Annotated in this window: 31 protein-coding genes, 9 tRNA genes, 1 rRNA gene and 2 pseudogenes (1 of these 43 only partly in view); 38 read left to right on the top strand and 5 right to left on the bottom strand. The window is 38.8% G+C overall.

Features of this window, described 5'->3' with window-relative positions; translation table 11 throughout:
- The first annotated feature begins 10 nt into the window (after positions 1-10).
- The 15 genes from rrf (at position 11) to gor (ending at position 7,942) form a co-directional block, all read left to right on the top strand.
- Positions 11-126: ribosomal RNA gene (rrf, locus tag RWU19_RS02905) — 5S ribosomal RNA — on the top strand.
- Positions 127-139: 13 nt separating this feature from the next.
- Positions 140-212 (top strand) — tRNA-Val (locus RWU19_RS02900).
- A 3-nt stretch (positions 213-215) separates the two neighbouring features.
- Positions 216-288, top strand: a tRNA-Lys gene (locus RWU19_RS02895).
- A gap of 7 nt (positions 289-295) precedes the next feature.
- Positions 296-377: transfer RNA gene (locus tag RWU19_RS02890), tRNA-Leu, on the top strand.
- A gap of 17 nt (positions 378-394) precedes the next feature.
- Positions 395-467, top strand: a tRNA-Thr gene (locus RWU19_RS02885).
- Between the two features lie 11 nt (positions 468-478).
- Positions 479-550, top strand: a tRNA-Gly gene (locus RWU19_RS02880).
- A 16-nt stretch (positions 551-566) separates the two neighbouring features.
- A tRNA-Leu gene (locus tag RWU19_RS02875) sits at positions 567-652 on the top strand.
- A gap of 10 nt (positions 653-662) precedes the next feature.
- Positions 663-736, top strand: a tRNA-Arg gene (locus tag RWU19_RS02870).
- A gap of 21 nt (positions 737-757) precedes the next feature.
- Positions 758-831, top strand: a tRNA-Pro gene (locus RWU19_RS02865).
- Positions 832-888: 57 nt separating this feature from the next.
- A tRNA-Arg gene (locus tag RWU19_RS02860) sits at positions 889-962 on the top strand.
- A gap of 137 nt (positions 963-1,099) precedes the next feature.
- Positions 1,100-1,567, top strand: coding sequence for a CtsR family transcriptional regulator (locus tag RWU19_RS02855; RefSeq protein WP_002310600.1), 468 nt, complete (start codon positions 1,100-1,102; stop codon positions 1,565-1,567).
- 6 nt (positions 1,568-1,573) lie between these two features.
- Entirely contained in the window at positions 1,574-4,060 is a 2,487-nt protein-coding gene (locus RWU19_RS02850) for an ATP-dependent Clp protease ATP-binding subunit (RefSeq protein WP_024634745.1), read from the top strand.
- A gap of 220 nt (positions 4,061-4,280) precedes the next feature.
- Positions 4,281-5,204: a peptidase U32 family protein gene (locus RWU19_RS02845; protein ID WP_002315795.1), complete on the top strand. Its 924-nt coding sequence runs from the start codon at positions 4,281-4,283 to the stop codon at positions 5,202-5,204.
- A gap of 5 nt (positions 5,205-5,209) precedes the next feature.
- The gene (locus RWU19_RS02840) at positions 5,210-6,463 is read left to right on the top strand and encodes a U32 family peptidase (protein WP_316002491.1); all 1,254 of its coding nucleotides are present in this window, start codon (positions 5,210-5,212) and stop codon (positions 6,461-6,463) included.
- Between the two features lie 132 nt (positions 6,464-6,595).
- Positions 6,596-7,942 carry a glutathione-disulfide reductase gene (gene gor / locus RWU19_RS02835; protein ID WP_123837741.1) on the top strand — a complete coding sequence of 449 codons (1,347 nt, stop codon included), beginning with the start codon at positions 6,596-6,598 and terminating at the stop codon, positions 7,940-7,942.
- 93 nt (positions 7,943-8,035) lie between these two features.
- Here the strand turns inward: gor and RWU19_RS02830 are convergent, their stop codons facing one another.
- A complete protein-coding gene (locus tag RWU19_RS02830; protein WP_123837803.1) occupies positions 8,036-9,475 on the bottom strand; it encodes a helix-turn-helix domain-containing protein in 1,440 nt (479 codons plus the stop codon).
- 717 nt (positions 9,476-10,192) lie between these two features.
- Between RWU19_RS02830 and RWU19_RS02825 the strand changes: the two genes are divergently transcribed.
- From RWU19_RS02825 to RWU19_RS02760, 14 genes and pseudogenes are all read left to right on the top strand, one after another.
- Complete coding sequence (locus RWU19_RS02825; RefSeq protein WP_002336171.1) at positions 10,193-11,617, top strand: helix-turn-helix domain-containing protein; 1,425 nt, start codon at positions 10,193-10,195, stop codon at positions 11,615-11,617.
- Positions 11,618-11,715: 98 nt separating this feature from the next.
- Entirely contained in the window at positions 11,716-12,030 is a 315-nt protein-coding gene (locus RWU19_RS02820) for a hypothetical protein (protein WP_024634749.1), read from the top strand.
- Between the two features lie 44 nt (positions 12,031-12,074).
- The gene (locus RWU19_RS02815) at positions 12,075-14,579 is read left to right on the top strand and encodes a hypothetical protein (protein WP_123837742.1); all 2,505 of its coding nucleotides are present in this window, start codon (positions 12,075-12,077) and stop codon (positions 14,577-14,579) included.
- A 34-nt stretch (positions 14,580-14,613) separates the two neighbouring features.
- The gene (locus RWU19_RS02810) at positions 14,614-16,521 is read left to right on the top strand and encodes a VirD4-like conjugal transfer protein, CD1115 family (RefSeq protein WP_123837743.1); all 1,908 of its coding nucleotides are present in this window, start codon (positions 14,614-14,616) and stop codon (positions 16,519-16,521) included.
- 220 nt (positions 16,522-16,741) lie between these two features.
- Complete coding sequence (locus RWU19_RS02805) at positions 16,742-16,969, top strand: hypothetical protein (protein WP_002310588.1); 228 nt, start codon at positions 16,742-16,744, stop codon at positions 16,967-16,969.
- A 35-nt stretch (positions 16,970-17,004) separates the two neighbouring features.
- Positions 17,005-17,829 (top strand): hypothetical protein, encoded by an 825-nt coding sequence (locus RWU19_RS02800; protein ID WP_024634752.1) that lies wholly within the window; start codon positions 17,005-17,007, stop codon positions 17,827-17,829.
- Between the two features lie 9 nt (positions 17,830-17,838).
- Positions 17,839-18,246, top strand: coding sequence for a PrgI family protein (locus RWU19_RS02795; RefSeq protein WP_256924701.1), 408 nt, complete (start codon positions 17,839-17,841; stop codon positions 18,244-18,246).
- Positions 18,243-20,592 (top strand): annotated as a pseudogene (locus tag RWU19_RS02790) (VirB4-like conjugal transfer ATPase, CD1110 family). Before RWU19_RS02795 ends, RWU19_RS02790 begins: the two are co-directional and overlap by 4 nt.
- Before the next feature lie 282 nt (positions 20,593-20,874).
- Positions 20,875-23,216 (top strand): annotated as a pseudogene (locus RWU19_RS02785) (lysozyme family protein); the annotation flags it as partial.
- Positions 23,217-23,246: 30 nt separating this feature from the next.
- Complete coding sequence (locus tag RWU19_RS13960; protein ID WP_410053483.1) at positions 23,247-23,711, top strand: CHAP domain-containing protein; 465 nt, start codon at positions 23,247-23,249, stop codon at positions 23,709-23,711.
- Between the two features lie 25 nt (positions 23,712-23,736).
- Positions 23,737-24,672 carry a hypothetical protein gene (locus RWU19_RS02775; RefSeq protein WP_024634756.1) on the top strand — a complete coding sequence of 312 codons (936 nt, stop codon included), beginning with the start codon at positions 23,737-23,739 and terminating at the stop codon, positions 24,670-24,672.
- A complete protein-coding gene (locus tag RWU19_RS02770) occupies positions 24,672-25,268 on the top strand; it encodes a hypothetical protein (RefSeq protein ID WP_123837745.1) in 597 nt (198 codons plus the stop codon). Before RWU19_RS02775 ends, RWU19_RS02770 begins: the two co-directional genes overlap by 1 nt.
- A gap of 152 nt (positions 25,269-25,420) precedes the next feature.
- Positions 25,421-25,966, top strand: a complete 546-nt coding sequence (locus tag RWU19_RS02765; RefSeq protein WP_260241629.1) for a hypothetical protein — start codon at positions 25,421-25,423, stop codon at positions 25,964-25,966.
- A gap of 53 nt (positions 25,967-26,019) precedes the next feature.
- Positions 26,020-26,697: a hypothetical protein gene (locus RWU19_RS02760; RefSeq protein WP_260241628.1), complete on the top strand. Its 678-nt coding sequence runs from the start codon at positions 26,020-26,022 to the stop codon at positions 26,695-26,697.
- A 188-nt stretch (positions 26,698-26,885) separates the two neighbouring features.
- Here the strand turns inward: RWU19_RS02760 and menA are convergent, their stop codons facing one another.
- From menA to pplA, 3 genes are all read right to left on the bottom strand, one after another.
- Positions 26,886-27,839: a 1,4-dihydroxy-2-naphthoate polyprenyltransferase gene (menA, locus tag RWU19_RS02755; protein WP_123837748.1), complete on the bottom strand. Its 954-nt coding sequence runs from the start codon at positions 27,837-27,839 to the stop codon at positions 26,886-26,888.
- A 12-nt stretch (positions 27,840-27,851) separates the two neighbouring features.
- A complete protein-coding gene (locus RWU19_RS02750; protein WP_123837749.1) occupies positions 27,852-28,955 on the bottom strand; it encodes an FAD:protein FMN transferase in 1,104 nt (367 codons plus the stop codon).
- Between the two features lie 89 nt (positions 28,956-29,044).
- Positions 29,045-29,980, bottom strand: coding sequence for an extracellular electron transfer flavoprotein PplA (gene pplA, locus RWU19_RS02745; protein WP_002307821.1), 936 nt, complete (start codon positions 29,978-29,980; stop codon positions 29,045-29,047).
- 301 nt (positions 29,981-30,281) lie between these two features.
- Between pplA and RWU19_RS02740 the strand changes: the two genes are divergently transcribed.
- The 4 genes from RWU19_RS02740 to RWU19_RS02725 all read left to right on the top strand — a co-directional run bounded on the left by RWU19_RS02740 (position 30,282) and on the right by RWU19_RS02725 (position 34,676).
- Positions 30,282-32,216 (top strand): NAD(P)/FAD-dependent oxidoreductase, encoded by a 1,935-nt coding sequence (locus RWU19_RS02740; RefSeq protein ID WP_002315805.1) that lies wholly within the window; start codon positions 30,282-30,284, stop codon positions 32,214-32,216.
- A 454-nt stretch (positions 32,217-32,670) separates the two neighbouring features.
- The gene (locus RWU19_RS02735; protein ID WP_002315806.1) at positions 32,671-33,087 is read left to right on the top strand and encodes a NusG domain II-containing protein; all 417 of its coding nucleotides are present in this window, start codon (positions 32,671-32,673) and stop codon (positions 33,085-33,087) included.
- Positions 33,088-33,100: 13 nt separating this feature from the next.
- Positions 33,101-33,667: a Gx transporter family protein gene (locus tag RWU19_RS02730; RefSeq protein WP_042957083.1), complete on the top strand. Its 567-nt coding sequence runs from the start codon at positions 33,101-33,103 to the stop codon at positions 33,665-33,667.
- A gap of 22 nt (positions 33,668-33,689) precedes the next feature.
- Positions 33,690-34,676, top strand: a complete 987-nt coding sequence (locus RWU19_RS02725; protein WP_024634764.1) for a polyprenyl synthetase family protein — start codon at positions 33,690-33,692, stop codon at positions 34,674-34,676.
- A 154-nt stretch (positions 34,677-34,830) separates the two neighbouring features.
- Here the strand turns inward: RWU19_RS02725 and RWU19_RS02720 are convergent, their stop codons facing one another.
- Positions 34,831-37,071: a collagen-binding domain-containing protein gene (locus tag RWU19_RS02720; RefSeq protein WP_316002707.1), complete on the bottom strand. Its 2,241-nt coding sequence runs from the start codon at positions 37,069-37,071 to the stop codon at positions 34,831-34,833.
- Positions 37,072-37,356: 285 nt separating this feature from the next.
- Between RWU19_RS02720 and RWU19_RS02715 the strand changes: the two genes are divergently transcribed.
- The 5 genes from RWU19_RS02715 to RWU19_RS02695 form a co-directional block, all read left to right on the top strand.
- Positions 37,357-37,881: a DUF664 domain-containing protein gene (locus RWU19_RS02715; RefSeq protein WP_070770385.1), complete on the top strand. Its 525-nt coding sequence runs from the start codon at positions 37,357-37,359 to the stop codon at positions 37,879-37,881.
- 529 nt (positions 37,882-38,410) lie between these two features.
- The gene (locus tag RWU19_RS02710) at positions 38,411-38,806 is read left to right on the top strand and encodes a hypothetical protein (RefSeq protein ID WP_229507552.1); all 396 of its coding nucleotides are present in this window, start codon (positions 38,411-38,413) and stop codon (positions 38,804-38,806) included.
- Between the two features lie 36 nt (positions 38,807-38,842).
- Positions 38,843-39,454, top strand: coding sequence for a hypothetical protein (locus RWU19_RS02705; protein ID WP_002315812.1), 612 nt, complete (start codon positions 38,843-38,845; stop codon positions 39,452-39,454).
- Between the two features lie 4 nt (positions 39,455-39,458).
- Positions 39,459-39,863, top strand: coding sequence for an LPXTG cell wall anchor domain-containing protein (locus RWU19_RS02700; protein WP_123837751.1), 405 nt, complete (start codon positions 39,459-39,461; stop codon positions 39,861-39,863).
- 36 nt (positions 39,864-39,899) lie between these two features.
- A protein-coding gene (locus tag RWU19_RS02695; RefSeq protein ID WP_123837752.1) for a putative mucin/carbohydrate-binding domain-containing protein crosses the window boundary here: on the top strand, positions 39,900-42,813 show its start. 3,185 nt of this gene lie beyond the right edge of the window; 2,914 of the gene's 6,099 nt are visible here — the first part of the coding sequence; its start codon is at positions 39,900-39,902; the stop codon falls past the right edge of the window.

The following is a 42,813-nucleotide window of genomic DNA, read 5'->3' as shown; positions in this document are numbered from 1 at the left end:
AACACCACAGTGTGGTGGCGATAGCGAGAAGGATACACCTGTAACCATGCCGAACACAGAAGTTAAGCTTCTTAGCGCCGATTGTAGTGAGGGGTTGCCCCTTGTGAGAGTAGGACGTCGCCACGCTTAAGTTATCCATGGAGGTTTAGCTCAGCTGGGAGAGCATCTGCCTTACAAGCAGAGGGTCAGCGGTTCGATCCCGTTAACCTCCATATGAGCCGTTAGCTCAGTTGGTAGAGCATCTGACTTTTAATCAGAGGGTCACAGGTTCGAGCCCTGTACGGCTCATATTTTTGCGGGTGTGGCGGAATTGGCAGACGCACTAGATTTAGGATCTAGCGCCTTACGGCGTGGGGGTTCAAGTCCCTTCACCCGCATAATTTAAGTTTTACATGCCGGCTTAGCTCAGTTGGTAGAGCATCTGATTTGTAATCAGAGGGTCGAGGGTTCAAGTCCTTTAGCCGGCATCTTTAAACACGCGGAAATAGCTCAGTGGTAGAGCACCACCTTGCCAAGGTGGGGGTCGCGGGTTCGAACCCCGTTTTCCGCTTTGCCAAAGCAATCGCGCCGGGGTGGCGGAACTGGCAGACGCACAGGACTTAAAATCCTGCGGTGAGTGATCACCGTACCGGTTCGATTCCGGTCCTCGGCATTTTAAATATGCGCCCATAGCTCAACTGGATAGAGTGTTTGACTACGGATCAAAAGGTTAGGGGTTCGACTCCTCTTGGGCGCGTAGTCTTTTTTATTTTTTAAACGGGAAGTAGCTCAGCTTGGTAGAGCACTTGGTTTGGGACCAAGGGGTCGCAGGTTCGAATCCTGTCTTCCCGATTTTTTTTATCTTGCTTTTTGTTTTCAAATGATTTATAATTTTTTTAAATTGAATATGCGCCCATAGCTCAACTGGATAGAGTGTTTGACTACGGATCAAAAGGTTAGGGGTTCGACTCCTCTTGGGCGCGTCGATACGGAATAGTATATTCCGTATTTTTTTTTTTGTTGATTCTAAAGGATTTATTTAACAAAAAGCGTTCTTCTTTCTTTCTATTACCAAATTCGTTATAATTAAGGTCAATATTAGTCAAAGGGAATGAATAAGATGGCACATCAGAATACCTCGGATTTAATTGAATCATATATAAAGAAAATTCTGGAAAATAGTGAAATGATCGAGATTCGAAGGATTGAAATGGCAGACCTCTTTAACTGTGTTCCTTCACAAATCAACTATGTGATTAATACCCGTTTTACCATCCAACGCGGTTATTTAGTAGAGAGCAAACGCGGGGGTGGCGGTTATATACGAATTGCGAAAGTAAGAATTTCAGATAAAAAACAGTTACTTGAGCAGATAAATCAGTTGTTTGATGATACAATCAGTGAGAAAAATGCTTTTGCTATTATTCAAAAACTTTATGAAGACCAAATAATTACAAAAAAAGAAGGAAACTTGATGTTAAGTGCAATTGCAAAAAACACATTGAATTTCAATGAATTTGAAGATCATACACGTGCTCGGATTCTCCGAGCATTTCTGGAACGTTTAAGTTATGAAGATGGGAAGTGAGATTAGATGGAAGAACTTTTTACTGAAAGAGCCCAAGCGGTATTAGAAATTGCACAAGAAGAAGCAAAACGATTAAAACATCAATCAGTTAGTTCAGAGCATGTTTTACTAGCATTAGTAGTTGAACAAAATGGAATTGCTGGAAAAGTATTACGTGAAATGGATTTGAATGAGACAGAAATTTATGAAGAAATTGAACATCTGATTGGTTATGGCGGTATCCGTTCTTACCCTAAAGGAGTCTTTCTTCCATATTCTCCAAGAATGAAACAAGTTTTTGCTTTAGCTAGCAGCGAAGTAAAGAAAACGGGTTCTCAAAAAGTTGGAACAGAACATATTTTGATGAGCTTATTAAAAGATGAAAGTATCATGGCTACTCGAATCATGATCAACTTAGGTATCAGCCTTTCAAAAGCCCGACAAGTTCTGAAACAAAAAATGGGACTAGCTGGTGATTCGGGTGGAAAGGGAATGAATCGTCGTAGAAATATACAAGATAAACGGCAAACACCGCAAGGAACACCTACACTGGATTCATTAGCACGCGATTTGACGAAATTAGCAAAAGAAAACAAGTTGGACCCAGTTGTTGGTCGTTCTAGAGAAGTCAAACGGCTTATTCAGATTCTTAGCCGACGGACAAAGAACAACCCTGTACTGGTGGGCGAACCTGGTGTAGGTAAAACAGCCATTGCTGAAGGACTAGCGCAAAAAATCATTTTAGGAGAAGTACCAGAAGACATGCAAGAAAAGCGCCTGATGATGCTTGATATGGGATCTTTGGTTGCTGGTACGAAATATCGCGGTGAATTTGAAGATCGAATGAAAAAAGTCATCGACGAAATCTATAATGATGGTCAAGTAATCTTATTCATTGATGAATTGCATACCTTGATTGGTGCAGGTGGAGCAGAAGGAGCAATTGATGCTTCGAATATCTTGAAGCCGGCGTTAGCTCGAGGAGAATTACAAACGATCGGAGCAACGACCCTAGATGAATATCAAAAATATATCGAAAAAGATTCTGCATTAGAGCGACGTTTTGCACGAATTCAAGTAGATGAACCAACTCCTGAAGAAGCGGAAGAGATTCTTCAAGGATTACGTTCAAGATATGAAGAGCACCACGGGGTAGAGATTACAGATGAAGCTGTGCGGGCAGCAGTGAATCTTTCTGTTCGTTATATCACTTCTCGTCAACTACCTGATAAAGCTATTGATTTGATTGATGAATCAGCAGCGAAAGTCCGTTTGGATCAAACCGATCACTTAACAAAATCAACTGTAATCAAATTAGAAATTGATGAATTAGTACAAGAAAAAGAAGCAGCAATCCAAAAACAAGACTTTGAAAATGCTGCGCAATTACGTAGACAAGAAAAAGCACTACGTAAAAAGCTACAAAAAGTTTCTGCAATCGAAGCAAAACAGGAACAAGGATATGCTGATCGTGTAACAGAAGAAGATGTTGCTACAGTTGTATCGGAGTGGACTGGTGTCCCTCTACAGCAGTTGGAGAAAAAAGAAAGTGAACGTTTGTTAGAATTGGAAGGTCTCCTGCATGAACGTGTGGTTGGTCAAGATGAGGCTGTCAAAGCAGTTTCACGCGCCATCCGTCGTGCACGAAGCGGCTTGAAAGATCCTGACCGTCCAATTGGGTCATTTATGTTCCTTGGACCAACTGGTGTCGGAAAAACAGAATTGGCCAAAGCACTTTCAGAAGTCATGTTTGGAAGCGAAGATGCCCTGATCCGTGTTGATATGTCAGAATTTATGGAAAAATACAGTACAAGCCGATTAATCGGATCTCCTCCAGGATACGTAGGGTATGATGAAGGTGGACAGTTGACAGAAAAAATTCGTCAAAAACCATATTCAGTGATTCTCTTAGACGAAGTGGAGAAAGCACATCCAGATGTTTTCAATTTACTTCTGCAAGTATTGGATGATGGTCATTTAACAGATTCTAAAGGTAGAAAAGTGGACTTTAGAAATACGATCATGATTATGACTTCAAATATCGGAGCGACACAAATCCGAGAAGAAAAAAATGTCGGATTTAATGTCCAAGATGTCACGAAAGATCACAAAGCCATGCAAAAACGTATCTTAGAAGAGTTAAAGAAAGCTTTCCGACCTGAATTCTTGAATCGAATTGATGAGACTGTCGTCTTCCACTCATTGAGTAAAGATGAAATCCATACAATCGTCCAAATTATGAGTAAAGCGATTATCAAACGCTTGAAAGAACAAGATATTCAAGTGAAAATCACCCCATCTGCAATCGATGTGATCGGGAAAGCCGGATTTGATCCTGAATATGGTGCACGTCCAATCCGTCGTGCACTTCAAAAAGAAATTGAAGATCGATTGAGCGAGGCGTTGCTTGGCGGAGAGATTCGTTTAGGTGACCACGTAACAGTAGGTGCTTCAAAAGGAAAAATCACATTGAATGTTCGCGGACCTAAAAAGGAAACAGTAGGTTCCCTATAGGTACTTGGTCTATGTAGCTGGATTTTTATAATAGTAAGACTTGATTAAGAGGTTGTGACAAGATTTTTGTCACAATCTCTTTTTATATTTGGACAGAATATACCGAACTTTATTTTGACTTTTTGTGAAATAATTTTCAAAAATCCGACTTTAAATAGAAGAAGTATTGGAAAGTTTTTAGAGCTATGCTACTATTATGAAGTTGTAGGAGGAGGAAATTATGATCGAACTCATAACCACAGTAGAGACTATCAAACAAGCAGAACAGTTGCTTGCTGCAGGTGCAGACACACTATATTTCGGTGAAGAGCAATTTGGATTGCGTCTGCCTGCTTCATTTACACGAGAAGAACAGCGACAATTAGTAGAATTAGCACACAAGCATGGTAAAAAAGCAAATATTGCTGTAAATGGGATCATTCATCCTGAAAAAATGAAAAATGTACCTGAATATTTGGCTTTTTTAAAAGAAATAAACGTAGATGTGATCACAGTTGGTGATACAGGTATCATTTATACGATGAAAAAAAATCCTGAATTGCGTATACCGTATATTTATGATGCTGAAACATTAGTAACGAGTGCACGTCAAATCAATTTTTGGGCGAAAAAAGGCGCAGTTGGCGCAATACTTGCTCGTGAAGTTCCTTTTGAAGAGATGAAGGCGATGGAAGAAAAACTCGACATCCCTGTAGAAATCCTTGTGTATGGTGCTACATGCATCCATCAATCCAAACGTCCACTGCTACAGAATTACTATAACTATACGAAGCAAGACGAACAAAAAGATCGTGAAAGAGGTCTTTTTATCTCGGAACCTAAAAAAGAAGAGACACATTATTCTATTTATGAAGATAGTCATGGCACACATATTTTTGCCAGTAATGATCTAAATCTCTCGAATGAATTGAATGAACTTTATCAGCATCATTACCGTACATGGAAATTGGACGGGTTATTTACTCCAGGCGAAAATTTCGTGAATATCACTCAACTATTCGCCGAAGCAAAAAAACAAATTTTAGAAGGCAGCTGGGATCAAGCAAAAGCAGAAAAATTGACGAGCGAAATCAACAAATTACATCCTGAAAACCGTGAATTAGATACAGGATTCTTTTATATTGATCCTTCTGCTATCAAATAAGGAGTATGATGAATGAAATGACAGTAAAAAGAAAATTGAAACGTCCAGAAGTCTTAGCGCCAGCAGGAACACTGGAAAAGTTAAAAACAGCGATCCATTATGGAGCAGATGCAGTATATATTGGCGGAAATGCGTATGGTTTAAGAAGCCGTGCAGGCAATTTTACTTATGAAGAAATGGCTGAAGGGGTTGCTTTTGCAAAAGAACACGATGCAAAAGTGTACGTGGCTGCTAATATGGTCACCCATGAAGGAAATGAAGAAGGCGCTGGGGAATTTTTCCGCAGTCTGCGCGATGTCGGTATTTCTGCAGTGATCGTTTCTGATCCAGCTTTGATCGAAATTTGCGCGACAGAAGCTCCAGGTCTGCCGATCCATTTATCCACTCAAGCTTCAGCAACCAATTTTGAGACATTGGAATTCTGGAAAGAGGAAGGGTTGGAACGTGTCGTTTTAGCTCGTGAAGTTTCAATGGAGGAAGTGGCAGAGATCCGTAAAAATACGGATATCGAAATCGAAGCATTTATTCATGGAGCCATGTGTATCTCTTATTCTGGTCGCTGCACATTGTCCAACCATATGTCAATGCGGGATGCGAATCGTGGCGGATGCTCTCAATCTTGTCGCTGGAAATATGGATTGTTCGATATGCCTTTTGGTCAAGAACGAAATAGTTTGACTGATACAGGAGAAATTGAAGAAGAATTCTCGATGAGTGCAGTTGATATGTCCATGATCAAGCATATTCCAGAATTGATTGAAAACGGCGTAGACAGCTTCAAGATCGAAGGAAGAATGAAATCGATCCATTATGTATCTACAGTGTCAAACGTCTATAAAGCAGCTGTAGACAGCTATATGGAAGATCCTGAAAACTATGTCTGCAAACAAGAATGGATCGACGAGTTATGGAAAGTGGCACAACGAGAGTTAGCTACAGGCTTTTATTACAATACACCAACTGAAAACGAGCAATTATTTGGTGAACGTCGTAAAATCCCAGTATATAAATTTGTCGGTGAAGTATTATCTTATGATGAGGCAACACAGATTGCTACGATACGTCAGAGAAACTTATTCTCTGTAGGGGATGAAATCGAATTTTATGGTCCAGGGTTCAGTCATTTCAGTCAAACAGTCGAAATCATGCATAATGAAGAAGGGGAATCCATTGACCGAGCACCAAATCCAATGATGGTTTTGACCATGCCAGTCGCACAACCAGTAAAACCTGGAGATATGATCCGGAAACGCAAATAAAGAAAAGCTGATACATCCTTGTTTCAAGCATCTTCGCATACAAAATTCAAGAAAAGTGTTACACTTGTTTTCTGTAGAAAAAGGATCGTTAATTAAATGCTTTAATTGATCTCTTCAATAAGGAGGAACAAAATGCAAATATATGATTACATCGTAATTGGTGGCGGCTCTGGCGGTATTGCTTCAGCAAACAGAGCAGGGATGCATGGCGCAAAAGTTTTGCTGATTGAAGCAAATGAATTAGGCGGAACCTGTGTCAATGTCGGTTGTGTACCTAAAAAAGTCATGTGGCAAGCAAGTACGATTTTGGAAACAATTGAACGTGATGCTCCAAGTTACGGCATCCAAGCAGATTTAAAAAGTGTCGATTTCGCCGGTCTAGTAGAAAGACGAGAAAAATATATTGATTTTCTACACGGTGCTTACCAAAGAGGATTAGATAGCAATCATGTCGAGGCTATAAAAGGATATGCTACTTTTATCGATAGTCAAACGATCGAAGTAAACGGTGAAACTTATCATGCGCCTAAAATCTTGATTGCAACTGGAGGCCGTGCAAGCAAGATGAGCATTCCTGGTGGTGAGTACGCCATTGATTCAAATGGATTTTTTGAATTAAAGGAATTACCTAAGAGAGCAATTGTTTTAGGTGCTGGATACATCGCAGCTGAACTTTCAGGTGTATTTCGTGGTTTAGGTAGTGAAGTCATGTGGGCATACCGAAAAGAACGTCCACTTAGAACGTTTGATAACATGCTTTCGGACAATCTGATCCAAATGTACCAAGAAGCTGGGATCAAGACTTACGCACATCATATTGCTAAAGAAATCACTAAAAACAATGACGAATACACGGTGTTATTTGAAAATGGTGAAACCTTAACTGGCGATTGTGTCCTTTTTGCAGGCGGGCGTGTACCGAATACTGAAAATTTAGGTCTGGAAAATACAAATGTCGAATTGGACGAAAAAGGATTTATTAAAGTAGATAAATACCAAAACACAACGGATGAACATATTTTTGCAGTTGGTGATGTGATCGGTAAATTAGACTTGACTCCTGTTGCAATCGCAGCTGGCCGACGTTTGTCGGAACGTTTGTTTAATGGGAAGAAAGATTCTTATCTGGACTATAATCTTGTTCCGACAGTTGTCTTTACGCATCCACCAATTGCAACGATTGGATTGACAGAAGAAGAAGCATTGGAAAAATACGGAGAAAATGACCTGAAAGTTTATCGTTCACGCTTTACTCCAATGTACTTTGCTTTGAATGATTATCGCCAAAAATGCGAAATGAAATTGATTTGCGTCGGAAAAGAAGAAAAAATTGTCGGCTTGCATGCTATTGGTGTAGGTGTCGATGAAATGCTACAAGGTTTTGCTGTGGCTATCAAGATGGGCGCAACAAAAGAAGACTTTGATAATACAGTAGCCATCCATCCAACAGGGGCGGAAGAATTCGTAACGATGCGATAATTTAATACTAGCAGTTCCAGCAGCTTTTTATTGAATAAACCAATGTAAAACCAGAAAATCAGTATACTGATTTTCTGGTTTTTTGTTTTTTAACTATTTATGTAAGATTGCTTCGATATTTTCCCAAAACGAATAAGTAGGGAAGTTGGATATTTTGATCATCTTCGTATTCAGCTGGTTCCTATCTAAAGGAAAGTCAGTCAAAACCAAATCATATTGATTGATCAACCGATAGTTCAAATCAAAAAAGCTATCCTGATATTCTTTTATTTCTTTTATCTCAGGAAATTTTTTAGTTAACAATTCCTTATATAAGAAACAAACTTTCGGTTCTTGAGAAGAAAGGATCATGACTGTATATGTCTTTTTTTTTGGAATGATTCGATCAATAAGAGCTGGAGACAGCAAAACCAGTTCTTCCAGCAATTCTTCATATAATAGACGATTGGTTAGAATAAACGAATAATTTTCTTCCACCAATGCTTGTTCATAAAAAGAAAGAATGAGTGGATCCGATTTCAAGACGATCACAAAGAATTGTTTAAAGGAATTGGTTAGAAAAGGTAAAAACTCCTTCTTGAAAGAAATCAAATGATACAAGTAATTTAATTGCTGATCAGATAACATCGTATCAGTAGATAAAGAACGATAGAAATTTTGTGACAAGTTTCTTAATTTTTTGATTTCATGAGCTGGCGCCTTTACAGAAGCAAAATGGATCATTTGGCTGATTGGACGCAAAAGTTCACTAGCTGTTTCTTTAGTTAAATAGAAATGATAATTTTTCTCCATAACGGAGCAAAATGTAATGTTATTTTTCGTTCGCTCAAAAAATAAATCAATATCCATTTCGAGAGGTTGGCTTTTCAACTGATCGGATAATTTATGTTTCTTTCCGATCCGGATAATAGAAATCAAAAAATAATAAATCAAAAACAGCTGTTTGTGGCCAGATAGTTTGTTTAATGGAGGATAAAGTTTCATGTATCGTTTGATAGCTGCAGACAATATTTGGTAATGAGGAAGTTGATCCGGTGTATAGATCTCCTCAAATAAACTGCAGTAAAAAAAACGTATTTGTCTTTCCTCACCTTGAATATGTACATATGGAGTAGTGTGGATTCTAAAAAGAAATCCTCGCTTTTGAAAGGATTCATTCAGAAACATAATGATTCTGCGAATACTTGCTGTACTTAGAAATAACTGATCAGCTAGTTTAGCAATACAAGGTTCTTGCATCAAAATGATTTTCAACACTTGTATATGGCTTGAATGTTTTAAGATAGTACTCGTGATGCTTTCTAAATTATATTCACAAGGTAATCTCAAAGAAACTTTCTGTTGCTCGTCGATATGAATAGATGCCGGAGAATGAACAAAATTAAATGCGGCAATATCAGATAAGAGTGTTTTTTTTGTTACAGCAATTTTCTTCGCTAAGTCTTCTAAATAAAATGAATCCATACTCAAAAGCATGGCTAATCTTAACTGTCTTTCTGATAATTTTTCAAGCATAGTTATATCTTCTGTCATATTTCCATCTGCGTTTTTTAAGAAATAATAGATAAAACGCTCCTTCACTTCCTTTCTTTTCGGTCGTTCTTAACCATTATCCCACGTTATAGAGAAAATTGATTCATTTGTATGTTTGTTCAACAATTTTAAGCAACAGGCAGAATAAACAGCAAAAACAGAATGCTTTTACCTCGTGTTTTTGTTAATTAAAATAACTAAATAACCATAAAATAAATAGTTTGATATTTTGTATTTTAGTTATTTTTAATTATGTATTTATAAATCATTATTGTACTCTCTATATTTACAGTAAAAAAATAAAACATAAATAAAAAGCTTAGATAGAAATATCATGCTTATGTTCTTTAGATTATTGTTATTTAAAATAGCAAATATAACTACTGAATGAAAATTAAACCAACTATACTTTTAATTATTTTATATAAAATTGTTTTTTTATTTATATCTTCGAGGGTTGAAAATGATATTTCAAGGGAGTTGCTCTTCATTCGATTTTTTGTTTCCGAAAATAAAAGATCGTTTTCTTTTATTTTTTTGATACATACTCCCTTAGATATAGTTATTTATACTGTTTATCCAAAAATAATAATTATAACATACAAAAACAGTTTTTAAGAAACAGGTTTTCCAAAATAGAAAAAAAATAATACTAAATTCTAGCGTAAATAACTGTAGGATAGATTTAATAGCAAACGAGAAAAGGGGAAGTAAAAAATGGTAGGATTTTTGGAAAAACAACTAGAGAGACAAATCATGCTGATCTGCTTGTTAAGCATGGATATGGCTGAGATCAACGACCTTGCGGAAGAGCTAAAAGTGACGGATAAAACAATTATTGCAGATATTGATAATTTTAATTCTTCTTGTTTTCCTGCGTACATCGAGGTCAATCAGTATAAAGAAGTAACGTTGAAAATACCCAGTAACCTCAATTTAGATGATATTTTTATCAAGATCCTAAATAATTCTATCTATATAGAAGTCTTAAAATACATTCTGATTTCAGAACCGTCTTTAACTGAGATTTCAGCTAAATTATTTTTGAGTAAGACAAGTGTCAGGAGAATCATTACCAAAATAAATACGTACTTTTCAAAAGAAAGATTAGATATACAAATCATCTTAACCACCAGACTACAAATCATCGGTGATGAAATCTATATTCGCAAATTTTTCTCAAGTATGTTCAAAGAAATCTGCAAAGAAAAAGATCTTCCTTATTTTGAAATGATTTATAAAATGTTGAAACGCTGTTTGATCAAGCAAGGACGGGATGCTAGCTCTTCTAAAATCATTTATACAGTCTATTATATTTTTACTTCGATCATTCGAATCGGGAACGACCATCTGATTCCCAAAGAGGAACTGGCAGATCGGCCAGCTGTCGTTGACTCAATTATGGAAACGATCAAGAGCGATACCGTCTTCTGCACGCTTATCAATCAAAATTATAAATTTGTGATCAGTAGAGAAAATATAGAAAATATTTTGAGCCCATATCTCAGTCTGCTTTTTACCAATCCAGCTGAAACAGATGAGTATATGCTCAGAAGAGTAGAACTGTTTCTTAAACATTTCTATTATCTTTCCAATATCAATGAAACGGTCACAACTGAAAAGGTTTTGCATTTCACCAGTTTTATTACCTTTTATAAAGAATTGACTTTTTTCAAAGTCAGCTATGCAGATATCTTTTATAAGAAAATCCTGAAGAAAAAAGTCCAGATATGGGAAGCTTATCAAAGTGCATTGATCATCTCTAACTTATCCTCTGTACGGAAAAATGAACTTTTGTTAAAAGAATTACTGTTGGAGCTGATTGTCTCTTCGAATGAATTACTGCATCGAGTGGAGCCAAAACTAAAAGAACGGTCTATTTTGTTATTAAGTTCACAAGAAATGGGACTTCCTATTTTATATAAGAACTTGATTTTGAATAAGTACCCTTCTTTTAAGAAAGTCGATATTTATGAAAAAGATGTTTTTTCTTTAGACTATACACTGATCAACCAATATGACCTAGTATTGACCGATGTGAATTTGAATTTGAATCGCATATCTTCTGCCATTCTGAAAATTTCTAAAGTACCGACGGATGCTTTCTGGCATAATTTGGAAACGTTTCTTCATTCTACTTGAGAAAAGAGTTGCCAATAAATTATTATTTCGGAAAAAGTAGGTGTGGTATAGACAATTTTCAGCGTTAAGATAAAAACAAAAACACTGGAGGAACGAAAATGAAAGAGTTAATCGGTTTATTTTGTATTTTATCCTTTACGTTCAGAATATTGGCCTCAATGATCAAAGCATTGTATTACGTGGCAAGAACCCTTGTTTTATTACCAGTCGCAGGATACAAGTGTTACAAAGAATGCAAAGCCAACAAAAGAGAGAGTAATCTTTCAGCTATTTCATCTACATCATCAAGGGAAAACAATAGACAATATGGGACTATTGCCAATCGGATATCAGATGCTTTCAAGGATGCAGACAAGACAAATGAGTCAAAAAACGAACCGATTTTACCCAAGGAACAAGCAATTTGTCGTTAACCGCAACAGTATATAGAGTAAAAATCTGAGAGGAAGTAAAAAAGATGCTTACACCAATCAATCAAAAGTTATTTGAACTTCTGGAATATGACCTAAAAGACAAAAGATTTACAAAAGATCTGTCTATTATCGACAAAGAACAACGAAGTAAGACCACTAATATCGATATTGATATCAACGGGTTGAACGAATCCCTTTCAATAGCAATTAACAAAAAGTTCGAAACTCTAACGGAAGAAAAAAAGTTATATGGTTATCTTTCAGAGGAAAAGAAACTTCAAAGCATCATCAATAAGATAAATGAAAAGCCATTCGTTGAGTTGGAGCAAGAAAGAAAGACATTCGAGGAGAAGCTTGAAAAAGTCACTGGCCATCAAGAGAAGATCAAGCAAGAAAAAGGCACGGTTGTTTATACATCCGATCAAACGTTTAACACCGAAACCTATCAGAATGAGAAGCTGATTTTGTCCCGAATAAATGTGGCAGAAAACAATCGTCTGATCGGCAACATAAATGATTCTATCCTAGCAGCTGAAAAAAGAGTAAACATACTAAGAGAGGAATCGAGGAAACTAAAAAACCATTTATCTCAAAATTTAGAGGTAACAGAACAGAAAATTAAAGAACTTGAACCTAAGCTACCCCCAGAACCTAAAGAAGAAGAACGGCGAAAAAGTTGGGAGGAAAAGGAGGTTGTTATACAGTACAAAGGATTATTAGCAGAAAAAGCAGACATCGAATCACAGATATTCGTAATAGCTCAGACTGAAATTTCTCAAGACGTTCCTACTAAGACAAAAGAGTTTTCACAAGAATTACCGAAAAAGGAAGATATCCCCAAAGAGCAGCCTAGCCAAATAGTCAAAGAAAGTGTACCTTTGCATCGAGCTGATAGTGAAAAGGTGCAGCCGAGTATTCCAGTGCCACCACCTATGCCAAGTAAAGAATTATGGCAGAGACAAGAAACACAAAAATCAGAGAAAGCACCTCATCCTATTGAGCCGAACGTTATCATCCAAGAGCAACCTAGCCAAAAACGGGAAAATGGGCCTCGTCCAAGAGCTGCTAGCGATCCTGGAGAGTCTCGGACAGACGTACCAGATAGTGGTAAAAAGACGCAAGATACACCTGAAAGAGACAAGAAAGAGGAGCCGGATAAATCAACTAAAGATGCTTTACATACGGCAATCGGTGAAAACTTAAAAGCTAGACAAGAACTGCTCCAAGTGACGATTGAAAAACAAAGAGAAATACTTGGTATCATTCCTAAAAAAGCAAAACATTTACCAGAATTAAATGCGATAGATAAGAAGATCCAAGAAAATGAAGCCGAACTCGCAAAACTGAAGACCCAGTTAGATGACCCTAAAACGTGGAAGCCCGAAATGATCCAACTGCCAAAGGGGCAATCAGCTACTGTTGAAAATATCAAAGCAGATACTGACAAGATCAAAACTGATATTGAAAAGATCAAAAGCATGGATATCAAAGATTTAAAAAAAGAACTATTCCCACATTCTAAAAAAATGCGCTGGCTCCGCCGAGCGTTGCATCTATGGCCTTTGGCGGCATACCCTTTATTTGTGAGTTGGGCAGTGATGATTTTACCAGCTCTGACGGTTAGTCTCTATGCGGCACCAGTTGCGATTACTGCTTTTTCTTTCTTTTGTGCCAGTTATTATGTCCCTAAATTGATCAATTATGCGAGGAAAAAAATAGCCAATCGACGCGAAGCTCAGAAAGATAAAGAAGAACTAAATAAAGGACTGACAAAAGAAAAAGAGCAGCCAGAAGTAACAAAAGAAGTAACAAAAGAAGCAGTCAAAGAAACAGAAAAAGAAGCAAAGAAAACAGATATAACGACAAATGAAAAAGGCAAAGAAACGCTTAAAGGAGAAAAAACGGCAGAACCAAGTCTAGAACCTTCCACGAAAAAAGATTGGAAAACCAAAACGAAAGATTTCTTGAAGAACAATTGGAAGACACTCGCGATCATAGTAGGCGGAAGTACGTTGATTGCAGTAGCTTCTGTATTCCTCATGCCAATCATCGCACCAGGACTAGTTGGAGCCGGTATATTTACCCTTGGAACTGTAGCGTTGATGGGGGCTTCTGTGGGTATCGGGGCGCAACTGATCGACAAATTTGGATTGAAAAAAGTAGAAAATCATTTGAATAAAAGAGAAGAGAAAAACTTTGATCAAAAATTAGAAAAAGCACTTCGTACATTTGACCTCTCGAATCAAAAAGAAGAGAAAGCGAAAGAGGTACAAGAAGTAACTAAAGACTCAAATAAGAAAGTCTCACTCGAACAAGAAAAGGTACCAAACAAAGTAGTTTCTATAAATCAAAAATTGACAGAAAAAAATCGAAATGCGCCTTCTCAAATTTCGTCAGTGACAGGGTCACGTCAATTTCAACAGTTAAAACAAGATGCAGTTGTTAGGGCAGGTAATCAAAACGGAAAAGATGATAGCAATAGAAAAAGCCCAGCACGTACCAGAAGCAACAGTCAACCAACTCCAAAAAAGGAGCAGATGGTCCATTAAATGAAACAGAAGAAAAAACGAAAAGGAGAGTCATGTGAAAAATTCACGCTTTATAATTTTTAGCCTCCATCTATTGGTCTTTAGCATACTTTTTTATTTTGGAAATCGGATCGTCTTTCTGTTCTTAAGTGAAAGATTTGCTTCATTGGAGCTAGCAGATAGGATCATGGAAGCAATCAATCAGAGCTTTGCAGAAATAGCGGAATTCACCATCCATATCGAATTCGAACAAATGTCATTGCTGTCAGGTTTTGTGTTTGGGATTGCTTATATATTGCTCGTTTTATATAAGACATTTGATAGTAAAAATACCAGACCAAACGAAGAATATGGAAGCGCGCGATGGGGGAAGCCTGGAGATATCAGACCATTTATCGATAAAAAGAAAGACTTCAATATCTTATTGACGAAAACAGAAAGTCTGTCTTTATCTGGTCGAATGAAGATCACAAAAAGAGACAACTTCAACCGTAATAAAAATATCGTCGTGGTAGGAGGAGCCGGAAGTGGTAAAACGCGGTTCTTTGTAAAACCTAACCTGATGCAGATGCATTCTTCCTATGTTGTCAGTGACTCCAAAGGATTATTGTTGATGGAGACAGGAAAAATGTTTGAAGAAGCGGGGTATAAGATCAAGATTTTTGATTTGATCAACCGGAAAGCAACCGACTACTATAATCCGTTCAAATATCTCAGAAATGAAGATGATATCTTAAAGATCATTAACAACTTGATCAAGAATACAACTGATCCGGATAAAAAAGGTGGAGATGGATTCTGGGAAAAAGCAGAGACGGCTTTGCTGATGGCCATTTTTAGTTATCTGATCCAAGAAGTCGTGGAGGAAGATCGTACATTAGGAAGTGTGATCGAATTAGTCCGATTAGCTGATATTGATGAAGACGTACCAAACTTTGTCAGTCCATTAGATGTTTTATTCCAAGAATTAGAAGAAAAGGACCCGCAGAATTTTGCTGTTGCACAATATAAAATCTTTAAATTATCAGCAGGAAAAACAACGAAAAGTATTTTAGTCAGCTTGGGGGTCCGTCTGGCACCATTTGACATACCAAGTGTCAGACAGCTTGTTTCCAAAGACACACTAGCATTGGATACGATCGGAGATCAGAAAACTATCTTGTATATCTTATTACCAGATACAGACACGAGTTTCAACTTTCTGGCCAGCATGATGTACCAGCAGTTATTTGACATGCTGGTTTACAAAGCAGACAACGAATACAAAGGACGGCTACCTGTTCACGTACGCTGTATTCTTGATGAATTTGCCAATATCGGTCAGATCCCAGATTTTGAAAAAGTGATATCTGTTGTCCGAAGTCGGGAGATCTCGACAAGTGTGATCCTGCAAAATATCAGTCAGCTGAAAACATTGTATAAGAACACATGGGAAACGATCATCGGGACAAGTGATACTTTCTTGTACTTGGGAGGGATGGAACAAAGCACCCATGAATACATCTCTAAATTATTGGGTAAAGAAACGATCGAACAACGAAATATCAGTGTGACGAAAGGGGCAAACGGTTCGTTTAATGAAAGCTTCCAAAAACTAGGAAGAAACCTGATGGATCCTGATGAAGTCGCGAGTCTGAAAGGGCAAGAATGTATCTTGAAAATTCGAGGGGCCCATCCGTTCCTATCTTCAAAATATGACATCACCAAACACAAGAATTATAAAAAACTCGGAGACGTCACAGAGAAATATATGTATACGAGAGATTTTTCTGAGCAAGAGGAACAGTTGCTTCCTGGACAAGAGGAGTTTCCTTATGAGTCAGATGAACTGTTGCTCTCAGACTTTGACGAGACATTATACGAAGCAGATGACACGATCGATGAGGAAGCTGATTTGTATGACGAGTATCAAGAAGACCCTGACGATAACTATGACGAGGAAGTCTTGAGAGAGACAGTTTGATTATGAGAGAGGTTGTGACAGAAGTGGTAAGCTTCAAGAAATAAGAAGGTACTTCTGGAACTCCTTCCTCATGTGAAAATGACTAAGAAAGGTGTTTTCTGAAACGTTCCAAAATTTTCTGAACTTAGAAATAACTGTGAGAGAGTAAGGGAAAATTTTAGCTATACTGAAATTAGGCTTTAAAAATAAAAATCAATTAGCAAAGGAGATTGTAATTATTATGGATTCAGGATTATTACAACAGGTGTTTACATTAGTTTCACGTTTTACTTTAGTTGGAGGCGGTTTGTGGCTCATTTGGGGAACAATTATTTTGGCAGGTGCCTTAAAAGATAAAAATGGTCCTCAGCTACAGCAGGGAATTTGGCAAATTGTAGGTGGCGGTTTGATCTTAGTGGCTGCAGGCTGGTTTGCTACATCCTTTGATATGAGTTCTTTGTTGCCATGAGTTTGAATACAATGAGGATGATAGGAGTTTAGCGTATGCACACAGCGATAATGAGTCTCTTCAATCAGATTATTACTTATCTGAATGGAGATGATTTGCAAGCTATGTTGAGTCAGGATCTGCAGTCTTATATGTATGATGCATACAGTTTGGTTATGCGGCTGCAGCAACATGTAGTAGGACCGATTGCCTTATCAATATTGGCTATTTTTGTTCTTTTGGAGTTCCAGAAGATCTCAATGAAAGTAGAAGGGGCAGGTGGTGCCCCTATGCTTGGATTCGAGATGATTATGAAAGCACTGATTAAATTCGTGCTTTGTTACATAGTAATTTTAAGAATTCAAGACATACTAGATGGAATCATCATTATTACCAGCAACTTGACTGCCAGAGTGATCGAGATCGGAAATGATGGTGTACTGAATAATGTGGCAGATCGGGTAAGTTCAGCAGTCGCCGACCTCTCATGGTGGGAACAACTAGTTATTCTATTAGTCATGTGTATCATGTTTTTGGTTTCACTTGTTGTGCGAGTGTTGATCCAAGTGACGATCTATCTAAGATTCTTGGAACTTTATATTTTTTGTGCGATGGCACCAATCCCGATGGGGGCACTTCCAAACCAGGAATTTTCAGCAATGTCGAAAAGCTTTTTCAAGAATTTTGCGGCCACGGGACTACAAGCAACATTTATTGGCTTGGTCTTAGTTATCTATCCGCTTTTGTTTATAAAAATCATGGAAGAAGTCGGTAGCGGAATCTGGGGGATCATCATGGGATTGACCATTTATATGCTTGCTCTACTGCTTTCAATCAATAAAACAAAAGGATGGGCAAAAACATTGCTCTCTGCATCATAAGGAGGATTTATGGCTGTCGAAGTAAAAGTACCAAAAGATATCAAAGAATACAAAGAAAAAGTAATCGCTGGTATGACTTTAAAGCAGTTACTTTGCCTAAGTATCGCTGCTGGAGTAAATATCGTGATCAGTCTGATTTTCATCGCGTGGTTGAAGATCCCGATGGAAATCACCAGTTGGTTGATGATCCTTTCATCGATACCAATCGTTTCGTTTGGCTGGTTCAAGCGCAATGGATTGACTTTTGAAGTATATATCAAACAGTTCTTCAAGTACCATTTTTCACCCGGTGTGAGGCTGAAGCAGGAGACGAAAATGGGAGAGAAAAGCAAAAAAGAAGAGAAAGAACAAACTGGAGAAGCAAATATAGAAGCAAATATAGAAGCAAATAAAGATCTAGGCGGACAAGAAACATGATGAAGTTGAAGTCACTTACTCAAACGAGGAAATTAAAGAAAAAATTGAAGAACAATGAACCAAAAACACAAAAAAGCGGGAAGAAAACAAAAGAAATAAAAGAGACAGATCCTTTGCGAGCTACTTTTACGTTTCAGGAAATCTATCCTAGTGGCATTTGTCAAATCGACGAGATTACCTTTTCTACAACGATTGAATTAGAAGATATCAATTACCAGTTATCTTCAGAAGAACATCAAATCGAGATCTTTTCTCAATACTGTGATTTTCTGAATTCTTTAAGTAGTAAAACCAAGTTGCAACTGACAGTTTATAAAAAGAAACGTCTTTTGGCAGACTTGCAAAAAGTCCTTTACTATCAGGAAAAAGGTGATTTTTTAGATGACTATCGATCAGAAATGAATGAAGTCATCTCTAGAAAATTGGACGAAGAAAAAAATGGGTATCGAAAATGTATTTTGTTCACTTTTGTCCAGAAACATACAAGGATAGAACATGCAGAAAAAGAATTAGAAATGGTGGCAGATCGATTCTCAATGTTTGCCAGTCGATTAGGAAGTAAAACTAAACGGATCGAAAAACCAGAATTATTGACCATCCTCTCGGAGATTTTAGGAACAGATGACAAAAGAGAAAAGCAAAGGGTCGAAGATGTATTGCCAGAAGTCATTGAGATAAAAGAAAACAAAAACTATCTAAAAGTAGATACGCATTATGCAAAAACGATTTATCTCCAAGAATATCCATCTGAATTAGCTGATACATTTTTATATGAACTACTGGAGATCCCTAAAGAATTAGTGATCACTCTTCATATCGACCCGTTAGAACAAGATGAAGCTTTTGATTTGGTAAAAACAAAGCTAGCCTTTATGGAACAGCAAAAAGTCGATGAACAAAAAAAAGGCACTGCAAAACGGATATGATTACGAAATGCTTTCTTATGACCTTTCGTATTCATTAACAGAAGCAAAAGGCTTGGTAGATGATTTGCAAAATAGAGGTCAGAAGCTTTATGCGATGACAAGCTCGATTCATTTTCGGGCAGGAACAACCGAACAGCTGGCGGAGATCCAAGACGAAGTGAATGCAGTAGGACGTCGTTTTGGATTCAAAATCATTGAATTAGAATTTATGCAGGAGAATGGACTAAATGCGACACTCCCGCTAGGAATAAATTCGATACCGCTAGATCGTACGCTATCAACAGCCAGTACAGCGATTTTTATTCCTTTTACGATCTCTGATTTGATCCAAGAAAACGGGAAATATTATGGCGTCAATGCCATTTCCAAAAATATACTCTCACTAGACAGAAAGCTATTGAAAGCTCCTAACGGCTTTGTGCTAGGCACACCAGGGTCAGGAAAAAGTTTCTCAGTCAAGCGTGAGATCGTGAATGTCTTACTGCGAGATGCAGAAGATGAAGTCATTATTATTGATCCAGAGCGGGAGTATTCGGTCATCGGTCAGAATTTCAATGGTGAGATCATCAAAATATCCAGTGATTCTGCAACGACTATCAACCCCATGGACATCAATGACAATTATGGAGATGATACTGATCCGGTTGTATTAAAATCAGAATTTTTGATTTCTCTTTTCGACTTGATCATTGGAGGGGCTCTAGGCTTGAGTTCAACACAAAAAACGTTAATCGACCGAGTCTGTCGTAGAACGTATGAATTAATGAGCGGTGATACACCCACTTTTGTGGATTTCTATAACATATTGAAAGAGCAGGAAGAAGAGGAAGCGAGACAGCTAGTCATGGATTTGGAGATTTATATTGAAGGAAGCTTATCGGTATTTTCTGCAAAAACCAATGTGGATATAACCAAACGTCTTGTGATTTACGATATCAAAGACTTAGGGAAACAATTAAAGACAATGGGGATGCTGATTGTTTTAGACCAAGTATGGAATCGAATCACGGAAAACAGGGAACGTGGTGTACGTACGTGGCTGTATATCGATGAAATGCAGCTTTTGTTCACCAATGAATACTCTGAAAATTATTTCTTTGAATTATGGAGCCGGGCAAGAAAATGGGGGGCCATTCCAACAGGGATTACTCAGAACGTGGAGACGTTGCTGCTATCGGATCTTGCACGAAGAATGCTGTCTAACAGTGACTTCGTTATGATGCTCAATCAGGCTAAATCAGACAGGACGCAGCTCGTTCGATTATTCGATATCTCGGAAGAACAGGAGAAATACGTAGTCAATTCTCCAGAAGGCTATGGGTTAATGGTATTTGGGGATACCACTCTCCCGTTTTATGATCATTTTCCGAAAGATACGAAGCTGTACAAAATGATGTCGACCAAGCCTGGAGAAACATAATAAAGCAAAAACAAGCAGAAAGGATATGTGATAGTGGCTGATTTGGAAAATCCAAGAGGAAATATTGAACTGGATAACGAAAGAGAGGATGAGAAAGGAAGCATCTCCACTTCCAAGTCTAAAGCAGAAAATATTGTTTTAAATAGAAATGGTGAGAAATCATCAAAAACAAAAGTCTTCAAAACGAGTAGTGAGAAAAAGAAAAACATTCGGTTGAAGAAAAAAAACGGGAAAAAAGTAAAACTGATAACTTCGAATACGCGTAAAAAACGCCTTCGTGCCATGCTTCTCGAAAAAAGAATTGTCGCAGTGCGCAATCCAAAAATCGCGAAACAGCAAAAGTTATTTCGAAGAAGACAATTACTTTTAAAATCAAAAAAAGAGCTAAAGTTGGAAAATGCTCGCCAAACGAACCAACAACATATCATCCAACGGGAAAAACCGAATGAGCAGACTTATCGGAATAGTGTGATTTCTGATAAAAAAAGCACGCAGACAACACAAACGATTATTCGTAAGCAAAAGTTCCGTAAACAAGCTTTACAAACAGACCTGTCATATAAAGGCTATGTCAGTGAGGCGCAAAAAGCTTCTTTGAAGCAAAATCAGACTAAAATCAACAGACAGTCCAAAACTGCTCAAACATATAAGAGAAAACATCAGCGTTCGACTCTCTCTGCTCAATCGAAGCAAACTGGTCAAATCAGCCAGAAATATAAGAGACAGTCTGGTCGAGCAAGCACATACAGTGTGAAAAATCTAAAACATAAAGTAGACCGTTCATTACAACGAAATATTTCGCCTAAAAATCGTTTTCGTTCACAGATAAAGGAATTAGTGATCGATAAGGTAGGACGAGATGGGGACGGCAACTTGAATTTAATCGGGTTATTGATTGCACTGTTTATTTTAGTACCGATATTGTTGAAACTGATTATCATCATAACCATCGTGGCAATAGTCATTACAGTCATCACTGTAATTATCACGATTTTCATGTTTATTGCTAGTTTATTCGTCGTGAAGACAGAAGATATGGCACTTGAAGAAGCTTATCGCTATGTCACTCAACTAGATGCTCTTAAAAATAGAAATGTCTACAATGCTTACCAAAATTTGATCAATGACGAAGCATTCGATGAAGTATACTTCCATGTCAACGGTGTCCAATCTGATCCAGAAACATTTTTATACTCATCAAATGGCGACAGTTACTTATACTATTTGAATGCAAAATTCGAAGATTACGATATCGATGAATTAGCAATAGCGAAATATCGGGAAAGAATCGGGCAAAAAACTGGTCACTGGATTCCTTGGACTAGTCGAGGAACTATCTATGCCATATTCAAAGATGCCCCCCATCCATTGACGCAAGAACCAGTCCGTGTCAATCGAGTCAGAGATGAAATCCTTGCTATCCATGATATGGTCTATAACTACAGTACGCTTGCTGAACTAGGAAAAGAAATCGAAACAACAACAGTAACGATTGACGAAGAAACTGGGGAAGAGAAAGTCGAAGTCAAAAGAGAAACAAAAAATATCGTGACGATCAACATCAATATCCAGACATTAGGGGAAATGCTAGATTCAGACCCGGAAGTAGATGTCTATACCCTGCGAGGAATGTTCCCTTCCGATGATGACCCTTATTATGGTAGGGTATCTGCATTCGATGAAGAGGAAGTTGATAAATATTATCCAATCAGTGATTTAGATCGCTTTGAAAACAAAATCTTTTTACTTAATCCATTCGGGGCCACTCATTACGCAAGTGTAATCGAAAATTACGGATATCGTGGACGAAATCCAGACGATCAACATGTAGATATTGTCTTGGAAGCCGAGCCTGGCACACCTGTCTATGCGATGGGGGAAGAAACCATCGGTAGTATTTTAGGAGACGGAACTGGTTTACGCACGTGGGTTTATATCAATGAATTCTCATTTTATCTGCATTATCGAAATATCGATCTTGTCCCTGGACTACGTTCAGGGCAGCGATTATCTGCAGGTGATCTTATTGGATATACTCGTTCTGATAATGGTGGTAATTTGCTTATGGATATGGAACTTTATCGTTTCTGGCACGCAGATCCGCCACTATATCCAGCAGTATATATCGATAATCTTTCTTTTGCTCATGAGACGAATCTCGGTTATTTCCGCAGTGGCGGAGGGTTGAGAGGGGAACTGATCAATCCGCCAGCTTCTGTTACGAAATGGCGGGAGAAAGTGGCTGAAGAAACAAAGAAGAATGATATCGAAGGTTATGAAAATGCGATTTTATCCATTATCTGGGTAGAAACAGGCGGGAATGAGAAAGAATTTCCTGATATCATGCAAGCCAGTGAATCACAAGGAAGACCGCCAAATTCAATAGGAGTCCAGAAGAATCCATCGAAGTTGGCGTACGTTATTTTGCTCGTCTTCTGAAAAAAGCACAGGAAAACCAGAAGAATGAGCGAGCTGCCGTCCAGGCATATAACTTTGGAGAAGGTTATTTAGATGACTTGATCCGAAGAAATAGTGATTACTCCTTTGATGACAGCAGAATCTTTGCCCGAGATAAAAGTAATGGAAAAACCGTTCCGTATCACAATCCTACTGCGTTGCTGTTTGGTTATACGTGGCGATATGATTATGGAAATATGTTTTATGCGCAACTTGTAACGAATAATATCATGGTCGAGAGTGGACGGATGGTAGAAATAGCTAGAGAAGAGTTAGGGAATTTGAATGGTGATAAATATTGGCGCTGGTTTGGTTTTGAAAATCGTGCAGAATGGTCTGCGATGTTCGTTTCATGGGTAGCAGATCAAGCAGGTTACATCAGTCAAAATAAAGTATTGAAGACGCCAAATGTATTAGCGATGAGAGACTGGTTTTACGAAAATGAAAAATTCAAACGTCATGATGAAGAGTATTTACCACAATCTGGTGATCTTATTTTCTTTGATTGGTCAGGTGGAAGAACTGGCAAGGATTTTGTCGGAATTGTGGAATATGCAGGGGGCGGAATGGTCCAAGTCATCGAAGGAAATTCCGACAATCGAGTAAGAAGAAGAACCTATGCTTTAGATAGCATAGCTATCTCGGGGTATGGAACCCCATAATCTTATTTTTAGGAAAGGTGCGAAGATGCTTAAAAATTTTTTAGAGACAAAAGCTGGAAGAAACATCATTATAGGTATAGCTGTTCTAATCGTGGCAGTAATTACTCTTGTCACTTATTCACTGATGAGTGGAAAACCAAAGGAAACAGCCCAAGCAAATGATAAGACAGAACAAACTCAAGAAAGCAAAGAAACGATCGGACGTTATAACGGAACAATCTACAGCGGAACATGGTATTCGAACCGTTCGGATGATATGTATATCGAGTTAGATGCAGATGGAACTTACTGGGCTTCTTCCTGGATTCCTAAAGGCGAATACTACCTCAAGGACCAAAATATTATGGTTTTAGAAGCAGAAGATGGAAAAACAAAGGAGTTCCAGTTACAAACACGGATGGGTAGCACAGTGATGTATCTGAAAGAAGGAGAAGAAGAGATCTTCTTATATCCGAATGAAGACATCAAACAAAAAATGGAATCAGAAAATGCAGAACAAATCGAAGCGGCTGAAAAAGCAGTGAACCAAATGTGGTCTGATATCCTGACGCAAGGTCACTGGGAGAACAAAAATTCAGATCGAACATTCAAGCTGGAATTCAAAGATGGAGAATATATTCAAACGAAAATCGAAGGTGATGATCAGGAAACGGAGACATTCCAATATACCATAACAGGAATAGTTACGGAACAAAGCGGAGCTACTGTTTCATTAAGCCGAACAGACGGAAATGATAGAAAACAAGATATTAATTTTAAGATAACAGAAGAAGGATCAAAATATATCTTGGCAGGACCAGTAGGGACCTTCAAGTGGAACTCTTACTATGAAAAAAAATATGACGATGTCACACTAACGCAAGATGGGGCAACACGCGACGATTTGCCCGAACGGACGATAGAGACAACAGATGAAGAAGGGAACAAGGTCATTATCACAGAAAGAGATGTGACGAACTGATGGATGGAAATAATGCTGCGAAAGATAAAGAAGTAGAACTCACGGAAAGAGGGTTTCTCTATCTCGCTAAAAGCACTCCCCGTATTTTATTATTTGCCGTGAAGTCTCTATATAGAATTGGAAGAGGAACGATCAATCTTGTGAGAAAGAAAAGTTTTCGCGAGACTATTAAAAGCCTGCCTCGTGTTCCAATAGTTATGTTTAAACTTTTATATAACGCTAGAACAAGAAGTATCGATTTTGTGGAAAAGATGCGGGGGAAACAACAAATTACTGTCTCTTCAGAAAAACAACAAACAAAAATAAGACCAAAAGAATCGATCCAGCAACAAAAAACCTCACAGATTTCCATACCAAGGGATCATTTAACAAGAGAACAAGGTCCTCCTACTAATGGAAATTCTTCTATGGAAAAACCGCAAATATTGAAAAGTAATAGCGAATTTAAGACAAAAACGAACAGAAAAGTAAGTCATCAACAATCACTCCAGTCTGTAAAAGTTCGCGCAACCAATAAAGCAAAGCAACTAAACAGAAGAAATAGTGCTCAAAGATCGGGGAATTTAAACCGGAATATCCCAGCTACGACAAGGTAATGACTTAGGAAGAACGAGATTTCCATCTCTTCCTAAGCATTTTCTAAATCAAGCGTATAACAGTTTGTATCTCAAGAACAATAGACAAATGAAACAAGACGCAATGGTCAACAGCGCATGACTCGATTTAGTGAATAAAGCGGAGGTTCATGATGGATAAACGAGAAAAAGCTTATTTACGCAGTAGTAAGAACATACTGAATAATCACTTTACTTATATTTTAGATAACGTCAAAGAAATAGAAAAAACGTTAAACAAACAACAGAAGGAAATGACGAAAAGAATGATTGCACCTCCTAAAAAGCAAGTGTTGCTTGATGAATATAATCAAACAAAAGAAACTTATAGGGTATGGAATCAAAGATTAGCAGATGTCGAAGAACAGATTCTAGATGTAAGAAAGCTATTGAATGACAAAAATGATTATCAGTATAAAAGCAAGACGATGAAAAGAAAAGGATATGTGGTGGGCACAGCCAAATCTTATTTAAGTCATAACGTTGAACGATCAATGAATGATATCCGGAAGACAACAAATTTTGGGATTGAATTATACAAGCAACAAGTGAATAAAGAACGCCCGCCTAGTAATTTTCAAATCACGTTAGAAGACATTATTAAAGCTAGAGCAGCCCTTAAAAGTACCCCAAATAATCCTAGAGAAAATCAAGCCATAAAAAAAAACGGTTGTCGGTAAAACAGCAAAGCCAACATGTAGGCTTAATAAAACAAAAAGCGAGGTCTGAAAAAATGTCTAATAAAAAGGACGTAAAAAAAGAAAAAGAATTGCTGAACGAGAAATTCAAAAGTGTTTGTGAAGACTGGCAATCAATATACAAAGAACTGATTAAGGGACAAAAAGAAATACAGAAGGAAGGGGTAGCTCTAGAAAATCCTGAGTACAGAAACGAATTTAAAAAAGCTTTTCAATCTAACGAATATAAAAATGGAATGTCGATTTATAAACAATCTGTAAAGCTAATTAAAGATTATCAGAACAATTTGATTGATTATGGAAAAATTTGTCATCAAATGCATGATCTTGAGCAACAAATATATGGAAAAAGAAAAGAAATCAAGGATAAACCAAGTTATATAAAAAGCAGTAAAACATTTAAACGGTTGAACTATAAAGAAGGATTTGCTGTAAAAGCTTTAAAAAACAGTTATAAAAAATTTTACCCTAACGAAGTATCATCTGTTATCAGTACGATCAACGATCTTGCTGATACTGCAAATGTCAAGTTACACCTTCGCAATGAACAAGAAATATCCCAAGCGTTGAACAATTTATTGCCAGCTGTGCGTAGAGATGGACAGAAAGATAAACAAAATCTAAACTTGGGAAATAAAGTAGAACAAGCACGCAAAAATGCTGGATCTACGAGAAATTCATCAGTTCAAAAAAGGCCTCATCAAGTTCGCTGATACGAATCAAAAAAAATAAGGGGCTGTGACAAAAGTCTTGTCACAGCCCTTATTTTCGAATAAACGGTGTTCCAGAAGTAGCTTCTTCGGAAATAAGCCGAAATTTCACAAAAATTTGAGAAGCAATTTTCGTAAACTCCTTCTTATTTCTTGAAGCTGACTACTTCTGTCACAACCTCTTCAAGTCGTTAAATGGCTTGTACAACGATCGTTAGTAATAAACCCAATACATAGCTAGCATTGAATAAGACCATATTTTTGATGGAATAGCTGAAACTGATAGGTTGGGGTAATGTTTGCTTGAATTGATCTAAATGCTTCTTCACAATTGGAAAAGTCAAGAAGGTGACTAAGATCGGCCATTCATAGATACCACTTAACAATCCCATCAAAATCACAAAATAGCAAGCATACATCAATAGCTGAAATAAGACTGTTCCTGCTGGACGTCCGATATAAAAAACCAGTGTATAGCGATGATTTTCAATATCGCGGTCAAGATCTCGCAAATTATTAGCTAACATGATATTGGCAATCGTAAACACCAGGGGTAAAGAGGCTAAGACAATTGCTGCTACAGCCCAAAGGTTTCCTACCAAAGCAAATTGCCCGGATGAAAAGTTGATTGTCAGATCATAGACATCCGAACCGAATGTATTGACATAAACGACCATGGCAAAAATCCCAAGTCCCATAGTCACCCCGCTGAAGATTTCCCCTAAAGGCATTCGAGACAAGGGAATTGGACCGAATGTATAGAATACTCCGATAAAACAACAGATAAATCCCATCAAAAGCAAAAGCCAACCCGTATTGATCGTTAAAATAACGCCAATAACAAAAACGAATGCGATCATCGCTAAAATCATGTTTCGAATCAATACAGGGGATAGATTTCTGCGACCAATGACGTTTTCTTCATACTTATATACTTCAGAATGCGCCTTTTCATAATCCATGTAATTATTGATCGCGGTAGTCGCCAAATCAAAAACTAGCATCCCAATAAAAAATAAAAAAGTGTTCAGCCAATGTATCTCGTGAAAAAAAGCGATAGAGAATAATACCCCTACCGCAAAAGGAAATACACTAGCCACCTTTGTTCGTATTTCAACTACTTCTAAAAAGATTTTTAGTGTCATGGTTCGTGCTCCTTATTTTAGTTCAGAACGGTCACCCATCGTGTAATGGGAGTCCTCAGATAATTTGAAAGTGTCTTTGATTGGATCGGTCACATATACTTTATCGTCTTTCGTCACGAAGATTGCTTCCGTCCCATTGTTCAATTCGCTTTCGACATATTCCAGACCTTTTTTCACACCCATTGAAAAGACTGCTGTAGACAGACCATCACCATCGATCGATTTATCTGTTATGATCGTGACACTTGCGATATCGTTGTCGAACGGGTAACCCGTTTTTGGATCGAACAAATGATGGTATTTTTTGCCATCTACTTCTAAATAGCGCTCGTAAATTCCAGAAGTAACTAACGTTTTGTTCCGTTCTTTGATAGAACCTAGAACAGAGCCACGAGCCATATTTGGATCTTGGATGCCAACTGTCCAGTCTTGATTTTCGCCTCTTGGGCTGTGTCCTAAGACATAGACATTCCCACCTAAGTCAACGATAGCAGTAGTCACACCTTGTTTTTTCAAGACTTTTACTACTTCGTCCGTAATGTAGCCTTTGGCGATTGCACCTAAGTCGATGATCATCCCTTTTTCTTTTAGATAGACCGTTTTTTCTTTGTCATTTAGTTCGATCTTATGATAATCCACTAATTTCAATGCCTGATCGATTTCTTCTTGTGAAGGTTTTCTGGCGTCATCAAAACCGATTCGCCATAATTGAGTGATCGCACCAATTGCCATATCGAATCCGCCTTGAGAATCTTGGCTGTATTCATAGGCTCGTTTGACTAACGTGTAGACGTCGTCAGAAACTTTTACTGGTTTGATACCAGCTTGTTCATTCACTTCATCGATCTCGGAACCTTTTTGATTGATCGTGATTTTATCACCAAGTTCTTTTACTCGATCAAAGGCAGGTTTCAATGCTGATTCTTTGCCTTCATCATACACACGGATACGAACGTAAGTCCCTAACAAGAACTGTTCATCAGAGTACGGATCTTTTAAGATCTTGGTAGATGCTGAACTTTCAGTGGTTGTATTTTTTGTTGAGTTAGTGCAGCCAGTTAGCACCATAAAAGAGATGCTCAGTGTGATTAAGGAAAATAGTAGTTTTTTCCGCATTGTTTTCCTCTCTTCATTTTGAAAGGTGAGACGACTGCCTAACCTGGCTATCGTCCCACCCTCCAACTTTTATTCGTATGATTATGTGATTATTTTTCTGTTACGATATTATCTACTTCGATTGTTTGAGTGTCGCCTTTTTCAGCTGCATTCACTAATTGTTGTGCGTACATGATGAATGAATGTGAGCTGTGTGTAGCACCTGTAACAACTTCTACATCAGCTGGTGAGCCGTCTTCTTCACCCATTGCTTTGACGAATTCATCGTTAAGAGTAGGGATGTAAGTTTTTGGTTCTGTCCCGCTTTTGGCTTTCATGTTTTCATTGTATTCTGTATCATCTTGTTTTGATTTACCGTCTTTGTCAATATAATCAAAGTTTGATTCAGTTACTTTGCCGCCAGCAACTGTCATTTCGAATTGCACACGGTAGCCGTTAGAGTAGTTCTTTTCTTCTAGCTTGTAAGTGCCGTCTTTCAAATCAGCACCATTGTCGATTTCGATTGTATCTGTGTTACCAGCTTGAGCAGCTTGGATCAATTGTTGTGCGTAGTTTTGGAAGCTTTCAGATGAGTGAGTAGCTCCAGTTACGACTTCCACACCGCTTGCGCTTTGTGCTTTTAAGAATTGGTCATTCAACTCAGGAATGTATTTTTCTGGATTTGTGCCAGATTTAGCTTCCATGTTTTTGTTGTATTCTGCATCTTTTGTTTTTGATTCGCCGTTTTCATTGACGTTATCATATTTTGATTCAGTGATTTTGCCGTCTTTTACAACCATTTCAAAGACTGCGCGGTAACCATTTGAATAATTTTTTTCTTCTAATTTATATGTGCCGTCTTGCAAGTCTCCGCCAGCAACAACTTTTGCAGATGATTCTGTTGTGCTTTTTGCAGTCGAAGATTGTGCTGTAGATGATTCAGAAGAAGAATTTGAACTTCCGTTGTCATCTGCGCCGCAAGCGCCTAACACTAGAGCTGAAAATGCTAACACGGCAAATCCAGTTACAAAACGTTTTTTCTTCATTTTAATACCCCACCATTCCATTTTTAGTCCACAATTTTTCTTTGTGATTCATTATACATTCTAATCTTTTTAGCCTATAAGTCAACTATTTTCGATAAATAACCCATGTAATATTTCAAACGTTTTCTTTCAGCAAATTTCGTGAAAAAACGCTTTATTTTAAAATTTGAAAAAAATCCAAAAGGAGTTAGACAAAAGAACAGAACATCTATATAATATATGGAGATTGTGTAATAAGTATCAAACTAAAAGAATTATCATATATTCATTATATAGATAGTCTATAAGGAGCGGATGATCAATGGCAAAGCAAAATATTGTCGTTGTAGGAGCAGGATATGCCGGTGTTTCAGCTACAAAATACTTGGCAAAGAAACTGAAAAAAGAAGATGTAGCAATTACTCTGATCGATCGTCATTCGTACCATACTATGATGACCGAGTTGCATGAAGTAGCTGGCGGACGTGTAGAACCAGAAGCAATCCAATACGATCTGCAGCATTTGTTTGCTCGTCAAAAGAATGTACAGCTTGTCACAGACACAGTTGTCGGTATCGATAAAGAACAGAAAATCGTCAAGACCAAATTAGGTTCCTATCCTTTTGATCAGCTGATCCTTGGAATGGGCGGAGAGCCGAATGACTTTGGTACACCTGGTGTCAAAGCACACGGATTCACTCTTTGGTCATTTGAAGACTCTGTAAGGATTCGTGAACATATTGAGAAAACAGTAGCAAAAGCTGCATTGGAACCAAATGATGAGTTGCGTAAAGCCATGCTGACTTTCGTTGTCTGTGGTTCTGGGTTTACTGGTATTGAAATGATTGGGGAACTGATCGACTGGAAAAATCGCTTAGCCAAAGATTATAAGTTAGATCCAAACGAGATCACACTAATGGTCGTAGAGGCAATGCCGACGATCTTGAATATGTTAGACCGAAATGATGCTGCAAAAGCTGAACGCTATTTGCGTAAGCACAATGTAGAATTATTATTGAATGCACCAATCGTAGAGGTGGCTGCGGATCATATCAAGCTGAAGGACGGACGCAACATTCCGACTCACACACTGATTTGGACAGCCGGTGTTAAAGGAACTTCTGACGCTGCTGACTTTGGATTAGAAGCAGCACGCGGACAGCGGTTGATCGCCAATGAATACATGCAGGCAAAAGGCTACGAAGATAAAAACATCTATATCATCGGTGATTTAGTCTTTTATGAAGAGTTTCCAGGAACACCGACACCGCAGATCGTCCAAGCTGCTGAACAAACAGGACACACAGCCGCAGCGAATATCGTGGCTTCGATCAAAGGCGGAGAAAAGCATAAATTTAAAGGGAACTATCAAGGATTTATGGTTTCTATTGGTGCCAAATGGGGGGTAGCTAACCTATTTGACAAGATCCATCTAAGCGGATTTTTAGCTATCGTAATGAAACATATCGTGAATTTGAAATACTTCTTTGATATTCGTTCTGGTTATTATATGTTCCAATATTTAATGCATGAGTTTTTCCATATCAAAGACGATCGCAACGTGACTCGAGGACATTCTTCTCGTTACGGCAACGTCTTATGGAGTGTGCCACTTCGTATTTTCTATGGTTTAGTTTGGTTCGTTGAAGCTTCTAAAAAAATCATTGGGAATGGTGAAGTGTTCAAACCAAGTACATGGTTTGGTGAAGGATCATGGTTCACTGGAAACAGCGTATTCCCTTGGACATGGGAATATAATGTAACAGATGTTGCCAGTGGTGCTTCTGCTGCTGGAGATGCAACGACAGCTGCTAGCGGAGCAGGGGCAAGTGCCGGAGAAGCAGCGACTCATGCTGCACATTTCGGTTTGAGTTATGCATACGGAGAAGAACCAATGGCTGTGATTGAGAAGTCACCAGACTGGTTCACAAAGATCATGCAAGTGATCATGCCAAATAATGATGTAGCAATGTTCTTCCAGAAATTCATGGTATTCTTTGAAATTGCCTTGGCATTAGCATTGATTGCTGGATTATTCACATGGCTATGCAGTGCGACAACGATCGTATTAGTGATCACGTTCTGTTTATCAGGTATGTTTTACTGGGTAAACATTTGGTTCATTTTTGTTGCTTTCGCATTGATGAACGGTTCCGGTCGTGCGATTGGTTTGGATCGCTGGGTGATTCCATGGCTACAACGTACACTAGGCAATTGGTGGTACGGTAGACCAAGTGCCCAATACGGCAAGAAATAAATAGATAAAAATAAATGAACAACGTTACTTGAATGCAAGATTTCAATAGAAAGGGGCTGAGGCAAACCGTCGCAGCCTCCTTTTTATGTAAAATAAAGGAATAAGATGCCCGAGATAAGCCACCACGCTTAAAGCAAGACGCAGGTGTCACAACCTCTGATAAACGGTATTCCAGAAGTAGCTTCTTCGGAAATAAGACGAAATTTCACAAAAATTTGAGAAGCAATTTTCATAAATTCCTTCTTATTTCTTGAAGCTGCCCACTTCTGTCACAACCTCTTGATATAAACGGTGTTCCACCTGCTGCTTCTCGGTAATAAGTCCAAAGAATCAGAAAACATGGAAAGCTGTTTCCTACTCTTCGTTCTTATTACTCAAAGCAAGTCACAGGTGTCACAACCTCTTGTTTTTATGCTAAAATTGGGTGAGTTAATCTGGAAAAAGGAGAACAAAAATGAGCCTTAAAGAATTTGCTGAAAAAAGTCTGCTCAAACCTTGGGATGTTTTTATAATTTTTCTTTTGACTGTTCTTTCTTTTTTACCAGTCATGATTTTTGGTCTTCAGCAAAACACCGCAACAGCAGAAAAAGAAGCGGTACTGCGTGTGGATGGCACAGAAATCAAAACATTCCCTTTGATGGCTGGAGAAAAGAGCTACACATATACTTACAAAGATAAACACGGAGATTATAACTTGATCGAGATAGATGGCGATCGAGTACGGATAAAAGAAGCAGATTGCGATGACCAGATCTGCGTACGTCGAGGCTGGGCAACAAAAAATGGCGAAACCATTGTTTGTTTACCACATAAATTAGTGATCGAGGTCCGATCAACAGATGGGGGTGACGAAGACAGTCTGATTTATTAGACCTTCACACACCATGAGCAAATTACAAAAAATGATTTATATTTCGCTACTTGTTGCACAAGGAGTGATCATTGGCTTACTGGAAAATATGATCCCTTATCCTTTTGCTTTTGCGCCTGGGGCAAAACTGGGATTAGCCAACCTGATCACGATCGTTGCGATTTTTACCATGAAAAAACGGGACAGCTTCTTGTTATTGTGGCTGCGACTATTTCTGACTACCTTGCTAGGTGGAACGATTTCTACGTTCCTTTATAGTATGAGCGGTGCGCTGCTTAGTTATTTTGGGATGTTATTGGTCAAGCAATTAGGTCCCAAACGTGTCAGTATCATCGGAATCAGTGCGGCCGGCGGGTTCATGCATAATGTCGGTCAGCTTTTGATGGCCTCTTTCATTGCGCAATCATGGACAGTCATGCTGTACTTGCCAGTCCTTTCCGTTTTAGGAATCTTGTCAGGAATCGCTATCGGGATCGCGGCGAATTATCTTTTACGACATGTGCAGACACTGCAACGATTCCAAAAAGATTATGAGCAGGGAACCAAACAACAATGGAGCCCGATGTTTACTAAAAAATAATCGTCACACAAGGAGTTTTTTTATGAAGCTACATCCAATGTGGGAAAACTATCCTGCTTTAAGTAAAGAATTGACAGAAACACTAAAACGGATGGAAGAAACTGTCCGTCTGAAAAACAAACCTGTCGAACAAGCAATCAAAGAAACGATTCATGCCGGCGGAAAACTGTTGCGACCTGCCTATCAGCTACTGTTCTCACAATTTGGACCAGAGCAAGACCGGGACAAAGCCATCGCTTTGGCAGCTTCCATCGAAATGCTCCATACGGCCACACTGATTCATGATGATATCGTTGATGAAGCAGATCTGCGACGTGGTCAGCCTAATATCCGTAGTCAGTTTGGGAATGTCGTTTCTGTCTATGCAGGAGATTATTTATTCGTCTGCTGTTTTAAACTATTGTCTGATTACTCGACTTCCCTGAAAAGTCTTCAATTGAATTCTCGCAGTATGGAAAAAGTATTGAATGGCGAATTAGGGCAGATGGATGATCGCTATAATTATGAACTTTCTGTAAAAGAATATTTGGAGAATATCTCAGGTAAGACAGCTGAATTGTTCCAACTAAGTTGTTCTGTTGGCGCTTTTGAAAGTGGAACAAGCGAGCGTTTCGCAAAAAAAGCAGGAGATATCGGACTTTCTATCGGGATGGCCTTCCAGATTATCGATGATATTTTGGATTATACAAAAGAGAGTCAGGAAATTGGGAAACCTGTACTAGAAGACATGCGTCAAGGAGTCTATTCTTTGCCATTGATCTATTCTTTGCAAAAAAACAAACAGAGTTTACTGCCTTATTTAGAGAAGAAAACGGAAATGACAGAAAAAGATGTTGAAGCCGTACGCAAAATCGTTGAACGTACAGGAGGTGTGGGAGAAGCTAAGAAATTAGCAGCAGCCTACACCGAAAAGGCGTTGAAAGAAATCAAGAAATTACCTGACACCTCTCTTCGAACGAGAGAAAACCTTTTTTCCCTTACTCAATTGATTCTAGACCGCAAAGACTGAATAGAATTTGGTGCAACACGTGGATAAATTCCTAAGGATGAAATCTGCGTGTTTTGGATCACTTGAAATGGATTTTTTGATGTTAACAAGCAAAAATAAAGAGCAACGTCGCTAACTGACGTTGCCCTTTATTTTTTATCTCGGATCATTTTTTTTATCTTTTCGACTTCTTATGACTCATGAAAGTGATTCTTAAACCGATTACAAGTAATATAACGCCTGCGACTGTTATCCAATTATTTGATTGACTTCCAGTTTTAGGAAGTACTTTTTTTGATTTATTTAAATGATCATCGCTTGTTTTATTAGCTAAGTTAACGTTCGTCTTGTTATCCGAACTTGTTCTTGGGAAAGAGACACTTGCATGACGACTATCACTTGTGATAAATGTTGTATCTGCCGTATCGGTACTGTCACTTATTGTTCGAGTAGTATCTGAGCTATCGCTTGTAGTCGTTGTACCTGTACCATCACTTGATGTGGTAGTTGTCGTATCTGTATTGTCGCTTGAATCTGCCGTATTGGTACTGTCACTTGAAGTGGTAGTTGTGTCTGTGCTATCACTTGTAGTTGACGTATCGGAACTATCACTTGTTGTTCGAGTTGTATCCGTGCTATCACTTGAAGTTGTTGTGTCAGTACTATTACTTGTGGTAGTTGTATCTGTGCTATCGCTTGAAGCAGTTGTGTCGGTACTATCACTTGAAGTGGTAGTTGTATCTGTACTATCACTTGTTGTAGTTGTATCTGTGCTATCGCTTGAAGCAGTTGTGTCGGTACTATCACTTGAAGTGGTAGTTGTATCTGTGCTATCACTTGTAGTAGTTGTGTCTGTACTATCGCTTGAAGCAGTTGTGTCGGTACTATCGCTTGAAGTGGTAGTTGTGTCTGTGCTATCACTTGAAGCAGTTGTATCTGTGCTGTCACTTGTAGTAGTTGTGTCAGTACTATCACTTGTGGACGTTGTATCCGAGCTATCGCTTGTAGTAGTTGTGTCGGTACTATCACTTGTTGTAGTTGTATCTGTGCTATCGGTTGTAGTCGTTGTGTCGGAACTATCACTTGAAGTGGTAGTTGTATCTGTACTATCACTTGTGGTAGTTGTATCTGTGCTATCGCTTGAAGTGGTAGTTGTATCCGTACTATCGCTTGAAGCAGTTGTATCTGTACTATCACTTGAAGTGGTAGTTGTGTCTGTGCTATCACTTGAAGCAGTTGTATCTGTGCTATCGCTTGTGGTAGTAGTATCTGTGCTATCGGTTGTAGTCGTTGTATCTGTGCTATCACTTGTGGACGTGGTATCCGTACTATCGCTTGTAGTCGTTGTGTCGGTACTATCACTTGTAGTTGACGTGTCAGTACTATCACTTGTGGATGTGGTATCTGTACCGCCTGTACCATTGTCGCTGATAAATATTTCGTTAGGCTCCCAACGATTGGTAGCCGCATCTAAAATCACATTTGTCCCTATAATCGTACCGTCTTGGTTTTGAGTAATGTGAATAGTGGCATTAGGCGCAAGGATCGTACCCTGAAAAGGAGCACTGATTGTCAAATCAGTCATCTCATTTCCGAAATTCCAAGAGATATTCGCATCCGAAAAATCTTCTGTTTCATGATTGGAACGATCATTGTATTTGATTGGTGACTGTACGTTCAATGCAGAAGAACTGTTGATGACATTAAATACGACTACTTGATCACTTGGATTAATGATTTGAAGTGGCGTATTCATCGTTAACACTTCTGCGTCGATATTTACCAATAAAAATCCAGAATCTGATAAACCAGTCAAGTCAATGGTTCGATTATTCATGTCTGGAAAATCCGCAGCAGTATATGTTTTAACTGGAGTGGCAGTTGCAAGGTCATTTGCTGCTACATTCAATCTAGCAAACTCTTGCTCGAAATCAATATATTCGTTTCCATCACGGTCTTTATAGAAATCATCTGGAGTTAAGTGATCAAGCCTTGCTCCATTAACCGTAGGACGTCCATCTTGTAATGCTACATCCACATTACTACCAACGACAAATTTATTCATTCTTGTGTCGCCAGTAGGGATTCCAGAAGAATTAATGAAAGAATCAGTTTTTTGTATATAATTGATCTCTTGGTTCAATAAGCCTTCATGAAGCTCTGTCCCAAAATTATTATTTGCATCCAGTTCATGTGTTGCTATATTTCCGTCTGTATGGGCATTAACCGTTGTCTTGTTTTTGGCAAATACATGGAATTGACCAGCAATTCCCAGCAAACCATAATTCCCAGTTAAATCATTATAAACATTCCCAGGATCTTTAGGAATATATGTTTCCGCTGAAACAGCCACACCATACGAAAAGATGTTGAACAATAAAGCAGCTAATACTAATAAACTTACCCTTTTTTTCATCTTTTCCCTTCCTTTCATTTCAAACATTTTCCTATTATACTCTTTTTTTCCTAAGCTTAAACTGTTCGTTTTAAAAAATCATTATTTATTTAAACAATATTAATGAATCATTCATTTTGTTGATTTTTGTTCAAGTGGAAAATAGAGAATATCTTTCTCTTTCAATCTCCAAACGATCATGCTAGTGACTGGAAAGTGTAAAAAGTGAGGGGGTGTAGTAACATATAAGTAGAAATCCTAGAGTTAGGAAAAAGCAAGTAGGATAAATAAAAAGGAGGAAAACAGATGAATTATTTAGATATGTTATGCGAGAGTGTGGACCGAGCATACGAGCGATTTGAACGCTTGTTTGAAGGCGTCTCTATTGAGGAGGCCAACCGTTTTCCAGTGGAAGACAGAGCTCCGCAAATCAAATCAATGACTTGGCTGGCTTGGCATACCGCTCGAGAATTGGATTTCCAGATTGCTGATTTAGCCAGTACCTCTCCAATTTGGCACAGCCAAGATTGGGAAAGCCGGTTTCCGATGACGATAGCAGATGACGAACAAGATTGGAAGCACAGTCTGGAACAAGCAAAACAAATCCAAGCTAATCAAGTAGAAGACCTGCTAGGATACTTGCGGGCTGCTTCTGATTCTGCTATTTCTTATTTAAGAGGGTTAGAACCTTCCGAACTAGATGAAGTAATTGACAAGAGCTGGACACCACCAGTCACGCGAGGGATGCGTCTCGTTTCTATTATTGATGACGCTGCCATGCACTCTGGTCAGGTGATCTATGCGAGACGTTTATTGGGATTGAAAGACTAAGGCACTAAATAAAAAAGAACTTACGACAAAAACAAGTCGCAAGTTCTTTTTTGATTTCAGTTGATTGGCATCCATGGTCTGTATAGTAGTAAGGAATGTACTAAATAGTAGTGAAGCCGTCAGTAAACGCAATTTTCTCTTTTTCATTTCAAATCCCTCCATTTTTTATTGTAATCGGTTACTAGTTCATCCTAATAAATAATCCAATAAGAAGGAAGTTTATTTCACTTTTCTGGTCATCCACATATTTCTATAAAAGGAAAAAACTGTTCTGAGAGTGTGTTCTTAGTCTGATAAAGTATTAGCAGGTAGGCAGTTTTATCGATAAAAACATTATGGAAAAATAAAATCAGATCCATTTGTTTTTATAGAAAAAACAGAAAAGTTCTATCGATAAAAAGCGGCAAAGGAGGAAGATATTCTGGTCAAACGACATAAAAAAAAGATCATCGCTTCCCTAGTAGTACTGGTAGTTGCACTCGGCGGCTTTTTTGTCTATGACCATTTTTGGAAAGAGCCGGAAGTGATCATGAATTTGAATAGCGGCGATCAATCATTTATCAAGGACATGTCAGAAGAAGAGTTGCGTGATTTTCTGCAAGATCAAGCAGACGAAGATTATGTTCGGCTGAAGTTGGATACGACGATGCGTTTTGATACCTCTGACAAACCTGGGTCAGTCAATATCCAAAACCCGCCCAGTAACGAATACGCCATCGAAGTGACAACTTATATCGAAGGAGAAGACGATGAAATCTACATTTCTGGAGTGATCCAGCCAGAACAATATGTAAGTGAAGGCAAACTGTTGCGTAAAGTAGCTAAAGGAACATACAAAACGATCAGTACGGTCCAATTTTTGGATTCCGAAAAGAATGTAGTCGGAACATCTTCTGTCGTTGGAAAGTTAACAGTTGAAAGTTAACTGATAGCAAATATATATTTTTTAGGAGGAAAAGAAATGAGAGTCTCAAGAAAAATGTTGTTGCCGGCACTTGCCTTAGTAAGCAGTGCGGCAATCGGGCAAACGGTAAGCGCTTATACATGGGTGGGTGGCGAACCTGATCCGAATACGGTTTACGAATCAGTCCAAAAACAAGATAACGCAACGATCCCAGCAGAAGGCACTTTTAAAGAGTGGGACCCAACTGATCCAGGACCAGGACCTGGGCCAACGGATCCAGTCGATTGGATCGATGTATCGATCCCGACAAAAGTCTTGTTCGGACAAACAGATGCGACAGAGGGTAAGGTCGTAGCACCAATCTATCAAATCAGAAACAATTCGACAAAAGGCGTGAAAGTCTCTGTGGGCAATTTCGTCAAAGGGCAAGATGCAGACAAAGTGCCGGAATTAGTGTTGAACATGGATAGTGTCAGCAGCAGTACATCTATCTCTTTAGTCAACCCAACGACTGCTCCGCAATTTCCACGCGAGTTAGTGACATTGCCGAACCAAAACGATGTCACAGAGTTTACTTTCTCTGGTAGCGTCGGAGCGAATTTCCAATTTGGGGAAGCCATCAACCCTAAATATGAGCTTGTCTTGCAATTTGAAGCAATAGGGGTATAAAAAAATGAAAAAAACAGGGATCCTTCCGCTGTTTTTCCTTCTGGGGTTTATCTGTCTATCAATAAGCGGTTTGGCAGATGCAGCAGAAAAAGAAAGCACGATCGAAGTTAGCGGACTGATCTATTCAGAAAAACCAACGGAACCTGGAACAGGTCCAAGCACAGATCCTGGAACAGGATCAAGTGCTGGGCCTGATACAGGCTCAACTGCGGATTCCGCAACTGATTCGGGAAAAAGTACCGGTGGAGATACGTCAGGAACATCCGGTTCTAGCGACACTAAAGGCAATCTTCCTCAGACGAATGCTGTAAGAACAAGCAGGTGGGTAACGGCAGCAGGTGTGCTGCTTCTCCTCGGTTCTCTTTCTTTATTAAGTAAAAAAGTCTTGCCTGGAGACACAGATGTTTAGACAAGCGAGCAAATACAAAAGAGAGAGGAGAGAAAAATGAAACTATTCAAAATACTAGCAGTTTTTACCTTGCTGTTTTCCAGCATCAGCCCGACTACCCTTGTCTACGCAGTCTCATCTTTGACGCCTGAAAGTAGCGAGACAGCAAATGAAGAAACACCGACAGAACCAATAGCCGAACCGCAAGTGGAAGAAGCTCCTGCAGTAGTCGAGCCTGTAGCAGAAGAATCATCCGCGGAACCAGCTACACCCGAACCGTCGACCGTCGAACCGCAAACAGAGCCAGCAGTTCCCGTACCAGAAACGGCTGTGCCAAGCCCGCAGAATCCTGCTCTTCCAAATATCCCACAGTACCGTGGGGAACTGAGAAGGAATGGTGAAAGTTCCTATCAGGCATCAGCCCAACCTGGATTCAATGCAGGAGTCAGCAACTTATCGGAACTGGGTCCCAATGTAGGGGACAGTATTACTTACAGCTTTACGATCCCGACTCATTCATTCGTACACGGTAATGGCAATGACTGGATCGCATACATTGTTGGTAATGGTAATATCGGTATTGAGTGGTTCGATGGGATGTCCTATGGTCGGCCGCCAAATCATACAAGTGATTATTTAACAACTTACCAGATCGGACGTACGGAAGTCATCGAAGTTGGGGGTGCTTCTGGCGATCTTAATATTACGTCGAATCACACGATAAACAATAATAATTTCACGATGACGATGTCAGGGACGATTACTAGAACAAGAGCCAGCAACCGCACCAACTACCAATTAACAGCTGGGATCCATAATCTTGTATTAGGTGCTACCGCGGTACCTTCGTGGGGGCCATTAGGTCCTACGCCTATAGAAGATGTACCGATCAACTATCTGTCAATTGGGAACTTTACGGTCAATACTAGGGAACCAGAACCAGAACCTACTGTAGAGATCACCGCCAATCCTGCCAATCCTTTTATTTTGGGTGTGCTTCCTCAGGAACACAAAGATAGTCTGATAGTAAGGGTTAATGGGAGCCTGTTGCCTTCTTCTGGCCCAGATAGTTACGAGATCATTGAGACTAACTTAGGTAGCTTGGACGTGGTAGGGACAGTAGGATCAAAAAGTGCATGGGTGAGAATCCGTTATACGATGAATGGAACCGTTCATGAGAGTGAAAGAATACATTTCCAAATGCCTGTCGTATGGGGAGACAGTATCGTGTTTGGTGGAAGTGATCCAATAGCTATGAGGACAGTGGCTGCTTTCACCTTACATCATCGTGGAACAAGTCCAGTGATTACTGCAGTTACAGGAAGAAACAATTCGGGTTTAACTAATTTTGTGATAAATGAAAATTATTTAGGTCAAAATTACTATAATTTTTCTTGGTACAACTTGAGTCAAAAAAATATTCTTGATTTGACAAATGATTCCGCGGATCGAGCAGTCTCAGCAAGAGGAAATGCTAGAAACCAAGATATCTTGAATAGCTGGAATACACAAATCAACTATGTCAACTATGGTGATGTCGTCCGTTCATGGGTGGCAGACCCAGAAAAGAACGCAGTGACAAATTCAATGACAATAGATGCGCCATTTGTCTTTAATGGTGGAGAAGTCTACTATGAAATCACTACGAACGGCTACCGTAAATTGGACATCAACACATTGACACCGACAGAACAATCGATTGAACGTGGCGCTTCGCAAGCATCTTTAGATAGTCAAGTCAGTCGTTTTCTAGACACTTCTGGCAAGGAGAACCTTCGAGTAGTGAGATTCTTGGATTATCCAGATACTTCTACTTTAGGAGAAAAGACTGGAACAATCCAAGTCGAAGAAACCTTATCGACAGGAAAAACAGTGACATACGACTACACAGTATCATTTGTCGTGACTCCTAAATTTAAAGTAACGGCTAAGCCTGATAGTAAGGTATTGCTAGGAACAGATATGAATACAGTTGATCTACGTCAGTTTTTAGATGTCGAGGTAGATGGAGAGCAACTTGATGACGACAAATATGAAGTAGAAATGACTGCTGCACCTATTGCTACAGATACCGTGAGCGTTGGAAGAGCACAATCGATTCGAGTCACTGTGAATGGAACAACTCTTTCTCAAGATACATCTATCAATATAGGTGTTATATGGGGAGACAGTGTCGTATTTGGTGGAAGAGACCCAATGAGTAGTAGGACAGCTGCTGCGTTTACCTTACATCACCAGGGAAATCTTCCATTCATTACTGCAAGCAAAGGAAGAAGACCTCTTCTTGGAAGTAATCTCGCTATCAATTCGGATTACTATGGAAGAGACTACTATAGTTTCTCTTGGTATGATGTGAGTCAAAAAGACAGTGTGAATCTAACCAACGATTCTGCTGGTCAAATAGTAGCCGCGCAAGGTAGAGAGTTAGAAGATGATGTTTTAAACCGCTGGAGGATACAAACGGTCAACTATGGTGATGTCGTCCGTGCTTGGGTAGCAGATCCAACAAAGAATGCAGTGACAGAAAACGAGCAATTTGTCTCTAACGGCGGAGAAGTCTACTACGAGATCACAGCAAACGGTTACCGCGCGTTGAATATCAATAAATTGACTACATCAAGTCATACGATCTTACAAGGGACGACGGAGAGTGAATTAGACAGCCGATTAGCCGAGTTCTTAGATGTATCAAGTGTAGAGAACATCAACTTGGATAGATTTGTCCAGTATCCAGATACTTCTGTCATCGGTACGACAAGTGGAACGATCCGAGTAACAGAGACTTTATCTACAGGAAAAACAGTCTCCTATGACTATGAGATCACCTTTACAGTTGAAAACGCCCCTCCAACAGCTGATCCAATTGCGCAAGAATTGTATTTAGGAGAATCATTGCCAGATTCGCCAATGGATCTGCTAGAAAACGTATCAGATGACAGAGACGATCCGTCAGAACTGAAAGCCACTTATC

It is taken from the genome of Enterococcus sp. 2STP (assembly GCF_032465635.1).
GTDB lineage: Bacteria > Bacillota > Bacilli > Lactobacillales > Enterococcaceae > Enterococcus_B > Enterococcus_B lactis.
This window is presented reverse-complemented; position numbering and strand designations above follow the sequence as displayed.

Coding starts and splice junctions, on each gene's coding strand:
- RWU19_RS02855 (WP_002310600.1), top strand. CDS start 1,100: ATGGCACATCAGAATACCTCGGATTTAATTGAATCATATATAAAGAAA.
- RWU19_RS02850 (WP_024634745.1), top strand. CDS start 1,574: ATGGAAGAACTTTTTACTGAAAGAGCCCAAGCGGTATTAGAAATTGCA.
- RWU19_RS02845 (WP_002315795.1), top strand. CDS start 4,281: ATGATCGAACTCATAACCACAGTAGAGACTATCAAACAAGCAGAACAG.
- RWU19_RS02840 (WP_316002491.1), top strand. CDS start 5,210: ATGATGAATGAAATGACAGTAAAAAGAAAATTGAAACGTCCAGAAGTC.
- gor (WP_123837741.1), top strand. CDS start 6,596: ATGCAAATATATGATTACATCGTAATTGGTGGCGGCTCTGGCGGTATT.
- RWU19_RS02830 (WP_123837803.1), bottom strand. CDS start 9,475: ATGACAGAAGATATAACTATGCTTGAAAAATTATCAGAAAGACAGTTA.
- RWU19_RS02825 (WP_002336171.1), top strand. CDS start 10,193: ATGGTAGGATTTTTGGAAAAACAACTAGAGAGACAAATCATGCTGATC.
- RWU19_RS02820 (WP_024634749.1), top strand. CDS start 11,716: ATGAAAGAGTTAATCGGTTTATTTTGTATTTTATCCTTTACGTTCAGA.
- RWU19_RS02815 (WP_123837742.1), top strand. CDS start 12,075: ATGCTTACACCAATCAATCAAAAGTTATTTGAACTTCTGGAATATGAC.
- RWU19_RS02805 (WP_002310588.1), top strand. CDS start 16,742: ATGGATTCAGGATTATTACAACAGGTGTTTACATTAGTTTCACGTTTT.
- RWU19_RS02800 (WP_024634752.1), top strand. CDS start 17,005: ATGCACACAGCGATAATGAGTCTCTTCAATCAGATTATTACTTATCTG.
- RWU19_RS02795 (WP_256924701.1), top strand. CDS start 17,839: ATGGCTGTCGAAGTAAAAGTACCAAAAGATATCAAAGAATACAAAGAA.
- RWU19_RS13960 (WP_410053483.1), top strand. CDS start 23,247: ATGTTTTATGCGCAACTTGTAACGAATAATATCATGGTCGAGAGTGGA.
- RWU19_RS02775 (WP_024634756.1), top strand. CDS start 23,737: ATGCTTAAAAATTTTTTAGAGACAAAAGCTGGAAGAAACATCATTATA.
- RWU19_RS02770 (WP_123837745.1), top strand. CDS start 24,672: ATGGATGGAAATAATGCTGCGAAAGATAAAGAAGTAGAACTCACGGAA.
- RWU19_RS02765 (WP_260241629.1), top strand. CDS start 25,421: ATGGATAAACGAGAAAAAGCTTATTTACGCAGTAGTAAGAACATACTG.
- RWU19_RS02760 (WP_260241628.1), top strand. CDS start 26,020: ATGTCTAATAAAAAGGACGTAAAAAAAGAAAAAGAATTGCTGAACGAG.
- menA (WP_123837748.1), bottom strand. CDS start 27,839: ATGACACTAAAAATCTTTTTAGAAGTAGTTGAAATACGAACAAAGGTG.
- RWU19_RS02750 (WP_123837749.1), bottom strand. CDS start 28,955: ATGCGGAAAAAACTACTATTTTCCTTAATCACACTGAGCATCTCTTTT.
- pplA (WP_002307821.1), bottom strand. CDS start 29,980: ATGAAGAAAAAACGTTTTGTAACTGGATTTGCCGTGTTAGCATTTTCA.
- RWU19_RS02740 (WP_002315805.1), top strand. CDS start 30,282: ATGGCAAAGCAAAATATTGTCGTTGTAGGAGCAGGATATGCCGGTGTT.
- RWU19_RS02735 (WP_002315806.1), top strand. CDS start 32,671: ATGAGCCTTAAAGAATTTGCTGAAAAAAGTCTGCTCAAACCTTGGGAT.
- RWU19_RS02730 (WP_042957083.1), top strand. CDS start 33,101: ATGAGCAAATTACAAAAAATGATTTATATTTCGCTACTTGTTGCACAA.
- RWU19_RS02725 (WP_024634764.1), top strand. CDS start 33,690: ATGAAGCTACATCCAATGTGGGAAAACTATCCTGCTTTAAGTAAAGAA.
- RWU19_RS02720 (WP_316002707.1), bottom strand. CDS start 37,071: ATGAAAAAAAGGGTAAGTTTATTAGTATTAGCTGCTTTATTGTTCAAC.
- RWU19_RS02715 (WP_070770385.1), top strand. CDS start 37,357: ATGAATTATTTAGATATGTTATGCGAGAGTGTGGACCGAGCATACGAG.
- RWU19_RS02710 (WP_229507552.1), top strand. CDS start 38,411: ATGAATTTGAATAGCGGCGATCAATCATTTATCAAGGACATGTCAGAA.
- RWU19_RS02705 (WP_002315812.1), top strand. CDS start 38,843: ATGAGAGTCTCAAGAAAAATGTTGTTGCCGGCACTTGCCTTAGTAAGC.
- RWU19_RS02700 (WP_123837751.1), top strand. CDS start 39,459: ATGAAAAAAACAGGGATCCTTCCGCTGTTTTTCCTTCTGGGGTTTATC.